The sequence below is a fragment of the Streptomyces sp. NPDC107517 genome (genome assembly GCF_055582645.1).
Map to the genome: position 1 here is coordinate 450342 of NZ_JBVJPM010000004.1, position 57671 is coordinate 508012.

Genomic DNA, 57671 nt, shown 5'->3' on the forward strand with positions numbered 1-57671 from the left:
CGCTTCGCCTTGAAGGAACCGTGCGTGAAATACCGGTGGAAACCGATCGTGATGCCGTGGCAGCCCAGGTAGTAGAAGAACACCAGGAGGCCGAGGTCGAGCCAGCTCACACCCCAGCCCCAGGCCAGCGGCACCGCCGCGACCAGCGCCAGGAACGGAACGGTGATGAAGAGCAGCAGCGCGAGCTGCTCCAGCGAACGCTTCTGCTCACCGCCGAGCGTGGCGGAGGGCAACGGAGCGCCGGTCGAATCGCCCGACGACGCCTTCGGGGCGTCATCGATCAGATCGGGGCTTGGTGTCATGGGGCGTCCCCTGTGGGGTCGAGGGTTGCGAGAGGGCCGAGAGCCGGGGAGTCGTGCGGGGAACTTCTACTACGCGTCCGTAACCTACGGCGTCGTAAGTATGGCAGCGCGCAGGCGGGCGGCAAGAGGCCCGGAAACGGCCCTCACGGACGGACACCTATCCTTGGAAACGGTCGGACAGCGCGGTCCGCTCTGTATCTCCACCCGGGATTCATACCCGGTTCCCGGGGTTTCCCTCCCAGACGTGCTTCAACACTGCAAGGAGCCGCACCTGTGAGCAGTGCCGACGACCAGAGCCGTGAGGCCACATCCAGCGCCGAGCTGCGCGCCGACATCCGCCGACTCGGCGACCTCCTCGGCGAGACGCTCGTACGCCAGGAGGGCCCCGAGCTCCTCGAACTGGTCGAGAAGGTCCGCCGCCTCACCCGGGAGGACGGCGAGGCCGCCGCCCGCCTGCTCGGCGAGACGGAACTGGAGACCGCGGCCAAGCTGGTCCGCGCCTTCTCGACGTACTTCCATCTGGCGAACGTGACCGAGCAGGTGCACCGCGGCCGCGAGCTGCGCGCCCGCCGCGCCGCCGAAGGCAGCCTCCTCGCCCGCACCGCCGACCGGCTCAAGGACGCCGACGCGGAGCACCTGCGCGAAACGGTCCAGCACCTGAACGTACGGCCGGTGTTCACCGCCCACCCGACCGAGGCCGCCCGGCGCTCCGTCCTCAACAAGCTGCGCCGCGTCGCCGAGCTCCTCGAGACCCCCGTCATCGAGGCCGACCGCCGCCGCTACGACACCCGCCTCGCCGAGAACATCGACCTGGTGTGGCAGACCGACGAGCTGCGCGTCGTACGCCCCGAGCCCACCGACGAGGCGCGCAACGCGATCTACTACCTCGACGAGCTGCACGCCGGCGCCGTCGGCGACGTCCTCGAGGACCTCACCGCCGAACTGCAGCGCGTCGGCGTCACCCTGCCCGACGCCACCCGCCCCCTCACCTTCGGCACCTGGATCGGCGGCGACCGCGACGGCAACCCGAACGTCACACCCGCCGTCACCTGGGACGTCCTGATCCTCCAGCACGAGCACGGCATCAACGACGCCCTGGAGCTCATCGACGAGCTGCGCGGCTTCCTGTCGAACTCGATCCGCTACACCGGAGCCACCGAGGAACTCCTCACCTCCCTCCAGAACGACCTGGAGCGCCTCCCGGAGATCAGCCCCCGCTACAAGCGCCTCAACGCCGAGGAGCCCTACCGGCTCAAGGCCACGTGCATCCGGCAGAAGCTGGAGAACACCAAGGAGCGCCTCGCCAAGGGCACCGCGCACGTGGACGGCGGCGACTACCTCGGCACCGCCGAACTCCTCCAGGACCTCACCCTCATCCAGACGTCCCTGCGCGAGCACCGCGGCGCCCTGTTCGCCGACGGCCGGATGAACCGCACCATCCGCACGCTCGCCGCGTTCGGCCTCCAGCTCGCCACCATGGACGTACGCGAGCACGCCGACGCCCACCACCACGCCCTCGGCCAGCTCTTCGACCGGCTCGGCGAGGAGTCCTGGCGCTACGCCGACATGCCCCGCGAGTACCGCCAGAAGCTCCTCGCCAAGGAGCTCAGGTCCCGCAGGCCGCTCGCCCCCTCGCCCGCACCCCTCGACGCCGCGGGCGAGAAGACCCTCGGCGTCTTCCACACCGTCAAGCGCGCCCTCGACGTCTTCGGACCCGAGGTCATCGAGTCGTACATCATCTCGATGTGCCAGGGCGCCGACGACGTGTTCGCCGCCGCCGTCCTCGCCCGCGAGGCCGGACTCATCGACCTGCACGGCGGCTGGGCCAAGATCGGCATCGTGCCGCTCCTGGAGACCACCGACGAGCTGCGCGCCGCCGACGTCATCCTCGACGAGATGCTCGCCGACCCGTCCTACCGGCGCCTCGTCGCCCTGCGCGGCGACGTCCAGGAAGTCATGCTCGGCTACTCGGACTCCTCCAAGTTCGGCGGCATCACCACCTCCCAGTGGGAGATCCACCGCGCCCAGCGCCGGCTGCGCGACGTCGCCCACCGCTACGGCGTGCGCCTGCGCCTCTTCCACGGCCGCGGCGGCACCGTCGGCCGCGGCGGCGGCCCCTCGCACGACGCGATCCTCGCCCAGCCGTGGGGCACCCTCGAGGGCGAGATCAAGGTGACCGAGCAGGGCGAGGTCATCTCCGACAAGTACCTCGTGCCGTCCCTGGCCCGCGAGAACCTCGAACTGACCGTCGCCGCCACCCTCCAGGCGTCCGCGCTGCACACCGCGCCCCGCCAGTCCGACGAGGCACTCGCCCGCTGGGACGCGGCCATGGACGTCGTCTCCGACGCCGCGCACGCCGCGTACCGCAAGCTCGTCGAGGACCCGGACCTGCCGACGTACTTCCTCGCCTCCACGCCGGTCGACCAGCTCGCCGACCTGCACCTGGGCTCGCGGCCCTCCCGCCGCCCCGGCTCGGGCGTCTCGCTCGACGGCCTGCGCGCCATCCCGTGGGTGTTCGGCTGGACCCAGTCACGGCAGATCGTGCCCGGCTGGTTCGGCGTCGGCTCCGGCCTCAAGGCGCTGCGCGAGGCCGGTCTCGGCACCGTCCTCGACGAGATGAGCGAGCAGTGGCACTTCTTCCGCAACTTCCTGTCGAACGTCGAGATGACCCTCGCCAAGACGGACCTGCGGATCGCCCGGCACTACGTCGACACGCTCGTCCCCGACGAACTGAAGCACGTCTTCGCCGACATCGAGGCCGAGCACGAGCTGACCGTACGAGAGGTGCTCCGCATCACCGGAGGCCAGGAACTCCTGGACACCCAGCCGGTGCTCCAGCAGACCTTCTCGATCCGCGACGCCTACCTGGACCCGATCTCGTACCTCCAGGTGGCCCTGCTCAAGCGCCAGCGTGACGAGGCGGCAGCCGGCAACGAGCCGGACCCGCTGCTCGGACGGGCACTCCTGCTCACCGTCAACGGCGTCGCGGCGGGCCTGCGCAACACCGGCTGATCAACCAGTGGGGACATGACGGCAGTTCACCAGGTGAGCGTCGCGAACGCGGCACTCAGCAACGCGACCCCGGTGGCTGCCGTCACCCATGCCCAGCGCGTCAGACGCAGCCCGCCCGCGATCACCACCGCGGCCAGCAGCAGCGCGCCGCCCAGCGGCACCCACGCCTGGAAGAACCCCGCAGCCCCCGAGCGCACCACAGCGTCCGAGCCGGGCTTCACCACCACCGGGACACGCACGCCCTTCTTCTCCGCGATCGACCGGTCGATGACGACACGGGCGCGGGGCTGCGAACCAGGCGACAGAGGCGCGTAAGGGCCGGTGCACGCATCGTCCGTGCACCGCGTCACCGTCATCGTGCCGCGCTCACGGCCCTTGGTGAGCATCACGTGCTGCGCCGACGCCCAGGACGCCCAAACGCCCGCGATGAGGATCAGCAGGGCCACGAGCGCCATCGCGGCCCGCCGGGTGTACGAGAGCATGGCGGCGATCCTTGGCCATGGCCCCGCGAAGAGTCAAGAAAAGCGGGCAGGTCCCGGTCGAGATGCCCGTGACCTGCCGAGATGCCCGGTCAACTCACTCCACAGGTCAGGAGTTGTACGCGCCCTGCGCCCGCTCCAGACCCTCCGTGACCAGACACTCCACCGCATCCGCCGCCCGGTCCACCAGATAGTCCAGCTCCTTGCGCTCCGTCGACGAGAAGTCCTTCAGAACGAAGTCAGCCACCTGCATACGCCCCGGCGGACGCCCGATCCCGAACCGCACCCGGTGATAGTCCGCACCCAGCGACTTCGTGATCGACTTCAGACCGTTGTGCCCGTTGTCGCCACCGCCCAGCTTCAGCCGCATCGTCCCGTAGTCGATGTCCAGCTCGTCATGGACCGCCACGATGTTGCCGACCGGCACCTTGTAGAAGTCCCGCAGACCCGTCACCGGACCACCCGACACATTCATGAACGACATCGGCTTCGCCACGATCACCCGCCGGTTCTGCGGACCCGGCGCACCGATCCGCCCCTCAAGCACCTGCGCCTGAGCCTTACCGGCCCGCTTGAACTTGCCGCCGATCCGCTCCGCGAGCAGATCGGCCACCATGAAACCCACGTTGTGCCGGTTCATCGCGTACTCGGGCCCGGGGTTCCCGAGACCCACGATGAGCCAGGGGGCAGTGGCATCGGTCGTCATCGGGACCGCGTCTCCTCACGTACAACAGACGGACACGAACATGAAAAAACGGGGTGGCGGGCCGCAGTGGCCCGCCACCCCGTCAAGCAGAGCGTACGGCTCAGGCCTCGGCGCCCTCGGCCTCGGCGGTCTCCGCAGCCGGCTCCTCGGCCTGCGCGGCCAGGATCTGGATGACGACCGCGTCGGGGTCCGTGACCAGCGTCGTACCGGACGGCAGCGTGACGTCCTTCGCGTGGATGGCGTCGCCGCCCTCCAGGCCCGCGATCGACACGGTGACGGAGGTCGGGATGTGCGTGGCCTCGGCCTCGACGGACAGCGTGTTCAGCACGTTCTCGACGAGGAAGCTGCCCGGAGCCAGGTCACCCTCGGTCTCGACCGCAACCTCGACCGTGACCTTCTCGCCGCGCTTGACGGTCAGCAGGTCGACGTGGACCAGGTAACCCTTGATCGCGTCACGCTGGACAGCCTTCGGGATCGCCAGCTCGGTCTTGCCGTCGACGTCCAGGGACAGCAGAACGTTCGGCGTACGCAGGGCGAGCAGCAGCTCGTGGCCCGGCAGCGTCACGTGAACCGGCTCGGCGCCGTGACCGTAGATGACACCCGGAACCTTGTTCTCACGGCGAACGCTGCGCGCAGCACCCTTGCCGAACTCGGTACGGATCTCGGCGGCAAGCTTGATCTCAGCCATGTGCACTCCTCGTAGAAAAAGGGGAAGGTGGTCACCCGGCCACGAACGGGCCTGCTACGAAGAGCGCGTCGATAACGGACCGCCGCACACAACAGTGCGGCCTCCCTCGCCGAGCAACTCCGTGAGTCTACCCGGCGGGAAGGCCGCCCCAAAATCGATCTAGAAGAGCCCCAGAGCCCTCAGAACGACTACGCCTGCTCCTCGAACAGGCTCGTCACCGAACCGTCCTCGAAGACCTCACGCACCGCACGCGCGATCGTCGGCGCGATCGACAGCACCGTGATCTTGTCCAGCTCCAGCTCACCCGGCGTCGGCAGCGTGTCCGTGAACACGAACTCGCTCACCTTCGAGTTCTTCAGACGATCCGCCGCCGGACCCGAAAGCACACCGTGCGTCGCCGTCACAATGACGTCCTCCGCACCATGCGCGAACAGCGCGTCCGCCGCGGCACAGATCGTGCCACCCGTGTCGATCATGTCGTCCACCAGGACACAGACACGGCCCTTCACATCACCGACGACCTCGTGCACGGTGACCTGATTCGCCACGTCCTTGTCACGACGCTTGTGCACGATCGCCAGCGGCGCACCCAGACGGTCACACCACCGGTCCGCCACCCGCACACGGCCGGCGTCGGGAGAGACGACGGTCAGCTTGTCGCGGTCCACCTTCGCGCCCACGTAGTCCGCCAGGATCGGCAGCGCGAACAGGTGGTCCACCGGGCCGTCGAAGAAGCCCTGAATCTGGTCCGTGTGCAGATCCACCGTCAGAATGCGGTCCGCACCCGCCGTCTTCATCAGGTCCGCCACCAGACGCGCCGAAATCGGTTCACGTCCACGGTGCTTCTTGTCCTGACGGGCGTAACCGTAGAACGGCACGATCACCGTGATGGAGCGAGCCGACGCACGCTTCAGCGCGTCGATCATGATGAGCTGCTCCATGATCCACTTGTTGATCGGAGCCGTGTGGCTCTGAATCAGGAAGCAGTCGGCGCCGCGGGCGGACTCCTGGTAGCGGACGTAGATCTCACCATTGGCAAAATCGAATGCCTTGGTCGGAACGATCCCGACGCCGAGAGCGTGCGCGACCTCCTCGGCAAGCTCGGGGTGGGCGCGGCCGGAGAAGAGCATCAGTTTCTTCTCGCCGGTCGTCTTGATCCCGCTCACAGCACTTGTCTCCTCAGACGCGTTCTTCCGCCGCTGCGCCCGCTCGTCCCATTAGCAGCGAGGCAGCCGAATCGTGTGCACCTATCACGGTACGCCGTGTCGGACGCACCTGTTTCCGGTCAGCCCTCGCCGCCGGCCTCCCGGGACGCCTCCTCAGCCGCCTTCGCAGCCGCACTCCCCGGACGCTTACGAGCCACCCAACCCTCGATATTCCGCTGCTGGCCACGGGCCACGGCCAGCGAACCCGCCGGCACATCCTTCGTGATCACCGACCCCGCAGCGGTGTACGCACCGTCCCCAACCGTGACAGGCGCCACAAACATGTTGTCCGAACCCGTCTTGCAATGCGACCCGACCGTCGTGTGGTGCTTGCTCTCACCGTCGTAATTCACAAACACACTCGCCGCGCCGATGTTCGTGAAGTCACCGATCGTCGCGTCCCCCACATACGACAGATGCGGCACCTTCGTACCCTCACCGATCGACGAGTTCTTCGTCTCCACATACGTACCGATCTTGGACCGCACACCCAGCCGCGTACCCGGCCGCAGATACGCGAACGGACCCACCGACGCGCCCTCACCCACCTCGGCACCGTCCGCCACCGTGTTGTCGACCCGCGCACCCGCACCGACCCGCGTGTCCGTCAGCCGCGTGTTCGGACCCACCTCGGCACCCTCACCCAGCCACGACGCACCCAGCAACTGCGTACCCGGATGCACAATCGCGTCCCGCTCGAAGCCCACCGTCACATCGACCCACGTCGACGCCGGATCCACGATCGTCACACCCGCGAGCATCGCCCGCTCCAGCAAGCGCTCATTCAGCGTCCGACGCGCCTGAGCCAACTGCACACGGTTGTTGATACCCGCGATCTCACGGTGATCCACCGCCACCGAAGCACCCACACGGTGCCCGGCCTCCCGCAGAATCCCCAGGACATCCGTCAGGTACTCCTCACCCTGACTGTTGTCCGTACGCACCTTGCCCAGCGCATCCGCCAGCAGCGCACCGTCGAACGCGAACACACCCGAGTTGATCTCACGAATCGCATGCTGCGACTCACTCGCGTCCTTGTGCTCCACGATCGCCGTCACCTCACCCGACGCCCCGTCCCGCACGATCCGGCCGTAACCGGTCGCGTCCGGAACCTCGGCCGTCAGCACCGTCACGGCATTGCCGTCACCGGTGTGCGTCGCCGACAGGTGCCTCAGCGTCTCGCCCGTCAGCAGCGGAGTGTCACCGCACACCACGATCACCGTGCCGTCGACAGCGCCACCGAGCTCCTCGAGCCCCATCCGCACGGCATGCCCCGTGCCGTTCTGCTGCTCCTGCACGGCGGTACGGGCGTCCGGATCGATCCCGGCGAGATGCTCACGCACCCGGTCCCGCTCGTGACCCACGACGACGACCAGGTTCTCGGGGCTCAACTCCCGCGCGGCGGCGAGCACATGCCCGACGAGCGAGCGCCCACTGATCTCATGCAGGACTTTGGGTGTGGCCGACTTCATACGGGTGCCCTCACCCGCTGCAAGAACGACGACGGCGGCCGGGCAATTGGCGCTCACGGGTGGCCCTTCGGCTTCGGATGCTGTGTGGGGTGGACATCCGCAGGATACCGGGGCGTTGTGGGCGTGAAATGAGGGCGGGGCCCGACCGTATGGTCGGGCCCCGCCCTCATCTGTGCTCCCGGGGAAGGAATCGAACCCTCATTCAATGGACCAAAACCATTTGTCCTGCCATTAGACGACCCGGGATGGTTCGTCCGCTATGTCCGAATCTGACGATCCGTACCGCGCGCGGACAACACTATGCCGTACCACCAGCCTTCAATGCGACGGTACAGATCGGCTCCCTGGGGAACGCGCACGAGCAAGCAGCCGTGATAGTCCGCGCCCACACGCTTGCGGTTGGTCTTCGGGTTGTGCTTTTTGAGTGAGGTCTTGCCGAACTGTGAGGGGTCGGCGCCGACCAGGGTGGCCCAGAACTTCTCGGCCGTCGCGATGTCGGCGGTCTCGTGGATCTGTACGTGGAACCTCAGTCCCTCCGGGGCGACCCCAAGGAGGCGGAGCCACGCGAGGTAGACCTGGATCATGTCCGGATCGCTGTTGACGAAGTCGACCCTTTCCTGGCGGCGGTAGGTCTTCGCCTTCGAGCCCTCGGACCAGTAGAGCCCGACTCCTATCAGGAACAGCTCACGGTCGGACAGGGTGCCGATCTCTTCGGTTGCTGCCTGCCTGGTCTCCTGGCGCCCCAGTTCCCGGCGCCGGAGGGTGGCTTCCCATCCGCGCCTCGCGATCGCCGAAGCTTCCTCGCGGGTGCGCTTGCGTTCCGGCTTCGGCAGATCCCGCACCCAGAGCGAGATCGAACTCTTCGAGCACCCGAGCTCGACCTGGATCCGGTCGTACGTCCATCCCTGGAGCCGTACCTCCCGTGCCCGGTCCCGCAGGTCGTCCTTTGCGTTCGGGCGCTTCGTCCACTCCGGTGCGGGCTCTCCGTCCAGGAGGCGGTTCAGGATGTCGTTGTTGTCGAGGTGGAGGCGGTCCCGGATCTGACGGCGGCTGAGACCCTCGCGCCGCAGTGCGACCGCCCGCTCCCGCAGTCCCTCGAAGTCTGTGTATTTGCCTGTGGTCTGTGTCATAGGCACAGGCTCGTTCGGGATGAGCTCGGATGGGTCGTATTTGCATATGGGCCAACAGTTCGAGGGATACCGGTTGGTTTCGCTTCTGTTCGAAGGCGGTCTGTGATGAAGGGCGGCGCGGAAACTCACCGGAAATCGGGCAGCTTGCGCCCGTAGGCTGGACGCATGACCACGACGGGGGAAACACACCGGACGGCCGGGGGGCCGTGGTGGTGGGAGCGCTGGCGCAGTGCCGCGCTCGACGGGGGGCTGGCGGTCGCTTCGGCGGTCGAGTGCGGGGTGGAGGGGGTCGGGTTCGCGCGGGACGCCGGGGTGCCGGCGGCCGTGGGTGTCGTCTTCGGGGTGCTGGCCGGGGCGACGCTGGTGCTGCGGCGGCGGTGGCCGATCGCGGTGGTGCTGATCGGGGTCGCGGTGACTCCGGCCCGGATGGGTGTGCTGCTGAGCGTGGTGGGTCTGTACACGCTGGCCGCGTCCGAGATGCCGCGGCGGATCATCGGGGCCCTGGCGGGGATGTCGTTCGTCGGGACGCTGATCGTGTCGGTGGTGCGGGCGCAGCAGGACGCGGGGCACGGGGATCTCGTGCGGGTGGGGGACTGGTTCGTTCCGTTCGTCGCTGTCACGACGTCGTTGGGTGTGACCGCTCCGCCGTTGCTGCTGGGGCTTTACGTCGGTGCGCGGCGGCGTCTCATGGAGAGTCTGAGGGAGCGGAACGATTCGCTGGAGCGGGAGCTTCAGTTGCTCGCCGAGCGCGCGGAGGAGCGGGCGGAGTGGGCGCGGGGTGAGGAGCGGACGCGGATCGCCCGGGAGATGCACGACGTGGTGGCGCACCGGGTGAGTCTGATGGTGGTGCATGCGGCGGCGTTGCAGGCGGTGGCCCGTAAGGATCCGGAGAAGGCCGTGAAGAACGCGGCGCTGGTCGGGGACATGGGCCGGCAGGCGTTGACCGAGTTGCGGGAGATGCTCGGTGTGATGCGGTCCGGTGGCGGTGGGCGTGAGCCTGGTGCGGGGGTGCCGTTGGCGGCGGTGGGGGTGGCGGCCGCGGCTGCGGCGTCGCGTGCCGTTGTTGACGAGGACGGGCCGTGTCTCGGTGATCTGGATGAGCTGGTGGGTCAGTCGCGGGCTGCGGGCATGGTGGTGGAGCTGCTTGTCGAGGGTGATGTGCGGTCGTATGTCGCGTCGGTGGAGCAGACCGCGTACCGGGTGGTGCAGGAGGCGCTGACGAACGTGCACAAGCATGCGGCGGGCGCGAAGACGTATGTGCGGCTTGCTCATCGGGTGTCGGAGATCGCGATGCAGGTGGAGAACGAGTCGCCGCCGGACGCGGATTCGGCGTCGGATGTGCGGCTGCCGAGTGGGGGGAACGGGCTCGTCGGCATGAAGGAGAGGGTGACGGGCCTGGGCGGGGTGTTCGTGTGCGGGCCGACTGATGCGGGTGGGTATCGGGTGTCGGCTGTGTTGCCTGCGGCTTAGCCCGTAGCCCGTAGGGCTCGGCGCTCGGCGCACCGGGATGTGCGTGTTCGTTCGTCCTGCGGGGCGTCGTCGTCGGGCCGGTCACCCGTGTGTAGTGCCGGCGGCCCGGCGCGCTCGTCCCTCGCGTCTTGTACGTGCGGGGCGGCCGGTGGGGCTCGGGGGGCGTATGCCGTCGTGCGCCGGTGCTCTATGCGGTCAGGCGGGTCGGCTGGGTGCCGTTGACGAGGGTTTCCAGGGCGTGGTCGATGCCGGGGCCGAGGTACCAGTCGCCGCTGTGGTCGAGGGCGTAGACGCGGCCTTCGGTGTCGATGGCGAGGAGGGCTTCGGAGCCGGACTCGGCGCCGAGGGGGCAGACCTCGGTGTCGAGGGCGCGGCCGAGGTCGCCGAGGGTGCGGGCCATGTGGAGGCCGTGGAGCGGGTCGAGGTGGGGCTGGGCGGGCGCTATCTGGCGGCCGGGGCCCTGTGGGGTGAGGTGGAGGCCGCCGAATTCGGCCCAGGCCTCGACGGCGGCGGGGAAGACGGTGTGGCGGTGGCCCGCGGGGGATACGTGGGTGCGCAGGGCGTCGGCCCAGAATTCGGCCTGTTTGATGTCCCAGCGGCCGGGCTGCCAGCCGGCGGCGCGCAGTGCGGCGTCGACGGGTGCGGTGAAGCGGGTGCGGTCGGCGGTCATGTGGGGTGGCCTCGTCCTGTTCTGCTGCTGCCTGCGGTGGTGCGGGGGTGTTCCGGTGCGCCGGTCAGCCGGTGGTGTCCGTGGCCGGGTCCACGACGTGGACGCCGAAGTGGGCGGTGAGGGCGGCGCAGGCGCGGCAGGGGCGGGCGAAGCCGCCGTGCAGGGGGTCGCCGTCCTCGCGGATGCGGCGGGTGGTGAGTTTGGCGTTTTTGAGGGCTTTGCGGGCTTCGCCGTTGGTCATGGCTTTGCGGCGGGCACGTTTGGAGCGTTCCTCGTCGGCGGCCGTGAGCTGGCGGGAGATGAGGATCGTTTCGGCGCAGCGTCCGGTGAAGCGGTCGCGCTGGGCGCTGGTGAGGGTGTCGAGGAAGTCCTGGACGAGGGGGTGCAGGGCGGGGGCGTGTTCGCCGCGGGCGGCGGTGCTGGTCAGTGTGGTGCCGCGCACGGAGAGGGCGGCGGCGACGGTGGGCAGGATGCCGTCGCGGCGCTGGCGCAGGGCCGGGGCGGGCGCGTCCTCGGCGCTGCTCCAGCCGACGCGTGGGTCGCCGGAGGCGGCGTCGGCGGTGGCCGGGTGCCCGGTGTCGGGCTCCGAGTCGGTCGCGACGGCCGTGTCGGATGACGGTGCGGTGCTGCTCTGCATGTGGTGCTTTCCCCTCCTGCAAACCCCCGGGTTGCGTGCACAGACTGCCAAATGCGGCCGGTGGTGCGGAAGCTGGGGCGCAGCGACACGCGGGAGTGTGGGCTCATCGTCACGGTGGGGTGACTGCTGGTCATGGAACCGGAGGGCCGGTGACCGGTGTCGTACAACCGCATAGGCTGTCGCTATCCGCGATCCATAACAGTGCCGCAGGGGGCAACCGCCATGACGACAGGTCGGCTCGGGCAGCAAGCCGCGCCGCCGAACGCGGCCTACGCCGGGCAGGTCGTGCACTTCCCGGACCCGGTCCGTGCTGCGCGCCATCCCAGGGGCGTACGGATCGACGGGAACGGCTATCCGGATTTTTCGGCCTACGCGCGTGCCGCGGCGGAGATCGCCGATCCCCCGGAGGGGTTCGGGGTCGATGAGCTGCGGTTGACGGACTATGTGTCGGCGAACGCTGCGATGGCGGCCGCCGGGCATGAGTTGTGGGACACGATCGTGCCGGTGGCGACGCCGCACGGCTGGACCTGGCATCACGTGCCGGGCAGTCGTCGCATGGAGTTGGTGCCGGTCGAGGTGAAGGCGCTGCTGCGGCATCACGGCGGTCTCGCGACGGCGGCGGTGGATCACGGCAAGCGGGGGACGCGTCCGTTGCAGGAGACGCGGCCGGCGCACTTCGGGCTGCCGAAGTCGTCGGTGGCGGTGACGGAGCAGCAGGTCCTCGGTGCCGAGGAGGACTTGGGGTACCGGTTGCCGGGTGCGTACCGGGCGTTCCTGAAGGCGGCGGGCGGGTGCGCTCCGGTGGGGGCGGCGCTGGACGCCGAGCTGGGGCTTCTGGTGGACCAGCCGTTCTTCACGGTGCGGGACGAGGCCGCGGTCAACGATCTGGTGTACGTGAACAAGTGCCTGCGTGATCACCTGACCAAGGACTATCTGGGTGTCGGGTTCGTGCAGGGCGGCCTTCTCGCCGTCAAGGTCAAGGGTGACCGGGCGGGTTCGGTGTGGTTCTGCGCGTACGACGACGCGCGGGACAGCGCGGACACGGCCGGCTGGTCGGTCGCGGAGCGGGTGGAGCGTCTGCTGCTGCCGTGCGGTGACGACTTCGACGCGTTCCTGGCCCGGCTGGCGGGTAACCCGCCGGAGCTGGAGACGGTGGCGAACCTGATGGTGGACGGCGGTTTCGCGAGTGCGGTCGACGCCTCGGGCGCCGCCGTGCCGGCTGCTTCGACTGTCCCGGACGAGGGGTGAGTGTCCGATGGTGACGTTCGCGCAGGCGCAGGAGCGCGCCGAAGAGTGGATCAACGGGGATGTGCCCGGCTATCAGCACCGTGAGGTGCGGGTGCGGGAGTTCGAGCTGGGGTTCGTGGTGTGGGCGGAGGACCGCGAGGGCGGTCCGGTGTCCGACGGCGGGCGGCAGCGGCTCGTCATCGCGCGTGACAGCGGGGACGCTTCGCTGTGGCCGGGGCTGCCGGTGGGTGAGGTGATCCGGCGGTACGAGGAGGAGTACGGGCTGCCGGAGGCTTCGCCGGAGCCGTCGGACGCGCCGCCGGAGCGGGTGGATCTGAATCAGACGTCGTTCCTGTTGAGCCCTCCGGAGTGGCTCCAGGAGGCGGCGGACAAGCTGGGTATTCCGGATCGGCGGGGGGATGCGTCTTCGGCCGGCGGGTCTGGCGCGTCTGCCGGTGCCGGTGCCGGTGCCGGTGCCGGTGCGGGTACGGGTGCCGTCTCCGGTGCCGGTACGGGTTCGGGTGCGTCGGTGCCTGGGCCGGCCGGCCCGGCGCCGGTGGCCGCCGACGCGGGCAGTGGCGCGACGCCGTGGCCCGCTTCGGCCTCGGCGCCTTCCGGGGCGACCCCGTGGGCCGGTACGGACACGAACGCGGACGAGGAGGAGGACCGCTCGGTCGCGCCCCCGGCGACGGTGTTCGCGCCGCCGCTGGTGGACGAGGGCGACGTGCCTGCGCCGATCGCTCCTGAGGCCAAGACGGCGCTGATGTCGGGCGGCAGCCAGCTCCCTCGCACGGCGGTGGCCCCGGCGCTCGACGGGTCGGCTCCCGACGCTCCGGGTGCTCCGACGCCGGGTGCTCCCGACGCGTACGGCTATCCGCAGGGTGCCGGTGTGCAGCAGACTCCGCCGCCGGGCGTCGCGCCGAACTACGGCTATCCGCAGGGTCCGGGTACTCCGCCCGCGCCCAATGTGCCGCAAGGGCAGGGGAGTTCGCAGGGCGGTCAGACTCCGCCGCCCACGTACGGCTATCCGCAGGGTCCGGGCGTGCAGCAGACTCCGCCGCCGGGCGTCGCGCCGAACTACGGCTATCCGCAGGGTCCGGGTACTCCGCCCGCGTCCAATGTGCCGCAAGGGCAGGGGAGTTCGCAGGGCGGTCAGGCTCCGCCGCCCACGTACGGCTATCCGCAGGGTCCCGGTGTGCAGCAGACTCCGCCGCCGGGAGCTCCTGACGCGTACGGCTACCCGCAGGGTCCGGGTGCGCGGCAGACTCCGCCGCCTCCGGGGGCCGGGCAGGACGCGGCCGGGCGGCCGCTCGCGCCCGGGGCCGGCGACATCGCCGACGCCGCGACCAGCAAGGCGCAGGGTCCGCCCCGCGGTGCGCGCGGTGGTGGCGCGACGACTCCGCCGCCGCCCGGTGCCCCGGGCACTCCCGGCGCGCGGCCCTCGGGGCCCGGCGCTCCGGGTATCCCGGCGGGCGGCTACGTTCCGACGCAGCTCGTTTCGCAGCTCGGTCCCGACGGGCCCGAGGCCCCGCCCGCTCCGGGTGGTACGCCGCCCGGCGGTGTGCACCACGCCGCGACGATGCCGGCCGACCCGAGCATGGGTGGCCCCGGCGCTCCCAAGCCGCCCGGAGCGCCCGGCACTCCGGGGGCTCCCAAGCCGCCCGGTCCGCCCGGCGTGCCCGGTGCGGGTGCACCCAAGCCGCCCGGCGCCCCCGGAACTCCCGGTGCGCCGCAGCCGCCCGGTCCGCCCGGCGCTCCCGGGGGTACGCCTCCCGGCGGTGTGCACCATGCCGCGACGATGCTGGCCCAGCCGGGTCCGGCCGGTCCCGGCACGCCGCCCCCGCCGGCGGCGCCCGGCGTGCCCGGCGCACCTGGTGCGCCCGGGGCTCCCGGTGGAGGTGTTCATCACGCCGCGACGATGCTGGCCGGTCCCGGTCAGGCCGGCCCCGGCATGCCTCCTCCCGCGCCGCCGCAGGCGCCGGGCGGGATGCCGATGCCGCCGCCCGTGCCCGGGCAGCAGGTTCCGGGTGGTCCGCCCCCCGCCTCGTACGGGTATCCGCAGCCCACCGGTCAGCCGACCGTCGGGCCCGGCTACCAGGCCGTGCTGCGCTACCGCGCGCCCGACGGCTCCGAGCAGCAGCTGATCCGCCGCTCGGCGCCCGGTACGCCGCACCCGGAGTGGCAGATCTTCCATGAGCTGCGCGGCATGAACGTCCCGCCGGACCAGGTTCTGGAGCTGCACACGGAGCTGGAGTCCTGCGAGCTGCCGGGCGCGTACTGCGCCCGCATGATCCGTGAGCAGTGGCCGCAGGCCAGGATCACGTCCATCGCCCCGTACGGCAGGGACCACGCGTCGCGCCAGCAGGGCATGCAGCAGCTGATCGCGCACCAGGGTGAGTTGCACCAGGTGGCGGACGGTCCGGCGCGGCTCGCGCCGGTGCGTGCGCCGCTGCCGCCCGCGCAGCCGATGCCGCCGGTTCCGCCGGAGGCGGTCGGGCAGGAGCTGGCCGCTGCGTTCGGTCCCGGGGTGTTCCGGTTCGACCAGCGGGCCGTGTCCCGTCAGGGCGTGCCGGACCTCGTGGCGCACACCCTCGTCGTGGCGGGGCTGCCCGCCGACTTCGGGCCGTTCTTCTGGGCGCAGGCTCAGCCGGGCCGTCCGGTGCCGACGCTCGCCGAGCTGGCGCAGGAGCGGGGGGTGCAGCCCGCGGCGGACGCTGGTTCGTACCTCGTGATGGGCAGTGACTTCGGGCGGGCGATCTGCGTCCAGTACGGCACGGCGAACATCGTGGCCGTGCCGGTGGAGGCGGGTCCCGGCGGTGCGCCGGTGCCGCCGCAGTTCGTGAACACGGGCCTGCCCGAGTTCACGCGCAGCCTCGCGGTGCTGGGCCGGATGTGGCCGCTGCGGTTCGGGCTCAACCAGGAGCAGGCGGGCCGCTGGACCGTCGACTTCCAGGCGCAGCTGGCCGCCGTCGACCCGGCGGCGCTCGCGTCGCCGGAGGGCTGGTGGTCGGTGCTGCTCGAGCAGATGTGGGACGGCCTGCTGTAGCCCGTCGGCAGAAGAGAAGTCGAGGAGAGGCGCGCGACCGTATGGGTCGCGCGCCTCTCCTTCTTTCCTCGGGGTTCCCTCTGGGCTCCCTCTCGTTTCCCTCCGGGTCCGTCTTTCTCTGTGCGCCCTTCACGGACGGGGCGGGTGTGAGGTGCCTCGCTCCCTGGGCTCACGATTCCGACTTTCGGCAATATTTGGCGCATCCTTGTCGAGTGAGTTGGGCGGAGTGTCTTGTTTTGAGCGCTTCGGCTCGATCGAGTGCTGGGTAGGAGAGCCGAAGCGGCTGAGAGGGGAATCAAGGATGAGCAGCGGTACGTCGGTGTCGCCCCATGGTTTCGGCACGGGACGGGGCCGCGGCTACCGTCCCGGGCCGGTGGACGCGCTGGCCGCCGAGCTGTCCGGGGCCCTCGACGACGCCCGTGAGCGCGCCGCCCTCCTGGCAGCCCAGGTCGAGGAGCTGGAGGCCGAGGCGCAGCGGCTGCGTCTGGCCGTGACCCGGCTCGCCCCCCAGACGTACGAGTCCCTCGGCGACCGGGCCCGCGAGATCCTCGCCCTCGCCGAGGAGGAGGCGGACGGGGTACGGGCGTCCGCCGCCGATTCCGTCCGGCGGATCACGGCGGACGCCGAGGCCGGTGCGCGGGAGACGCGTGAGGCGGCCCGCGCCGCGGCCGACGCCGTACTGGCCGAGGCCGACCAGTGGGCCGACGAGCGGCTGAGCGCCGACCGGGCCACGGCCGACGGGGTGCGCGCCGCCGCGCGTGACGAGGCGAAGGCATGGCGCGAGGAAGCGCTCGCGGCGCTGGACGAGGTCCGGGAGCGGACCCGGGCGACCCTCGTCGGTCAGGAGAAGGACCACGCCGAGCGGCGGGACGAGGCCGAGCGGGAGATCGCCGGACAGGAGGCCGCGGCGGACGCGCGCGACGCGGAGCGCCTGGCGCTGGCCGAAGGGCGTCTTTCCGAGGCGCGGCGGGTGTTCGCCGAGACGGAGGAGTCGGCGCGGCACGGCCAGGAGGACGCCGAGGCCCGCGCCGCGGAGCTCCTCGCGGAGGCCACCCTGTACGAGGAGGGCGTGGGCCGCGAGACGGAGCGGGTGCTGCGCGAGCACGGCGAGAAGTGGGACGAGGTACGCGCCCACATGGACCACGTCCGCACCACCCTGGCCTCCCTCACGGGCCGAAACCTGTCCGACGAGACGCCGTAGGCGCTGCGGTCACGGGTCGAAGCCCGGCCGACGAGACGCCGGAAGCGCTGCGGTCACGGGCCGTGTCCACGCCGGCGAGGCGTCGTCGTACGCGCGATCGCTCCCGAGCCGCGCTCGCCGCGACCGGACGCCGTAAGAGGGTGTCGTAAGCGGTCCGCCCCCGCCCACGAGGCGCCGTGGGCGGGCGGCGCGGCCCGGGGTGGGCCCTAGCCGCCCTCCTTCCGCGGCGCCTGCCGCGTCACGCCCGCCAGGATCCACGCCTCCACCGCCTCGTACTGGCGGCGCTGGTCATCGGCTGTGCGGCGGCCGGAGGCCATCGTGCCGAGCCAGCCGAAGAGGAAGCCGAGCGGGATCGAGACGATGCCGGTCGTGGTGAAGGGGAACCAGTTGAAGTCCTGGCCCGGGAACGCCGAGGTGGGCGAGCCGGACACCAGGTTGGTGCCCGTCATCAGGATGAGGCAGGACGCCGTGCCGCCGAGCAGCGTCCACAGCAGGCCCGTACTCGTGTAGCGGCGCCAGAACAGGCTGTAGACGAGCGCGGGCGCGAGCGCCGAGGCGCCCAGGCAGAACGACAGCGTGACCAGCGGCTGGAGGTTGTAGTGCTGGACGAGCGTGGCCAGGAGGATCGCGGGCACGCCGACGGACAGCGCCGAGACCCGGGCCAGCGTCATCTCCCTGCGGGCGGTCAGCGGCGCCTTGCGGTGTGCGAAGACGTCGTGCGCGAGGGAGTTGGCGCAGGCCAGGATCATTCCGGCGACCGAGGCGAGCAGCGTGAGGAAGAGCGCCGTGGTGACCGTGGTGAACACCAGCGTCTCCGCCGTGGAGGCGTCCGCGCCGAACGCGGCCCGTGCCCCGAGCAGGTACGCGGTGTTGCCCTGCGGGTCGGCCGCCGCGACGGCGGCCCGGCCGAGGAACGCCGTCGCGCCGAACCCGACGACCGCGATGATCAGTACGAAGAGACCGACCGCCGACACCGCCCAGGACATCGAGCGGCGCACCTCACGCGCGCTGCGCGCCGTGTACATGCGCATCGTGACGTGGGGCAGGCACGCGCCGCCGAGGACGACGGTCAGCTCCGAACTGATCATGTCCAGGCGGGGGTTGGCGGTGCCGGCGAACTGGAGGCCCGAGTGCAGGAAGGCGTCTCCCACGCCGCTGGCCTGCGCGGCCTGTGAGGCGAGGGTGCCCGGGTTCCAGTCGAAGCGGTACAGGATGAGGAGGGCGACGGCGAGGCCGGAGCCGAGCAGCATCACGGTCTTCATGATCTGGATGAGGGCGGTGCCCTTCATGCCGCCGATCGCCGCGTAGCTGATCATCAGGGCGCCGAGCGCGATGACGCAGCCCGTCTTGAACCCCTCGCTGGTGAAGCCGAGGACGAACGCCAGCAGATCGCCCGCTCCCGCGAGTTGGACGAGCATCAGCGGGAGCAGTGCCGCGAGGGTGGCGACGCACGCGGCGATGCGTACGGCGCGTCCCGGCAGGCGGCGGGCGATCACGTCGCCCATGGTGAACCGGCCCGCGTTGCGCAGGGGTTCGGCCAGCAGGAACATCAGGAGCATCAGGGACAGGGACGTGCTCAGGGCGAGGACGATCCCGTCGTAACCGGTGAGCGCGATGACGCCGCCGGTGCCGAGGACGGTCCCCGCGGAGATGTAGTCGCCCGCGATGGCGAGGCCGTTGCGCATCGGGGTGAGGGAGCCGAAGCCGGTGTAGAACTCGTCGAGGTTGTCGCGGTCGGGGCCGGTCATCACGCACAGGAGCAGCGTGATGGTGGCGACCGCGGTGAAGGCGACCAGGGACATGCCCTGGGCCGAGCTGCTGAAGTCCGTCATCGGAAGTTCCCCCCGGGCGTTCCGGCAGCCGGACGCTGGTCCAGCTCCGCTTGTCTGCGCAGCCGGTGGGCGAGCGGATCGACTCGGCGGCGGGCGGTGTATTCGTACAGCCAGAGCGCGAGGCCGGTCACCGGGAGCTGGCACAGGCCGAGGAGGAGGCCGGTGGAGAAGCCGCCGGGGAGCGTGCCCGTCATGAGGGAGGGCGCGAACGCCGACAGGACGAGGAAGAGGGTGAAGTAGCCGAGGGCGGTGAGCGTGGCGACGCGGCGCTGCCAGCGGTAGGCGCTGCGCAGGAGCCGCAGGTCACTGTGGTGGCCGAGCGCGGGGTGGCGGGGGAGCCGGTGCGTGGGCGCGGGAGGTGGGGGAGGGGGCGCCCAGGGGTAGGTGAGGGCGGGGTCGGGCTGCTGTCGGGGGTGCGGCGGTTGTTGGGGGTACGACTGCTGGTGCTCGCCCGGGTACCGGTTCCCGTACTGGCCCTGGCTCGGGTTGCCGTACTGGCCCTGGCTCGGGTTGCCGTACGGGTTCCGGTTCTGGTTCCCGTACTGGCTGCGGCCCGTGGGGAAGGGGCCCTGCCCTGGCTCGTTCTGGTGGTCGGAATATGAGCGGTGCGGTGTGTCGGACATCCCGGTTCTCCTTGCGCGGCTTGGGTCCGCCGGGGATTGCGGACGCAGGGAGCGAGAGGGGAGCCGGAACGTTACTCGTAGGTAGGGGGTTTGCGCGACGGTTCTGGCGAACTGCTCAGTCGGTTTGTTGTGAGAGGGGTGAGTGATGCTGATGCGCAATTTGTGAGCCGGGTGAGTTGCCGGCGGCCCCTGCTGCCGCCTCACCAGGGCCCTCGCCCGCCCGCTCGCCGCCTCGCTCGCCGTCCTGGTCGATCACCGGGAAACGTCGCGGCGCGAGGCACAGCAGGACGACCAGAGCGAGCGCGGCAGCGCCGGCCGCACCCACGTAGACCGAGTCGACGGCCGCCGCGACGGCGCGCCGCAGCCGGTCCGGGTCGGCCACCGAGGCGGGGTCCTCAAGAGCCTTGGCCACCGAGTCGAGGGAGCCCGCGCCGCCGAGGCGCCCGGCGAGCACGGTGTTGGCGACGGCGCCGAACAGCGCGGCGCCGATCGTCTGGCCTATCTGCCGGCAGAACAGGACGGACGCGGTCGTCGTGCCGCGCTCGGCCCACCCGACGGTCGACTGGACCCCGACGATCAGGGGCAGTTGGAAGAGGCCGAGCGCCGCGCCGAGGAGCAGCATGACGAGCGCGGGCTGCCAGGCGGCCCCGGGGTAGGGGAGCAGCGGGAACGCGAGCAGGACGAGGAGCGCGGCCGCCATGCCGACGACGGCCGTGTTGCGGAAACCGATCCTGCGGTACACGTGCTGGCTGAGGGCCGCGGAGACGGGCCAGCTCAGCGTCATCACGGAGAGCACGAACCCGGCGGCCATGGGCGCGAGTCCGAGGACGGCCTGCGCGTAGGTGGGCACGAACACGGTGGGCGCGACCATCAGGAGGCCGAGCGCGCCGAGCGCGAGATTGACGGCCGCGATGGTGGGCCGGCGCCAGACCCAGCCGGGGATGATCGGCTCGGCGGCGCGCCGCTCGACGGCGACGACGGCGCCGACCAGCGCAACTCCCGTACCGAACAGGGCGATCGACGGTGCGGAGAGCCAGTCCCAGGCGACGCCGCCCTGGACGAGCGCGGTCAGGAGCACCCCGCCGCACGCGAACACGGCGAGCGCTCCGGCCCAGTCGATGCGGGCGCGCGGCCCCTTCTCCCGTACGGGTTCATGGAGATGGCGCGCGACGAGCCAGAGAGCGAGCGCGCCGATCGGGATGTTGATGAGGAAGATCCAGCGCCAGCCCGCGTACGAGGCGAGGAGCCCGCCGAGCGCGGGGCCCGCGACGGCCGAGGTCGCCCAGACCGTCGAGAGCCGGGCCTGGATGCGGGGGCGTTCCCTGAGCGGGTAGAGGTCGGCGGCGAGGGTCTGGACCGTTCCCTGGATGGCGCCGCCGCCCAGGCCCTGGACGACGCGGAAGGCGATGAGCGCGCCCATGTTCCAGGAGCCCGCGCACAGGACCGAGCCGACGAGGAAGAGGATGCTGCCGCCGATGAGGACGGGCTTGCGGCCGAAGGTGTCCGACAGCTTCCCGTAGACCGGCAGCGTGACCGTGACGGCGAGCAGATAGCCCGAGAAGAGCCAGGAGAAGACGGAGAAGCCGCCGAGGTCGCCGACGATCTGCGGGACCGCCGTCGAGACGATGGTGGAGTCGAGTGCCGCCAGTGCCATGGAGAGCATGAGCGCGGCGACGACCGCGCCCCGGCGCCGGTCCTTCCCCGTGCCCGCCTGCGTGCCAGCCTGCGATGTCGCGCTGCCCACCGGATTCCTTCCCCCTGCATCTATTTCGCCCCCGACACCATCTCACTTGACCCTGGCGCGGCGGGAGGGTGGAGCGTGACTGCGCAGGAAGGTGGAGCGAACCCCTAGAAGCGCTCCACCGATGGGTGGACTCCCCCTAGGGGGACCTCCGTACTGCGGACAGGGGGCGGTTCGTCCCCCCGGAGGACGAGGGGAGCGGGGGGTTCTTCCTACCTTCGAGGGGTGGGGTTTTCCCCAGGGAAAGACGGTGACCTCCACCAGGGCGCCGGGGCACCCCTCGCCACCAGACTGAAGCACGTCGCACACACCTGACATCCCGCATGACCGACATAGGAGACTTACCGTGACAACGGCTGTGACCATTCCCAGGACCGGGGGCACTGGAGGGCAGACGGCCGTCGCCGCGCGGGCGCGGCAGGTCGTCAAGGCCTACGGCTCGGGTGAGACCCGCGTCGTCGCGCTCGACCACGTCGATGTGGACATCGCCCGCGGCCAGTTCACCGCGATCATGGGCCCCTCGGGGTCCGGCAAGTCCACGCTGATGCACTGCCTCGCCGGCCTCGACAACGTCACGTCCGGGCAGATCTACCTGGACGAGACGGAGATCACCGGCCTCAAGGACAAGAAGCTCACGCAGCTGCGCCGGGACCGGATCGGCTTCATCTTCCAGGCGTTCAACCTGCTGCCGACACTGAACGCGCTCGAGAACATCACGCTCCCCATGGACATCGCGGGCCGCAGGGCGGACAAGGAGTGGCTGGACCGCGTCGTGCGGACCGTGGGCCTGGCCGAGCGCCTCAAGCACCGGCCCACCGAGCTCTCCGGCGGCCAGCAGCAGCGCGTCGCCGTGGCCCGCGCGCTCGCCGCCCGGCCGGAGATCATCTTCGGTGACGAGCCGACCGGGAACCTGGACTCCCGCGCCGGCGCCGAAGTGCTCGGCTTCCTGCGGCAGTCCGTCGACGAGCTCGGCCAGACCATCGTGATGGTCACCCACGACCCGGTGGCCGCCTCGTACGCGGACCGGGTGCTATACCTCGCGGACGGCCGCATCGTCGACGAGATGCTCCGCCCCACCGCGGACGCCGTCCTCGACCGCATGAAGGACTTCGACGCGCGGGGGCGCACGTCATGAGTGCGAACACCGTGATGAAGACCTCCCTGCGCAACTTCTTCGCGCACAAGGGGCGCATGGCCCTGTCGGCCGTGGCGGTCCTGCTGTCGGTGGCGTTCGTGTGCGGCACGCTCGTCTTCACCGACACGATGAACACGACGTTCGACAAGCTGTTCGCCGCGACGTCGTCCGACGTGACGGTCAGCCCGAAGGCCGCCAAGAGCGAGGGCAGCGACACCGGGCGCCCCGAGTCGATGCCGGCCTCCACCCTCGCGCAGGTCAAGCGGGCCGACGGCGTCAAGTCGGCCGAGGGTGCGGTCAGTTCGATGAACGTGACCGTCGTGGACGCGGACAACAAGAACATGGGCTCCGAGAACGGCGGCCCCACGATCGCGGGCAACTGGACGCGCAACGACCTGCGTTCCATGGACATCACCTCCGGACACGCCCCGCGCGGGCCCACCGAGGTCATGGTCGACTCCGACACCGCCGACAAGCACCACCTGAAGATGGGCGACGAGCTGCGCACCATCACCGCCACCGGCGACTTCAGGGCGAAGATCGTCGGCATCGCCTCCTTCAAGGTGACCAACCCGGGCGCGGCCGTCGTCTACTTCGACACGGCCACCGCCCAGCGCGAACTCATCGGCCGGAGCGGCCGGTTCACCCAGATCAACGTCGCCGCCGCCACCGGCGTCAGCGACACCGTGCTCAAGAAGAACGTCGCGGCGTCCCTCGACGGCCCGTACAAGTTCCAGACGCAGAAGGAGACCGCGGACGCCAACCGCAAGGACGTCGGCTCCTTCATGGACGTCATCAAGTACGCCATGCTCGGCTTCGCCGGGATCGCCTTCCTCGTCGGCATCTTCCTGATCATCAACACCTTCTCGATGCTGGTCGCCCAGCGGACCCGCGAGATCGGCCTGATGCGGGCCATCGGGTCGAGCCGCAAGCAGGTCAACCGCTCGGTCCTCGTCGAGGCGCTGCTGCTCGGCGTCTTCGGTTCGGTCATCGGTGTCGGCGCGGGCGTCGGACTCGCCGTCGGCCTGATGAAGATGATGTCCGCGGCGGGCATGGACCTGTCCACCGACGACCTGACCGTCAAGTGGACGACCCCCGTCGTCGGGCTGCTCCTCGGCATCGTCGTCACCGTCTTCGCCGCGTACATTCCGGCCCGCCGCGCGGGCAAGGTCTCGCCGATGGCGGCCCTCAGGGACGCCGGCACCCCCGCCGACGTCAAGGCGGGCGTGGTCCGCGCCCTGATCGGTCTCGTCCTCACGGGCGGCGGCGGCTTCGCGCTCTACACCGCCACCCAGGCCGCCAAGGCGAGCGAGGGCTCCCTGTGGCTCGGCGTCGGCATCGTCGCCACGCTCATCGGGTTCGTCGTCATCGGACCGCTCCTCGCGGGCGGTGTGGTGCGCGTCATCAGCGCCGTACTCCTGCGGATGTTCGGCTCCGTCGGGCGCATGGCCGAGCGCAACGCGCTGCGCAACCCGCGCCGCACCGGCGCCACCGGCGCGGCCCTGATGATCGGCCTCGCGCTCGTCGCCTGCCTGTCCGTCGTCGGCTCCTCGATGGTCGCCTCGGCCACCAGCGAGCTCGACAAGTCCGTCGGCGCCGACTTCATCGTCGAGGGACAGAACGGGTTGAAGCCGCAGGCCGCCGAGGCCATGAAGAAGGCCCCGTACGTCTCCCACGTCACGGAGGTCAAGTACGTCAGGACGAAGCTGACCACGCCCGGCGGCACGAAGGAGGACGAGGAGCTCGTCGCCGCGACGCCCACGTACGCCCAGGACCTGCGGCGCGAGACGACCGCCGGTGAGCTGTCGGCGGCGTACGGGAAGAACGCGATGTCGGTCGGCTCGGAGTTCGCCGGGAAGAACCACCTCGAGGTCGGCGACACCATGAAGGTCGCCTTCGAGCACGGCCGCAGCGCCGACCTGAGGATCGCGGCGATCACGTCGGACGACACGACGTTCGACAAGGGCGCGATGTACATCAACCTCGCGACCGCGAAGCAGTACCTGCCCGCCGACCGGCTGCCGCTCAACGGGATGATGTTCGCCAAGGCGGACCCCGGCAAGGCCGACCAGGCGTACAAGGCGCTGAAGGCGTCGGTCGCGTCCGACCCGACGGTCCACGTCAAGGACCAGACCGACTACAAGCAGACCCTGAAGGACCAGATCGGCCAGCTCCTCAACATGATCTACGGGCTCCTGGCCCTCGCGATCATCGTGGCGGTCCTGGGCGTCGTGAACACGCTGGCCCTCTCCGTGGTGGAGCGCACCCGGGAGATCGGCCTGATGCGGGCCATCGGCCTCTCGCGCCGGCAGCTGCGCCGCATGATCCGCCTGGAGTCGGTGGTCATCGCCCTCTTCGGCGCACTTATCGGCCTCGGTCTGGGCATGGGCTGGGGCGCGACCGCCCAGAAGCTCCTCGCCCTGGAGGGCCTGAACGTCCTGGAGATCCCCTGGCCGACGATCATCGGTGTCTTCGTCGGCTCGGCCTTCGTGGGCCTGTTCGCCGCCCTGGTCCCGGCGTTCCGGGCGGGCCGGATGAACGTACTGAACGCGATCGCGACGGAGTAGCCGCGCGGGGCGGTGCGAACGGGGGAACGGGGACGGCGGCCCCGGAGTGTCCTTCCCGGACACTCCGGGGCCGCCGTGCGCCCTGGGGACCATGCATGTGATGCGCGAACGATCCGCACGCGGGTGTCGGCGGCGCGTCGTAGTCTGGAAGACCCCCGGCCCGTTCGACGTGTCGGGCGGTTCGCGTTGCCCACTCCCCGGGATGGAAGCCCTTCATGAGCCTGCACGGTCTGCTGGACGCCGCAAGTCAAGACCCGGCGCTCGCCGAAGCGGTGAAGGCCGCCACCGACGGGCACCGCCCCCACGTCGACGTCGTCGGCCCGCCCGCCGCGCGGCCCTTCGCGGTGGCAGCTCTCGCCCGGCGGACCGGGCGGACCGTGCTGGCCGTGACCGCCACCGGGCGGGAGGCCGAGGATCTGGCCGCGGCGCTGCGCTCGCTGCTGCCGCCGGACGGCATCGTCGAGTACCCCTCGTGGGAGACGCTCCCGCACGAGCGGCTCTCGCCGCGCTCCGACACCGTGGGCCGCCGGCTCGCCGTCCTGCGCCGCCTCGCGCACCCCCGCACCGACGACCCCGAGACCGGCCCGGTCTCCGTCGTCGTCGCCCCCGTCAGGTCCGTGCTCCAGCCGCAGGTCAAGGGGCTCGGCGACCTGGAGCCCGTGGCGCTGAGGACCGGCCGGAGCGCCGATCTGAACGAGATCGTCGAGTCGCTCGCCGCGGCCGCCTACGCCCGGGTCGAACTCGTCGAGAAGCGCGGCGAGTTCGCCGTGCGCGGCGGCATCCTCGACGTCTTCCCGCCGACCGAGGAACACCCCCTGCGCGTCGAGTTCTGGGGCGACGACGTCGAGGAGATCCGCTACTTCAAGGTGGCCGACCAGCGCTCCCTGGAGGTCGCCGAGCACGGCCTGTGGGCGCCGCCCTGCCGCGAGCTGCTGCTCACCGACGAGGTGCGCGAGCGGGCCGCCGCCCTCGCCGAGGAACACCCCGAGCTGGGCGAACTCCTCGGCAAGATCGCCGAGGGCATCGCCGTCGAGGGCATGGAGTCCCTCGCCCCGGTCCTCGTCGACGACATGGAGCTGCTGCTCGACGTGCTGCCCGAGGGCTCCATGGCCGTGGTGTGCGACCCGGAGCGGGTGCGCACCCGCGCGGCCGACCTGGTGGCCACGTCGCAGGAGTTCCTCCAGGCGTCGTGGGCGGCCACGGCCGGCGGCGGCGAGGCCCCCATCGACGTGGACGCGGCGTCCCTGCGGTCCATCGCCGACGTCCGCGACCGGGCCCGCGAGCTGGACATGATGTGGTGGTCCGTCTCCCCGTTCGCGGCCGACGACGAGCTCGGCTCCGACACCCTCAAGCTCGGCATGCACGCACCCGAGTCGTACCGCGGCGACACCGCGCGGGCGCTCGCCGACACCAAGGGCTGGCTGTCCGACGGCTGGCGCACCGTCTACGTCACCGAGGCCCACGGCCCCGCGGCCCGCACCGTCGAGGTGCTCGGCGGCGAAGGCGTCCCCGCCCGCCTCGACCAGGACCTCACCGAGCTCGCCCCGGCCGTCGTGCAGGTCTCCTGCGGCTCCATCGAGTACGGCTTCGTGGACCCGGCCCTGAAGCTGGCGGTCCTCACCGAGACGGACCTGACCGGCCAGAAGGCGGCGGGCAAGGACGGCCAGCGCATGCCGGCCCGCCGCCGCAAGACGATCGACCCGCTCACCCTCGAATCCGGCGACTACATCGTCCACGAGCAGCACGGCGTGGGCCGCTACATCGAGATGGTCCAGCGCACGGTCCAGGGCGCGACCCGCGAGTACCTCGTCGTCGAATACGCCCCCGCCAAGCGCGGCCAGCCCGGCGACCGCCTCTACATCCCCACCGACCAGCTGGAGCAGATCACCAAGTACGTCGGCGGCGAGGCCCCGACGCTGCACCGCCTGGGCGGCGCGGACTGGACGAAGACGAAGGCCCGCGCGAAGAAGGCGGTCAAGGAGATCGCCGCGGACCTGATCAAGCTGTACTCGGCGCGCATGGCGGCGCCCGGCCACCCCTTCGGCCCGGACACGCCCTGGCAGCGCGAGCTGGAGGACGCCTTCCCGTACGTGGAGACCCCCGACCAGCTCACGACCATCGCCGAGGTCAAGGAAGACATGGAGAAGACGGTCCCGATGGACCGCCTGATCTGCGGCGACGTCGGCTACGGCAAGACGGAGATCGCTGTTCGCGCGGCGTTCAAGGCTGTCCAGGACGGCAAGCAGGTCGCGGTCCTCGTGCCCACGACCCTCCTCGTCCAGCAGCATTTCGGGACGTTCTCCGAGCGCTACTCGCAGTTCCCCGTCAACGTACGGGCACTGTCGCGCTTCCAGACGGAGACCGAGTCGAAGGCCACCCTGGAGGGCCTGCGCGACGGGGCGGTCGACATCGTCATCGGCACGCACCGCCTGTTCTCCTCCGAGACGAAGTTCAAGGACCTCGGCCTCGTCATCGTCGACGAGGAGCAGCGCTTCGGCGTCGAGCACAAGGAGCAGCTGAAGAAGCTGCGCGCGAACGTCGACGTCCTCACGATGTCCGCGACCCCCATCCCCCGTACGCTCGAAATGGCCGTCACCGGCATCCGCGAGATGTCGACGATCACCACGCCGCCGGAGGAGCGCCACCCGGTGCTCACCTTCGTGGGCCCCTACGAGGAGAAGCAGATCGGCGCGGCCGTGCGCCGTGAACTGCTGCGCGAGGGCCAGGTCTTCTACATCCACAACCGCGTCGAGTCCATCGACCGCGCGGCGGCCCGCCTGCGCGACATCATCCCCGAGGCGCGCATCGCGACGGCCCACGGCCAGATGTCCGAACAGGCCCTGGAACAGGTGGTCGTGGACTTCTGGGAGAAGAAGTTCGACGTCCTCGTCTCGACGACGATCGTCGAGTCGGGCATCGACATCTCGAACGCGAACACCCTCATCGTCGAGCGCGGCGACAACTTCGGCCTCAGCCAGCTCCACCAGCTGCGCGGCCGCGTCGGCCGAGGCCGCGAGCGCGGTTACGCGTACTTCCTGTACCCGCCGGAGAAGCCGCTCACCGAGACCGCGCACGAGCGTCTCGCCACCATCGCCCAGCACACGGAGATGGGCGCGGGCATGTACGTGGCGATGAAGGACCTGGAGATCCGCGGAGCGGGCAACCTGCTCGGCGGCGAGCAGTCGGGCCACATCGCGGGCGTCGGCTTCGACCTCTACATCCGCATGGTCGGCGAGGCGGTGGCCGACTACCGGGCCGCCGTCGAGGGCGGCGTCGAGGAGGAGCCGCCCCTGGAGGTCAAGATCGAGCTCCCGGTCGACGCGCACGTCCCGCACGACTACGCGCCGGGCGAGCGGCTCAGGCTGCAGGCCTACCGCGCCATCGCCTCCGTGAACACGGAAGCGGACGTCAAGGCGGTCCGCGAGGAACTCACCGACCGCTACGGCAAGCTGCCCGAGCCGGTCGAGAACCTGCTGCTCGTCGCCGGCCTGCGTATGTTCGCGCGGGCGTGCGGCGTCGGCGAGATCGTCCTCCAGGGCAACAACATCCGCTTCGCCCCCGTGGAGCTGAGGGAGTCGCAGGAGCTGCGCCTCAAGCGTCTCTACCCGGGCACGGTCATCAAGGCGGCCGCGCACCAGGTGCTCGTCCCGCGCCCGAAGACCGCGAAGGTGGGCGGCAAGCCGCTGGTCGGACGCGAACTCCTGGGCTGGGTCGGGGAGTTCTTGACGTCGATCCTCGGTTCGTAGAGTCTCGCGGGACGGGCCCGGGACCTGTCCGGGGCGGGGTGAGTGCGACGAGGGGACGGTCGGTCATGTCCGAGAGCGCTGAGGTCGGGCCCGGCAGGGTGCGCCAGATGTGGCACCTCGTCGAACCGCTCCACGCGGTGCTGTACTACGCGCCCGAGGCCTTCGAGGAGGCGGCCGGGCTCGGGTTCCGGACCGACGAGCGCTGGCCGAGCTACTTCGCCTGGCGTGCCGCCCCGCTGGGCGCCGCCGGGCCCACACGGGTGGCCTCGGCGTTCTACAGCTTCAACCCGGACATGGTCGCCGAGCACGTACCGGCGGCGTGGCGGACCGCGGCACCGGACGCGGTCCTCGCGGGACGGCTGCGCTCCGTCGACCGCGCGTACCGCACGCTCTTCGGCGAGCGGATCGACGGCCCCGAGTTCGCCGAGGCCGCCGCGCTCGCCCGCAGGGCCGCCGAGGCGGTGAACGTCGAGGGCCGCCCCCTGGCCGCCGCCAACGCCGGCCTGCCCTGGCCCGAAGCACCGCACCTCGTGTTCTGGCAGGCGGCGACGGTCCTGCGCGAGCACCGGGGCGACGGTCATCTCGCCGCGCTGCTCGCGGCCGGCCTCGACCCGGTCGAGGCACTCGTGTCGTTCGCGGCGGTGGGCGCCGCTTCCGCGCAGACGTTCACCAGCCGGGGCTGGAGCCGGGACCAGTGGGACGCCGCGCGGGAACGGCTCGCCGCACGGGGCCTGCTGGACGAGACGGGCTCCGCCACGGAGGACGGGAAGGCCCTGCGGGCGGAGGTGGAGGAGCGTACGGACGAGCTGGCCGCCGCACCGTGGCGCACGCTCGGCGCGGTGGACACCGCCAGGCTCTCCGACCTCCTCGGGCCCCTGTGGGTGGAGGTCCTCGGCTCCGGACTGCTGCCGTCGGAAACGACACTCGGCATCGGGAAGGTGTGAGCGGCAGGCGCGACCGGGAGGTGTGGCTGCTTCCGCGAGCCCCGGTGCGCCCGGGTGACGGGCGCGTTCACCCGATACGGTGACACCGAAACCGGACTAGCAGGGGGGAGCGTCGTGATGCGAGGCGCTGGGCGGGCCGTCGCCGCCGTACTGGTGACCGTGGCCGCCGCCACCGGCTGCACCGTGGAGAAGCAGGGCGGGGCGGGGTCGGGGCCCGAGTACAAGGCGGGCAGTGCGCTCGACGCCGTGAACTCGCTGACCGTCAAGGGGCGGGCGCCCAAGACCGGTTACGACCGGGGCCGCTTCGGCAGCGCCTGGGCCGACACCGATTCGAACGGCTGCGACACCCGGGACGACATACTCAAGCGGGACCTGACGGGGGTGAAGTTCCGCGACGGACGCTGCACGGTCGTGTCGGGGACGCTCGCCTCCGACCCGTACACCGGCAAGGAGATCGCCTTCGCGCGCGGTCGAAGCCAGGTCGACATCGACCATCTGGTGGCCCTCTCCGACGCCTGGCAGAAGGGCGCACAGAAGTGGGACCCTAGCAAGCGCATCGCCCTCGCCAACGACCCGCTCAACCTCCTCGCGGTGGACGCGGGCCCCAACCGCAGCAAGGGTGAGGGCGATACGGCGACCTGGCTGCCGCCCCGCAAGGGGTACCGGTGCACGTATGTCGCCGGGCAGGTCGCCGTGAAGAAGAAGTACGGGCTGTGGGTGACGGCCGGTGAGCGGGACGCCATGAAGCGCGTGCTGTCGACCTGTCCGGACCAGGCTCTGCCCACGGGCGGCAATCCGACGTCGGCGCCGGAGCGCTTCCACGCGCGCTGAGCCTTCGGGCCCGGTCGGTCAGCCGCCCATCTTGTCCAGGTCGACGATGTCCTTGTCGGCCGGCGGCGCGGCCTCGACCGGCTTGTCGTAGTCCGAGAACGTGAGCGAGCCCGGCTCCTTGGCGGACTTGGTGACGAGCTTGAGCACATACGGCTTGCCCTCGGTCGCGATGTAGAGCGTGTACGTGTCCTTGCCGTCGGTCTCGGTGACCGTGAACGCGGGCGTGCCGTCGACCGTCGTCGCCCTGCCCTTGCGGGCGAGGGTGTCATTGCTCTTGAACTCGGCGAGCATCGAGTCGAGATCGCAGAAGTCCGCCATGTCCTTGGCGTCGGGGCTGTCCGCCTTCGACTTCATCCAGCGGCCCGCGAGCATCTTCACGACGGCGTCGGTGTCCGCCTTGGACTCCCCCTTGCTCTGGGCGCGCAGGAACGCCTCGTCGGACTTGAGGTACACGGTCGGGCCCGTCTTGATCAGGTCGACCTTGCCCTGTCCGTTCATGCCCATCGAGCCGGTGCACTCGCCCTTCCTGTCGAGGGCGACGTCGAGGGCGATCTGCCCGCCGTCCCCGTCGGCCGCGTTGCCCTTGATGGTGAGGGACGAGGCGCTGCGGGTGGCCTTCATCGCCTTGTTGGTGATCTCCGGTCCCGACAGGTCGGCGAAGGGGGCTTTGGGCTTGTCGCCCGCCCCGGAGGCCCCGCCGGGGCCGCACGCTGTGAGGGAGACGGCGGCCGTGACCGCGGTGAGGCAGAGGGTGGCAAGTGTGCTGCGGCGCATGGGAGTTCTCCCCCGGGAAGTGGTTGAGGTGGTGAAGGCGGAGCGGTGGTGCACGGCCGTCAGAAGTTGCCGTTGGTGATGATCTCGCCGTCGGCGTCGTAGACCGTGACCAGGCCGTTCTTGCTGTCCTTCCAGTCCGCGAACGCGGAGGCGATCAGCTTGGAGGGGCCGGAGCCCTCGCCCGTCAGGCCGCCGGTGAAGTCGGTGTAGACGTCGGCGCTGTCGAGGATGTCGTTCTGCTGGTCGGCGCCCTGGACCTTGAGGACGTGGGCGACGGCGTCCTTCTCCTTGGGCGTGCCGTTCTTCGCCACGAAGGCCTTGAACTGCTCGGCCTGCGAGGCCTTCGACGCGCCCTTGTCGCCGGCGTCGGACTTGGCGGCGCCGTCGGCCTTGCCGGCCTTGCCGGCCTTGTCGCCGGAGCCGCCCGCGTTCTTGTCCGCGGCGGCGGAGGTACCGCCGCCGTTCCCCCCGTTGCCGTTGTCGCCGTCACCCGAGTTCGCCGATACGACGCCGATCACGACGATTCCGACGACCGCACCCAGCGCGACCTTGGTCTTCATGCCCATGGCTGATCCCCCCACAGAAGGCGGCCCCCCGATTCCGGCGACCGCTCGTTTCGATGGGTCAATAAGAGCAGAGCCTGTGAACCGAGTCAACACGATTCACGAAGTTGAGTGTGTACACGCTCGTGAATGGGGTGCTTACGCGTTCGCGGGTATGCTCGGCGCCACAGTCATGTGGGGGAGCCGAGGGGAGCACGCCGGGTGCAGGACAACGCCACTGAAGTGACCGCGGCCGGGATCGCCCGGCTCGCGGGGGTCGGCCGCGCCGCCGTCAGCAACTGGCGCCGCCGCCACCCCGACTTCCCCAAGCCCGTCGGCGGCACCGAGACCAGCCCCTCCTTCGCCCTCACCGACGTCGAGAACTGGCTGCGCGAGCAAGGAAAACTCGCCGAGGTCCCGCTGCGGGAGCGCGTCTGGCAGCAGCTCGCCGGACACCCCGCGGGCCCCGGCGTCGCGCTCCTGCACGCCGGCTGCGCCCTGCTCCTCGTCCACGACCGGCCCACCGACTGGCTCGAACTCGCCGCGGTCTTTGACGAGCACCTCGCCCAGCGCCTCCCGGCCGCCCTCGACGACGTCCTGAACCGCCGCTTCGGACCCCGCGACGAGCGCGCCGTGCACCTGCCCGACACCGGACTCCTGCCCTCCGTCCCGCTGCTGCGCGGCGCCGCCGAACTCGCCGCGGAACTGGGCGCCCGTCAGACGTACGAGTTCCTGCTCGGCCGTCATCTCGACGCCAACCCGCGCCAGTACACGCTCACGCCCGCGGGTCCCGCCCAGCTCATGGCCGCCCTCGCCGGATCCGCCCGCACCGTCCTCGACCCGGCCTGCGGCACCGGCGCCCTGCTGCGCGCCGTGCGCGACCTCGCGCCCGAACCGGACCAGCGCCTCTACGGTCAGGACAGCGCCCCCGACCTCGCCGCCCTCACCGCCCTGCGCCTCGCACTCGGCACCCCCGCCGCCACCGACGGCGCCACGGTGCGCACGGCGGCCGGCGACACCCTGCGCGCCGACGCGTTCCCCGACGTCCGCGCCGACGCCGTCCTCGCCCACCCGCCGTTCAACGAACGCAACTGGGGCCATGACGAACTCGCCTACGACGCCCGCTGGGAGTACGGCTTCCCGGCCCGCACCGAGTCCGAACTCGCCTGGATCCAGCACGCGCTGGCCCGCCTGCGTGACGGCGGCACCGCCGTCCTGCTGATGCCGCCCGCCGCCGCCTCCCGCCGCTCGGGCCGCCGCATCCGCGCCGACCTCCTGCGCCGCGGCGCCCTGCGCGCCGTGATCGCCCTGCCCGCGGGCTCCGTCCCGCCCAACAACATCCCGCTCCACCTGTGGGTACTGCGCCGGCCCGGCGCCGACGCAGTACCCGCGCCCGAACTCCTCCTCGTGGAGACGACCGGGGGCGGCCCGGCCGGCTCCGCCGACGGACGCGACAAGCTGCCGTGGGAGCAGGTCCAGCAGACCGTGCTCGACGCCTGGCGCCCCTTCGACCGCGACGGCACCCTCGAGGAACTGCCCGGCATCGCCCGCTCCGTGCCCGTGATCGAGCTGCTCGACGACGAGGTCGACCTCGCGCCCGCCCGCCGGCTGCCGCCCCCGGCCGCGGGCGGCGGCGCCGAGGAGCTCGCCGCGGTCCGCACCCGGCTCGGCGACACCCTGCGCCTCACCGCCGACCGCGCCCCCGACACCCCGCCCGCCGCGCAGTCACCGGCCCGATGGCCCCAGACGACGGTCGGTGAACTCGCCCGCGCGGGCGCCCTGTTGCTCCGGACCACCACGGCGACCGCGGCGGCATCGGGTCCCGCCACCGGCGCCGCGCGCGTGCCCGTCCTCACCGACCACGACGTCCTCGCCGGAACCGCGCCCTCCGGCTCACCTCAGGGCGGGGAAGAGGAGCCCGTACTCGTCGAGGCGGGCGACGTCGTCGTGCCCCTGGCCGGCGGCGGCGCGGTCGTCCGCGTCGTCGACGAGGCCACCGCGGGCGCCGCGCTCGGCCGTGGCCTGACCCTGCTGCGCCCCGACCGGGCAGCCCTCGACCCCTGGTTCCTCGCCGGGTTCCTGCGCGGCACCGCCAACAACCGGCAGGCCAGCAGCTTTGCGTCCACCGCCACGCGCCTGGACGTGCGCCGCCTCCAACTGCCGCGCCTGCCGCTCGCCGACCAGCACCGCTACGGCGAACGCTTCCGCGCCCTCGCCGAGTTCGAGGACGCACTGCGCCAGGCCGCGCGCCTCGGTGAACAGCTCGTGCGGGGCCTGCACGACGGACTGACGGACGGCACGCTCGGCCCCGAGTGACGCGTTTGACATCCGTACGACAACGGTTCCGTACAACCCGGCGCGGGTTGTCGGAGTCGGCCTATACGCTCGACACACAAAGGACCCGTCAGCAGGAGCAGCAGGAGCAGCCATGCACGGCCAGGGCCACATGCCACCGCCACAGCGCCCGTCGCATGGCGTGCAGATCGGATTGCGCGTCCTGTTCGTGGCGCTCACGGTGCTGAGCTTCGGCTTCCTCGCGTGGACGGCGCTGCTGCGCCTCGCGCTGACGACGCGCAGCAGGACGGACTGGATCGTCTTCGCGTCCGGCGCCGCCCTCCAGGCCGGCACGGTCGTGCTGCTCGCCACGGACCCGGGCGTCGAGGAGTTCACGACGTGGCGGGGCGACGCGGGCATGACGATCCTCCTGCTCACGCTCGCCGGAGTCGTCTCGTACTACCTGGTGGCCGACATCCGCCACGGCCGCAAGGAGCGCCTCGGGTTCTACGGCGGCGGCTACGCGAACGGATACCGGCCGCAGCCGCCGCCGCTCCAGCAGCCCGCGTACGGGTATCCGCAAGCGCAGCACTACGCGCCGCCCACGCCGCAGCCCGCTCCTTTGCCGCCGCAGCCCGTGCACGACCAGCTCACCCAGACCGCGGGCCAGGCCCCCACACCCGTGCCCACCCCCGCACCGCAGCACCAGGCGCCGCCGCCCCACCGCATCGACCAGGTCCGCGCGGAGCTCGACGAACTCAGCGACTACCTGCGAAAGCAGGAAGGCGGACGGTGACCCACCCCCTGAACGCGTCCGGCGGTCAACTCGTCGCCGGGCGCTACGAGCTGTCCACCCTCATCGGCCAGGGCGGCATGGGCCAGGTCTGGACGGCGTACGACCAGCGGCTCGACCGGCGCGTCGCCGTGAAGCTGCTGCGCCCCGACCGCGTCGCCGGCCAGGAGGCCGACGAGCTGCGCCGCCGCTTCGTGCGCGAGTGCCGCGTCACGGCCCAGGTCGACCACCCCGGCCTGGTCACCGTCCACGACGCGGGCACCCAGGGCGAGGACCTCTACCTCGTCATGCAGTACGTCGACGGGGCCGACCTCTCCGACCACCTCGCCGAGCACGACCCCTACCCGTGGCAGTGGGCGGTCTCCGTCGCGGCCCAGCTGTGCGCCGTCCTGTGCGCGGTGCACGCCGTGCCGATCGTGCACCGGGACCTCAAGCCGCGGAACGTGATGGTCAAGCAGGACGGCACCGTCACCGTCCTCGACCTCGGTGTCGCCTCCGTGCTCGACACCGACACCACCCGCCTCACCCACACCGGCTCCCCCATCGGCAGCCCCGCCTACATGGCGCCCGAACAGGCCATGGGCGGCGCGGTGGGCCCCTACACGGACCTGTACGCGCTCGGGGTGCTGCTGCACGAACTCCTCAGCGGAGACGTCCCGTTCGCGGGCTCCACCGCCCTCGGCGTCCTGCACCGCCACCTCTACGAGCCGCCCCTGCCGGTCCGCCGGCTGCGCCCCGAGGTCCCCGAAGCCCTGGAGGCCCTCGTCCTGCGCCTGCTCGCCAAGGACCCGCAGCACCGGCCGGCCTCCGCCCAGGAGACGTACGAGGCCCTGCTCCCGCTGCTGCCCGCGCGCGGCATACCGAGCGGCGGCCCCCTCGACCCGACCCGCCCCTTCCTGCGCCCGCACGCCCCCTGGCCCGACCGCGCCCGCACCCCCGCCCCGCAGCCCGCCGCGCCCACCCCCCACACCGACAAGCCGGACGTCGCGAGCGCCGTCGACGAGGTCAAGCGCCTCCTCGGCGAGGGCCGCATCACCCAGGCCGTCGACATCCTCGGCGCGATCCTGCCCGCCGCCGCGGCTCAGCACGGCGAGCACTCACCGGTCGTCCGCACGCTGCGCAAGCAGTACGCCGCCACGCTCATGGACGACGGCCAGTACCGCCGCGCACTGCCCGAGCTGCGCCGCCTCGCCGACGAGCGCGCCGCCGAGGCGGGCCAGGCCGACCCGCAGTCCCTCCAGTTCCGCTACGAGGCCGCGCAGTGCCTGGAACAGCTCGGCGAACCGGCCGCCGCACTCGCCGAGTACCGGGCGCTGCTCCCGTACTACGAGAACCAGTACGCGACGACGGACATCACGCTTCCCCTCGAAGTCCGGCGCCGCATCGGCCACTTGCTCCTCGCTCTCGGCGACCGGGCCGCCGCGCACGACACCCTCGTACGCCTCCTGCACGACGCGGAGCGCCTGCACGGGCCGGGTCACCCCTTCCCGGCCGAAATCCGCCGCACCTTGCAGTGGCTGGGGCAGGTCCGGGGCTGAGCCGGGGCGGGCCGGGCGCGGGGGAGTGCCTCAACTCCTGGCGAATCGTTGGGTCGAATAGGTGGCCGAGAGCACGGCCACTGCCTAACATCGATCACCGCCGGACTTTGTGCACCGACGCACAAACTCGTCGCAGGGAGGCCCACCTTGCACCGCCGCAAGAGCAGCAACAGCCGCCGCACCGCGCTCGTCCTCTCCACCGCCGCCGTAGCCGCGGTCCCCCTCCTCACCGCCTGCGGCAACGACGCGCATCCCGGCGCCGCGGCCGTCGTGGGCAGCGACCGCATCACCGTCTCCCAGCTGGAGAACCGGGTGAACGAGGTGCGCGACGCCCAGCAGGCCGCCACCAAGGACGACCAGCAGTACGAGCAGGCCATCGCCAAGTCCGGCAACCTCACCCGGAACACGCTCCACTCCATGGTCTTCGACCGCGTCCTGCACCGAGCGGCCGCCGACGCGGGCGTCACGGTGACCCGCAGGCAGATCCAGGAGCGCAAAGCCGCGATGGCGCAGCAGGCCGGCGGCGTCCGGCAGCTCGAGCTCGCCCTGCTCGAGCAGTACAACATCGCGCCCGAGCGCATCGCGGACAGCGCCCGCACCGACCTCGAGGTGATGGGCCTTGCCCAGAAGGTCGGCGCGAACATGCAGTCCCAGTCCGAGACCGACCAGGCCCCCTTCTGGAAGGCGCTCGACCAGGCCTCCAAGGAGCTGAACGTCGACCTGAACCCGCGCTACGGCACCTGGGACATCGCCAAGAGCCATGGCCGCGCCGACGCGAAGACGCCCTGGGTGCGCGAGGTCACGTCCCCGAAGACGGACCAGCAGACGGCGTAGGGCCCTCTCGCCCGGTGCGCGGCAGGCGGCCTGGGTTACGTTCGGGGTGTGAACGCCGAGAACGCACCCGCCGCTGCCCCGACCGGCCGCATCGTCCTGCTCACCACCAGCCACCGCGTCGCGCCCGGCCTGCTGTCGTGGTCGGCCTGGCAGCTCCTGCACGCCGCCGACGAGGTGCTGTGCGCCGACGCCGCGCACCCGCAGCTGCCGTATCTGCGGGAGGCCGGCATCGAGGTGCGGGAGGCCGCGCCGACCGCCAGTGAGCTCGTCGACGCCTGTGCCGGGGGCCGCACCGTCGTGGTCGTCGCCACCGCCGAGGGCGACCGGCGGCTGACCGACGGCCTCGCCGCGCTCGCCGGGTCGGGCCGCGTCGCGATGCCCGACCTGGAACTGCTCCCGGCCTCCTACGACCTGCCGGGCGCCCGCCTCCTCGACCTGGTCCAGGTCATGGACCGCATCCGCCGCGAGTGCCCGTGGTCCTCGCAGCAGACCCACAAGGGCCTCGCGAAGTACGCGATCGAGGAGGCGTACGAACTCGTCGAGGCGATCGAGGACGGCGACCGGGACGAACTGCGCGAGGAGCTCGGGGACGTGCTCCTCCAAGTCGTCTTCCACGCCCGGATCGCCGAGGAGGCCTCCGGCGAGGAAGGGGACGAGGCGTTCTCCGTGGACGACGTCGCCGGCGGCATCGTCGAGAAGCTCATCCACCGCCACCCGCATGTCTTCGGCGACGACACGGCGCTCACGCCCGAGGACGTGAAGGAGCACTGGCTGCGCACGAAGGCGGTGGAGAAGCAGCGCGAGTCCGTCACGGACGGGGTGCCCGTCGGCCAGCCAGGCCTCGCACTCGCTGCGAAGCTGGGGTCCCGCGTCCGCACGGCCGGCCTCGACGTGCCGGCACCGGGCGGCGACGGCGTCGGCTACGAACTGCTCGCCCTCGCCCTGCGAGCCGAGTCCGACGGAGTCGACCCGGAAGCGGCGCTGCGGGCGGCGGCCCGGGCGTACCGGGACGCGATCCGCGCGGCGGAGGGGCTGGCCGCTCAGTGAGCGGTGAATCCCACCGGGAGGGTCCGCAGCCCGCGCATGATGAGCCCTCCGCGCCATCGCAGATCGGCAGGATCGACGGCCAGTTCGAGATCCGGCAGGCGACGCAGCAGGGTTTCGATGGCGGTGGTGCCTTCGAGGCGAGCCAGCGGCGCGCCTAGGCAGTAGTGGATGCCGTGGCCGTATCCGAGGTGCTGGTTGTCACGGCGGGACAGGTCAAGGGTGTCCGGCTCACGGAAGCGGGCGGGGTCGCGGTCCGCGGCGGCGAGGACGACCAGTACGGGATCGCCGGTGGCGATGTGCTGTCCGCCGACGGTGAGGGGCTCGGTGGCGAAGCGCCAGGTGGCCAGCTCTACCGGGCCGTCGTAGCGGAGCAGCTCCTCGATACCGGTGTCGAGGAGCTCCCGCTCGCCGCGCTCGATCGACTCCTGAAGTCGTGTGCGCTGCTCAGGGTTTCCCAGGAGCGCGTACACGCCGTTGCCGATCAAGTTGATCGTGGTCTCGAAACCGGCGAAGAGAAGCACAAAACACATCGCGGCGGCCTCGTTCTCCGTGAGGTGCTCGCCGTGGTCGGAGGCCCGGATGAGGTCTGAGATCAGGTCGTCGCCGGGATCGTTGCGCTTGCGGTGAATGAGTTCGGCGAGGTAGCCGCGGATCTTCTTGACGGAGCGGGCGACGCCGCCGCGTGGGCCACCACCGTGCCGGATCATCATCCCTGCCCAGTCGCGGAAGTCGTCCTGGTCCTCGCGGGGGACGCCGAGCAGGTCGCAGATCGCGTAGATGGGGAGGGGGAAGGCGAAGTCGTGAATGAGGTCGGCCTCGCCCTGAGGCGCGAAGCGGTCGATGAGGTCGTCAGCCAGCTCCTGGACACGCGGCGCGAATGCTGCGACGCGCCGCGGAGTGAACGCCTTGGAGACGAGGCGGCGAAGCCGGGTGTGATCCGGCGGGTCGATGTTGAGCAGATGGGTCATCAGATTGGCGCTGCGCTCACCGGGGATTCCGGTTTTGCTCTTGCCCTGTGCGTCCTCGGCGTGGTGCTCGGGATTCTTCGACAGCCGACTGTCCGCGAGGGCCTGGCGGGCATCGGCATAGCGGGTCACCAGCCATGCTTCGACGCCGCTCGGCAGCTTGGTCCGATGGACGGGGGCGTTCTCACGGAGCCAGGCGTAGGCCGGATACGGGTCGGTGGCGAACTCCCAGGTGAAGAGTTCGGGCGCGGTGTTCGGGACGTTCACGGGACGACCGTATAGGGAGTCGTCCCGCGAGCCGCCGCCAGCGATGTCTTGAGCTGCTTTGGCGCGATAGAGGCACTAGAGGAATTATGCGGAATACGGCACGGCTTGGGTGAACAGTGGCTAGATTCGCGGCAACGCAAAGGGCCCCGAAGCTGGCTAGAGCTCCGGGGCCGTACCAGCCGTGAAGGGGCTGATGTGTCCAACGCTACAGCTATGCCCACACCCGTGTCTGTGGTCGGCCACGAGCCGGATCCGCGGTCCCCTGTCCGGGCAGCCTTGATGCTCCGCGTTTCCACGAGGGAACAGGCAAAGGGGTACGGGCTCTCCGTGCAGGAAGCGGCGGGGCGCACCTACGTCGAAGGCAAGCCCGGATGGGTTCTCCTGCCTGAGCTGATCTTCAAGGACAAGGGTGTGCCGGGAGACGTCGTCGACCGCCCCGCAATGAGAGAGCTGGAAGCGTGTGTTCGGCAAGGGCTCGTGGATGTGATCGTGGTCCACAATTTCGACCGCGTCGGCCGCACCGGCCAGGCGTTCTGGACGTGGATCTGGGCGATGGAGGACCTTGGCGTCGACTTCGTGTCCGTCACACAGGACATCGACACCACCACGCCTTCCGGACGTCGCCAGTTGCAGTTCCACGCGGTGGCAGCGGAGGCCGAATGGAATCTCGTGCGTGACCGCACGCAGTCGGGCCGTCAGAGAAAGGCCTTGACGGGCGGCTGGCCCGGTGGCCCGCCGCCGTGGGGATATGCCCTCGAAGGCCTTGGTCGGCGAAAGTCCGTGCTTGTGGTGGACGAGACCGAAGCGGCAGTCGTCCGTAAGGCAGTGAGTCTCGTGCTGGACGAAGACAAGAACATCTCGGCCGCGGCACGGGAGTTGAACGCTCTCGGCCTGATGACGCGCAGCGGCCGGCCGTGGACCGCGGCCAACCTTCATCGTCGTCTCAAGAGCCCGTCGTTACTCAGAGGCGAGATCGTCTTCCGCAACCCGGAGAACAGCGGCAGGAATCGGGCGAGGTTGGACGAGGAAGGCCATCCCCTCCACGGGAACAGCGTGATCATCCCACTTCCCCGGATCATCTCGGCGGACCGGGCCGGGGCGCTCGATGACGCCATGACGCGGAATGGACACCACGCACACGCCGTTGCAGGTGTCTATCCACTTACGGGCCGGATCGTGGGCCGATGTGGGCACCACTACGTCGGCGCCTACCGCAATTCCGATGCCACTCGGTACTACCGGTGCGGCGGCGGCAACAACGGCAAGGGGCGGGAGTCCAGGTGTCGTGATCCTCACCTGGCGGCCCTTGATGTCGAGGCTGCGGTCTGGCGGGAAATCGTGGTCTTCCTGGTCGAATCGACACAGGCGGAGCCGGCGACTGTTGCACCGGCCGGGCTGTTTCCTGGCGATGTCGGCAAGCAACGGCAGCGAGTTGCCGACTTTGAGGTTGATCTCCAGGCGAAGGAAGAGGCTGCGGCCCGTGCCGTAGTCGATCTGGCGCGCAACGCCGGGCTTGACCAGGCGGTGAAGGACGCCGCCATGAGGCAGCTCGACGAGGATGTACGCAACGCCAGGGGGTTGCTCATGAGGGCGCAGGAGGTCCTCGCGGCACAGACTCGGGGGGAGGAGAAATCCGAGAAGATCGTGGATCTCGTCGCGATCGCCAGGACGGGCTCGCGAGAGTTGACTCTCTCGGAGACGGGGGAAGTGATCCGCCTGCTGGGTGTCCGAGTGCGGCCGCTCGGAGAAGTGCGGAAGCGGAGCGGGGTCAAGTGCAAGGTGACCGAATGGCACGAGCGGACGGGCGTGCTGGTGCCGGAGGAGATCCCGGATTCGCGGTGGCCTGACGTCGAGGAGCTCATGACGTCCTTCTTCCGGCGCCGCCAGTTCGCTCGGGGCGTCGTGGACATCAGGACCCAGGTGAACGGAATTCTCCATCGGCTGCGCACGGGATGTCTGTGGGACGAACTCCCGGAGCGGTACGGCGCGTGGGCACTCGTCAAGGACAGGCAGAACACCTGGTTCAAGAAGGGTTTCTGGCCACTGCTCGTCGACCACCTGAATCTGGCCGGAGGAGGCACTCCGGTCCGGAGGGAGCGTCAGGTCCCACCCTTGGACATCACGTGGCGGAACTGACGGAGTCGCCGGGGCCACGCGAAGGTCGACCGGTCCGGGTGGGCTGGGAATTGCTCATGAAATCACCGGATTTGCGCTGGCGCGGCGGGCTCATCATGCGGGGACTGCGCACCCTTCCGGTCGAGTTCACGCCGCATCAGGAAGGGCCGGGCGAAGCCGCGTAACTGACGGGCCGTCAAGACTGTGACTTTCACGTGATCTCTGCTGCATCGACTTGTGACAAGCGTTCGACTCCCGCTACGTTCACCAGTCATCGCGGCACCACCCGCCGCAGCATTCCCCGAGCCACCGAAAGGCGCCTCCATGCTCACCGGGAACGGTCGTCACCGTCGCCCCCGCCAGGCTCCCGCGCTCATCGTCGCCGCGGGAGTGGCCGGCTCCGCCATCGCGATCCCTCTGCTCGGCGCGACCAGCGCGAGCGCCGCGTCGACGGCCACATGGGACAAGCTCGCCGAGTGTGAGAGCGGCGGCTCCTGGAGCGCCGATCCGGGCAACGGCTATTACGGCGGGCTCCAGTTCTCCCAGGAGGTCTGGGAGGACTACGGCGGCCTCGACTTCGCGCCGCGCGCCGACCAGGCCAGCCGCTCGCAGCAGATAGCCGTCGCCGAGAAGGTCCTCGCCGACCAGGGTCCGAGGGCGTGGCCGGTCTGCTCGGTCACCTCGGGGCTCACGGCGGACGCCGCCGCCGCCGACGTCGACCCCGGGGCGGCCCTTCCGACCCCGTCGGCGTCGGCCGGTGACTCCGGGAGCGACGACGCGGCGGACGACGCCGCGAAGGGGGGCGCGAACGACAGGCCTTCGGACTCCGCTTCCTCGGGTGCGAAGGGCAACTCCCGAGAGAAGAATCACGACAAGTCGGGTGATACCGCGGGTAACTCCTCGGATGACGCCAAGGCTGACAAGTCCGGCCGGGACGGTTCGACTTCGGCCCCCGCGACGCCCTCGCCGGAGGCCTCCGACGGCTCGGACGCGGCCACTCCGCCCGCCTCCGGACGACACCGCGGCGCCGCCGCCGCGGACGACACCGCAGACTCCCTGCGCGCCGACGACGGCTCGGGCCGCCACGCCTCACGCGGCGACGAAAACGTACGCAAGGGTGCGAATCGGAGCGAAGACGCCTATACCGTGCGCGCCGGTGACAACCTCTGGGACATCGCCGACACCCATGACGTGGACGGCGGATGGGCCGCTCTGTACGCCCAGAACAAGAAGACGGTGGGTGCCGACCCGGACCTCATCCTTCCTGGTCAGAGTCTGGATCTTGGGCTCGAATCGGGCGAAAAGTAGCGGCAGTTCGGGCTGAATGTCCGCTTTGGCGAGAGTGAGAGATGGGTCTCAAAGGCCCTGATCGTCTTTGAAATTACGGCGATCCACTGCTTACGGTCATCACCGCTCGCCACAGCGGGCCCCGTCGGATGTCACGCCGAATCCTGCCAATGTCCGTACGGGAACAGTCGTCGCGTAAGCGCCGTAGGCAGGAGCGGGGGACCCAAGGTAAGCGCCGGCCCCGGCCGTTGAGAGACGGCCGAACGACCGGCTTGGGGTTAAGTCGCACGCAGGACGTGCGACCGGGCACTCATCCGGCCCGAACCCGACAGCTCACCTCGTAGGCGTCGGTGAGGGGATCTCTCGATGCTGTTTTCCAGCAAGGGCAAGCACCGCCGCCCGTCCAAGGCCGTTCGCGTCGCCACGCTCGCCGGTGTCGCCGGTGCCGCTGTCGCCGTCCCGCTGATGGGCGCCACCGGTGCCTCCGCCGCCACCGCCTCCGAGTGGGACGCGGTCGCGCAGTGCGAGTCCGGCGGCAACTGGTCGATCAACACGGGCAACGGCTACTACGGCGGCCTCCAGTTCTCCTCGTCCACGTGGGCCGCGTACGGCGGCACCGCGTACGCCTCCACCGCCGACAAGGCCTCCAAGGCGCAGCAGATAGCCGTCGCCGAGAAGGTTCTGGCCAGCCAGGGCAAGGGTGCCTGGCCGAGCTGCGGCGTGGGCCTGTCCGCCGCCTCGACCGGCTCCGCCCCGGCCGCCGCCCCGCAGCCGGAGCGCAAGGCCGAGCAGCCGACCACCCGCAGCCAGGAGCGCAAGGCGCCTGCCGCGAAGCAGGAGTCGAAGAAGACTGTCGAGACCCCGGCCGGCAAGAAGGTCAAGAAGGGTGACGGCGAGTACAAGGTGAAGTCCGGCGACACCCTCAGCACCATCGCCGAGAAGCACCACGTCAAGGGCGGCTGGGCGAAGCTCTTCAAGCTGAACAAGGACATCGTCGAGGACGCCGACCTGATCTACCCGGGTCAGCAGCTCCACCTCAAGTAAGCAACCGGCAGCTCCACCTCAGTAAGTAAGAGGGGAGCGGCGGCCCCGGGCCGCTCGGGTATCGGCTCTCGGCGGACGGCCGGTACCACGCCAGGTTTCCCCAAGGACTCCCCGCCCCGGGTGCGCATTCCCCCGTCGCGCCCGGGGCGGGGCTTTGGTGCGTGAGGGGTCCTGGTCCTTCGTCCGTTGTCGGCCGTGGCTTTTTGTTCCGTTCGGAAACAATTCGCTCTCGGTTTTTGTCCACGGGCCGGTCGGTCGGCTGGGCGGTGCCTGGAGCCGGTTAGGCTCAGGTGTTGCCGGACCATGCGGCCCGGCGTAGTTGCGTCACATCCCATAAGGAGATGCTCGTGCCGTCCATCGACGTCGTCGTAGCCCGGGAAATCCTGGACTCCCGAGGCAACCCCACGGTCGAGGTCGAGGTCGGCCTCGACGACGGCAGCACCGGTCGTGCCGCTGTCCCGTCCGGTGCGTCCACCGGCGCGTTCGAGGCCATCGAACTCCGCGACGGTGACCCGAACCGCTACCAGGGCAAGGGTGTCGAGAAGGCCGTCCTCGCGGTCATCGAGCAGATCGGCCCGGAGCTCGTCGGCTACGACGCCACCGAGCAGCGCCTGATCGACCAGGCGATGTTCGACCTGGACGCCACCGACAACAAGGGCTCGCTCGGCGCCAACGCCATTCTCGGCGTCTCCCTCGCCGTCGCGCACGCCGCCTCCGAGGCCAGCGACCTGCCGCTGTTCCGCTACCTCGGCGGCCCGAACGCGCACCTGCTGCCCGTCCCGATGATGAACATCCTCAACGGTGGGTCGCACGCCGACTCCAACGTCGACATCCAGGAGTTCATGATCGCGCCGATCGGCGCGGAGTCCTTCTCCGAGGCCCTTCGCTGGGGCGCCGAGGTCTACCACACCCTCAAGAAGGTGCTGAAGACCAAGGGCCTGTCCACCGGTCTGGGCGACGAGGGCGGCTTCGCCCCGAACCTCGGCTCGAACCGCGAGGCCCTCGACCTCATCGTCGAGGCCATCAAGCAGGCCGGTTACGTCCCCGGCGAGCAGATCGCACTCGCCCTCGACGTCGCCGCGTCCGAGTTCTACAAGGACGGCAAGTACGAGTTCGAGGGCAAGTCCCGCTCGGCCGCCGAGATGACCGAGTACTACGAGGAGCTCGTCTCCGCGTACCCGCTGGTCTCCATCGAGGACCCGCTGTACGAGGACGACTGGGCCGGCTGGAACGTCATCACCGAGAAGCTGGGCGACAAGGTCCAGATCGTCGGCGACGACCTCTTCGTCACCAACCCCGAGCGCCTCGCCCGCGGCATCGAGGAGGGCTCCGCCAACGCCCTGCTCGTCAAGGTCAACCAGATCGGTTCGCTGACCGAGACCCTGGACGCCGTCGAGATGGCCCAGCGCAACGGCTTCAAGTGCATGATGTCCCACCGCTCCGGCGAGACCGAGGACGTCACGATCGCCGACCTCGCCGTCGCGGTGAACTGCGGCCAGATCAAGACCGGCGCCCCGGCCCGCTCGGACCGCGTCGCCAAGTACAACCAGCTCCTGCGCATCGAGGAGATCCTCGACGACGCCGCGGTCTACGCCGGCCGCAGCGCGTTTCCCCGCTTCAAGGGCTGAGCCACACAGGCTTCGGTAGAAGCGTCGTACGTACGTCCCCGCACCCGGTCCCGTACCGTGTGCGGGGACGTACGCACGTAAAGGGGAGGCGCGAAGATGGCCGGGAGAGTCCGGGACAGGGACCGTGACCGGTTCTCCACCGCGACCCGGCTGCGTCTGCTCGGCGAGCAGACCGCCGAGCGCGTCTACCGCTCCCAGACCAGGCGTCAGGCCCGCCGCTCCCGCCTCACCGGCCGCGCGGCACTCCTGGCCCTCGTCCTGTGCACTCTGGTCGTCGCGCTCGCCTACCCCATAAGGCAGTACGTCTCCCAGCGCGGGGAGATCGCCGACCTCCAGCGCCAGCAGCAGGAGGCCCAGAGCAGGGTCGACAGGCTGCGCGACGAGAAGGCACGCTGGCAGGACGACTCGTACGCGGAGCAGCGGATCCGCGAGCGGCTCCACCTGGTGATGCCGGGCGAGACCGGCTACATCGCGCGCGACCCCGACGCGGCGAAGCGCACCCGCTCCGAGCAGGGTGCGGCGGGCCGGCCCTGGTACTCGAACGTCTGGGACGGCGTCGACAAGGCCGACCGCCCCGACAACTGACCCGCCTCACCAATGCCCGAAGCCGAAGCCGAAGCCGAAGCCGAAGCCGAAGCCGAAGCCCAAGCCCAAGCCCAAGCCGAAGTCCCAAGAACCAAGCCCCGAGACCGAACCCGTAGTACCCCCACCGAAGTTCACTGAAGGAAAGCCCCCAGGCATGGACACGCCCCCGCCCCAGACCGAGCCGACCACGCCCACGGACGCCGACATCCAGGCGTTCAAGGAGCAGCTCGGCCGCCCGCCGCGCGGCCTGCGGGCCATCGCGCACCGCTGCCCGTGCGGCAACCCGGACGTGGTCGAGACGGCCCCGCGCCTCGAGGACGGCACGCCCTTCCCGACGACGTACTACCTCACGTGCCCGCGCGCCGCGTCCGCGATCGGCACCCTGGAGGCGAACGGCGTCATGAAGGAGATGACGGAGCGCCTTCAGACGGACCCCGAACTCGCGGACGCGTACCGCAGGGCGCACGAGGACTACATCGCGCGCCGCGACGCCATCGAGGTCCTCGAGGGCTTCCCGAGCGCGGGCGGCATGCCGGACCGGGTGAAGTGCCTGCACGTCCTGGTCGGCCACTCCCTGGCCGCGGGCCCGGGCGTGAACCCGCTCGGCGACGAGGCCATCGCGATGCTGCCCGAGTGGTGGGCGAAGGGCCCGTGCGTGTCGGCCGCGCCCGAGGAGAGCGAGTGACCCGCGTCGCCGCCATCGACTGCGGCACGAACTCGATCCGCCTGCTCGTCGCCGACGCCGACCCCGTGACGGGCGAACTCGTCGACCTGGACCGCCGCATGACGATCGTGCGGCTGGGGCAGGGCGTGGACCGCACGGGACGGCTCGCGCCCGAGGCGCTGCAGCGCACCTTCGCGGCCTGCCGCGAGTACGCCGAGGTCATCAAGGCGCACGGCGCCGAGAAGGTCCGGTTCGTGGCCACGTCCGCGTCCCGCGACGCCGAGAATCGGGACGACTTCGTGCGCGGGGTCATGGACATCCTGGGCGTCGAGCCCGAGGTCATCACCGGTGACCAGGAGGCCGAGTTCTCCTTCACCGGCGCGACGAAGGAGCTGACGGGGCGGGCCGACCTCGACAAGCCCTACCTGGTCGTGGACATCGGCGGCGGCTCGACGGAGTTCGTCGTCGGCGAGGACACGGTCCTGGCCGCGCGCTCCGTCGACATCGGCTGCGTCCGTATGACGGAGCGCCACCTCGTGGGGGAGGACGGCACGGTCACCGACCCGCCGACGCCCGCGCAGATCGAGGAGATCCGCGAGGACGTCGTCGCGGCTCTCGACCTCGTGACGCAGACCGTTCCGCTGACGGCGGCCCGCACGCTCGTCGGCCTCGCCGGCTCCGTGACGACGGTCGCCGCCCTCGCGCTCGGCCTGAAGGAGTACGACTCGGTGGCCATCCACCACTCCCGTATCTCCTACGAGCGGGTCGCCGAGCTCACGGACTGGCTGGTGACGTCCACGCACGACCAGCGCTCCCTGAACCCGGTCATCCACCCGGGCCGTGTCGACGTCATCGCCTCCGGCGCGCTGGTGCTGCGCCTGATCATGGAGTGGACCGGCGCCAAGGAGGTCGTGGTGAGCGAGCACGACATCCTCGACGGCATCGCCTGGTCGATCGCCTAGCCCCTGCAAGGGGCCCGGCCTCCCGAGGGGCCCGGCCCCTCAAGGCGCCCAGCCCCCAAGGCGCCCAGCCCCTCCAAGACCCCTCGCCCGGCCTCTTCCTGGAGGGGCGACACGCTCCGGCGACACCCCGTCGGGAAAGTTCGTGAAGTTCTTCACAAGGAATTCGCTCCTGTTGGGCGAGGTTCCGGGTCGGATGGCCCGCAGAAGGGGGTTTCGGGACCCTGGCGGCCGACGTGCGGGGCGTTCCAGGCTTGTTACGGACAGATGAACCGGGCGAGTGGTCCACCCCCGCCAAATGCCCGGAGCGGCAGCTCAACAGGGGTGCGGAACGACCGGAGTTATACCGTGGTTCCCTGCTGGGGCCATGACGTCCGTCACGTGGGCGGCGGAGTGTAGCAGAGGCCCTCTCCATGCTTGTGAAGGGGCGCACGAGCGACCCCCTCCGGACAGGTGGATACTCGATGGCATGAGCACCACGGAGCGTCCCAGGATCCTCGTAGTAGGCGGTGGGTACGTAGGCCTGTACGCAGCACGACGCATTCTCAAGAAGATGCGTTATGCGGAAGCGACCGTCACGGTCGTGGACCCGCGCTCGTACATGACTTACCAGCCCTTCCTCCCCGAAACCGCCGCCGGCAGCATCTCGCCGCGCAACGTCGTCGTCCCGCTGCGACGCGCTGTGCCCGGAGCCGAGATTCTCACCGGCCGGGTCACCACCATCGACCAGGACCGCAAGGTCGCCACGGTCGCCCCGCTCGTCGGCGAGGCGTACGAGGTTCCCTTCGACTACCTGGTGATCGCGCTCGGCGCGGTCTCCCGCACCTTCCCGACGCCGGGCCTCGCCGAGGTCGGCATCGGCATGAAGGGTGTCGAGGAGGCCATCGGCCTGCGCAACCACGTGCTCGAGCAGCTCGACAAGGCCGAGTCCACGACCGACGAGGAGATCCGCCGCAAGGCGCTCACCTTCGTGTTCGTCGGCGGTGGCTTCGCGGGCGCCGAGACGATCGGTGAGGTCGAGGACCTGGCGCGCGACGCGGCCAAGTTCTACAAGAACGTGAAGCGCGAGGACATGCGCTTCGTGCTCGTCGACGCGGCCGACAAGGTGCTGCCCGAGGTCGGCCCCGAGCTCGGCACGTACGGCAGGAAGCACCTGGAGTCCCGCGGCATCGAGGTCTACCTGAAGACCACCATGCCGTCCTGCGTCGACGGTCACGTCGTGCTCAGCAACGGCCTCGAGGTCGACTCCAACACCGTCGTGTGGACCGCCGGCGTCAAGCCGAACCCGGCCCTCGCGCGCTTCGGTCTCCCGCTCGGCCCCCGCGGCCACGTGGACACCCAGGCGACCCTCCAGGTGCAGGGCAGCGACTACATCTGGGCCGCGGGCGACAACGCCCAGGTCCCGGACCTGGTGGCCGTCAAGAACGGCACGCCGCCCGAGCGCGCCTGGTGCCCGCCGAACGCCCAGCACGCCATGCGCCAGGCCAAGGTCCTCGGCGACAACGTGGTCTCCGGCATGCGGGGCTTCCCGCAGAAGGAGTACAGCCACAGCAACAAGGGCGCGGTGGCGGGTCTCGGCCTGCACAAGGGCGTCGCGATGATCGTCATGGGCAAGATGAAGATCAAGCTCAAGGGCCGTCTCGCCTGGTACATGCACCGCGGCTACCACGGGCTCGCCATGCCGACCTGGAACCGCAAGACGCGTGTGATCGCCGAGTGGACGCTCAACATGTTCCAGAAGCGCGACATCACCGCGCTCGGCGCCCTCGAGTCTCCCCGCGAGGAGTTCTACGAGGCCGCCAAGCCGGCGCCGGCCCCGGCCGTCGCCGAGGCTCCGAAGGTCGAGGAGAAGGCCAAGGCCTCCTGACTTCGGTCCGGAAACACCCCTGAAGGGGCGCTCGCCATCCGTGGTGCGAGCGCCCCTTCGGCGTTCCCGGGGCCGCCCGGGACCGTCGGGAAACCGCCCCGGCAGCCGCCTCGGCACCCCGATATACGTGCTCGCTACATGTATTTTGCCGATCCGTAACGCAGTAACGGGACTGCGAGAGCGCCCCGTTGGTGTTTACGTGGTGTTGGACGATTCCGGGATCGTCTCCCATCACGGAGGTGTGCGCCATGCAGGACGCCGCACAGCGGCTGAAGAACCTCGCCGAACAACTGCTCGGAACCCCGCTGCCCGTCAGGCTTCGCGCCTGGGACGGTTCGGAGGCCGGGCCGCCCGCCGGACCCACTCTCGTCGTACGCAACCGCCGCGCCCTGCGCCGCCTGTTGTGGAAGCCGGGAGAACTCGGCCTGGCCCGCGCCTGGGTGGCCGGTGACCTGGATGTGGAGGGCGATCTGTACGAAGCCCTCGACCGGATGGCCGGGCTCATCTGGGAGCGCCCCGAGGACGAGGGCAGGAGCCTCGTCGAGGCCCTGAAGGAGCCTCGGGTCAGGGCCGCCGTCGCCGAGCTGGTCAAGCTCGCCGGGCCCTTCCTGCCGCCCGCCCCGCCCGCCGAGGAGATGCGCAGGCGAGGCCGCCTCCATCTGCACACCAAGGGCAGCGACCGACAGGCCATCAGCCACCACTACGACGTCGGCAACGACTTCTACGAGCTGGTGCTCGGCCCGTCGATGGTCTACTCGTGCGCGTACTGGGACTCGCCGGACGGCACGCTCGAGGACGCCCAGCGCGACAAGCTCGAACTCGTCTCCCGCAAGCTCGGCCTGGCGCCCGGTCAGCGCCTGCTCGACGTCGGCTGCGGCTGGGGCTCCATGGCCATCCACGCGGCCCGCGAGTACGGCGTCAGGGTCGTCGGCGTGACGCTCTCGCAGGAGCAGGCCGCGTACGCCCGTAAGCGGGTCGCCGAGGAGGGGCTCACCGACCGGGTGGAGATCCGGGTCCAGGACTACCGCGACGTGCGCGACGGCCCCTTCGACGCGATCTCGTCCATCGGCATGGCCGAACACGTCGGCTCCGCGCGGTACCTGGAGTACGCCGAGGCGCTCTACGCCCTCCTCAAGCCGGGCGGCAGGCTCCTCAACCACCAGATCGCGCGGCGCCCGCAGAAGGACGAGTCGACGTACGAGGTCGACGAGTTCATCGACGCGTACGTGTTCCCGGACGGGGAGCTCGCGCCGGTCGGGACGACCACCGGGCTGCTGGAGCGGGCCGGCTTCGAGGTCAGGGACCTGGAGGCGATCCGGGAGCACTACGCGTACACGCTGCGCCGCTGGGTGGCCAACCTGGAGGCGGGCTGGCCCGCGGCCGTGAAGTTCACGAGCCCCGGCCGGGCCCGCATCTGGCGCCTCTACATGGCCGCGTGCGCGCTGAGTTTCGAGCGCAACAAGATCGGCGTGAACCAGATCCTCGCCGTGAAGACACCCCTGTCGGGCGACCCGGGTATGCCCCTGCGGGCGCGTACCTGGAACTGACGGCCCGGACAGGCGGATGGGGCGCACCGGCACTCGGCCGGTGCGCCCCATCCGCCTTCTCGCTACTCCGACTTGATGGCCGCGAGCATGTTCAGCCGCGCCGCGCGGCGCGCCGGCCACAGCGCCGCCAGGATGCCCACGAGGGCGGCCAGGGCGAGGAAGATCCCGATCCGGCCCCAGGGCAGGACCAGCTCGTACGTCGTCAGGGTCGTGGCCAGCAGCTTGCCCGCCGCCCAGCCGAAGAACACGCCGAGGCCGACGCCGAGCACGCCGCCGAACAGCGAGATCACCAGGGACTCCAGGCGCACCATGCGCTTGACGCCCTTGCGGTCGAGGCCGATCGCGCGCAGCATGCCGATCTCCTGCGAGCGCTCGAAGACGGACATGGCCAGCGTGTTGATGACGCCGAGGACGGCGACGACGACCGCCATGGCGAGCAGGCCGTAGAGCATGTTCAGCATCAGCGTGAACATCTTCGAGATCGCGTTGGAGATGTCCTGCTTGTCCTGGACGAGGATCGCCGGGTTGTCGCCGAGCGCCTTCTCGATGCGGTCCTTGGCGGCGGCGGACGTGCCGCCGTCGGTCTTCACCATGACCTGCATGTCGGACGGGTCCGTGACGTGCGGGGTCAGGACGGCCGAGTCCAGCATGATGCCGCGCATCATCTCGTTGCCCTCGTAGACCCCGGCGACGGTCAGCCGCTGCTTCTTGCCGTCCTCGAAGTTCGTGGTGAACGTCGAACCGGTGCGCCAGCCGTGGTCCTTCGCGGTCTTGTCGTCCACGACGACGTCACGGCCGCCGATCCGGAAGGTGCCGCTGTCGACCTCGAGATCGGTCAGCGAGCCGATGGTCGCGCCGTTGACGCCGGTCAGGAACTCGGTCCGGCCGTCGATGCGCGAGGGCGCGTTGCTCAGGCCGCTGGTCGCGGTGACGCCGTCGACCTTCGAGAGCTTGCCGGCGACCTCGGGGGACAGGGAGTTCATGTTCGCCATGGAGACGACGTAGTCGGCCTTGAGTGCGGACGACGCCATCTTGTCGATGGCCTGATGGGCGCTGCCCGCGATGACCGTCAGACCGGTGATCAGCGTGAGGCCGATCATCAGGGCGGAGGCGGTCGCGGCGGTGCGGCGCGGGTTGCGCACCGCGTTCTGGCGGGCCAGCTTCCCGGAGATCCCGAAGACGCGCAGGACCGGCCCCGCGGCCGCGATCAGCGGGCGCGAGAGCAGCGGGGTGAGGACGAAGACGCCGATCACGAGGAGGCCCGCGCCGAGGCCCAGGGGGGCCTGCGCCGAGGTGCCGTCGCTCATCGTCGTCGCGTAGAGGGAGGAGGCGATGCCGGCCGCCGCGAACAGCGCGCCGATCGTGTTCCGTACGACGAGGGAGCGGGTGGTCGCCGTGGCGTGCACGCTGCTCATCGCCGCGACCGGCGGGATCTTCGCGGCGCGGCGGCCGGGCAGCCACGCGGCCAGCATCGTGATGACGACGCCGACGACGAGGGACGTGGCGATCGTGCCGGGCGAGACCACGAGGGGCCCGTCGGGGATCTGCGCGTCGGTCGCGCCCATCAGGGAGCGCATCCCGGCGCCGATGCCGATGCCCGCCGCCAGACCGGTGACGGCCGCGACCGCGCCGACGACGAACGCCTCCGCGAGGACGGAGCGCGTGACCTGCCTGCGCGAGGCGCCGACGGCCCGCATGAGCGCGAGTTCCTTGGTGCGCTGGGCGACGAGCATCGTGAACGTGTTGGCGATGATGAAGACGCCGACGAAGAGCGCGATCCCGGCGAACACCAGCAGGCTCGACTTCATCGAGCTCATGCTGGAGGAGATCTGCTCGGCCTGGTCGTCGGCGAGCTGCTTGCCGGTCGTGGTCTCGACCCGGTCCTTCGGCAGGGCCTTGTCGAGCGCGCCGCGCAGGGCGGCCTGGCTGGTGCCGGCGGCGGCCTTGACGTCGATCTCGTCGTACGAGCCCGGCTTGTGCAGGAGCTGCTGCGCGGTCGCCGTGTCGAACAGGGCGAGGCTGCCGCCGGCGGCGACGTTGCCGTCCTCGGTGGTGAAGATGCCGGTGACGGTGGGCGTCAGGACGGGCCCGTCGATGGACATCCGTACGGTGTCGCCGACCTTGTAGCCGGCGCGCTTCGCGGTCTGCGAGTCGAGCGCGACCTCGCCCTTGCCGCTGGGCGCCCTGCCGCTCTGGAGGGGGTAGCGCGGGTCATGGTCGCCCCAGTAGTTGGCGCCCTGGGTGGAGAAGCCGTTGCCGACGAGCTTGCCGTCCTTGTCGGCGACGGCCGCGAAGCCGCTGACGACGCCGATGGTGGAGGCGGCGCCGGGTGCCTTCGCGGCCCGGTCGAGGGTGGCCTGTGTGAGCTTCGGGTCCTTGGCGAGCTTGTCGCCCTTCGACTCGGCGCTCTTGGGCGTGACGGCGACGTCGACCTGGTCGAAGCCCTTGGCGGAGCTCTTCTGGAAGGCGTCGGAGATGGTGTTGGTGAAGACCAGGGTGCCGGAGACGAAGGCGACGCCGAGCATGACGGCGAGCACGGTCATCAGGAGCCTGGCCTTGTGCGCGAACACATTGCGCAAGGCGGTACGGAGCATGGGTTTCTCAGTCCAGGGATACGGCGACGAGGCGTCGTGGCGGTGGGGCGGCGGCTGTGCGGGCGGGCGTCAGCTGGTGCGGCCCTTGGCGTCGAACGCGGGGGTCCGGGGGGAGCCCCCGGAAGGACGCGGCATGCGGTCCAGGACGGAGTCGGCGGTCGGGGCGTACACCTCGTCGACGACGCGGCCGTCGGCGAGGAAGATCACGCGGTCCGCGTAGGCGGCGGCGACCGGGTCGTGGGTGACCATGACGACGGTCTGGCCCATCTCGCGCACGGAGTTGCGCAGGAAGCCCAGGACCTCGGCGCCGGAGCGCGAGTCGAGGTTTCCGGTCGGCTCGTCACCGAAGATGATCTCGGGCCGGGAGGCCAGCGCGCGGGCCACGGCCACGCGCTGCTGCTGGCCGCCGGAGAGCTGCGAGGGCCGGTGGCCGAGCCGGTCGGCCAGGCCCACCATCGCGATCACGTTCTCCAGCCACTGCTTGTCCGGCTTGCGGCCCGCGATGTCCATGGGGAGCGTGATGTTCTCCAGGGCCGTCAGGGTGGGCAGCAGGTTGAAGGCCTGGAAGATGAAGCCGATCTTGTCCCGGCGGAGCTTGGTGAGCTGCTTGTCCTTGAGGGACCCCAGTTCGGTGTCGCCGATGCGCACGGAGCCCGACGAGAAGTTGTCGAGGCCGGCGACGCAGTGCATCAGGGTCGACTTGCCGGATCCGGAGGGGCCCATGATCGCGGTGAACTCGGCCTGGCGGAAGTCGACGGAGACCCGGTCGAGGGCGACCACCTGGGTCTCGCCCTGTCCGTAGACCTTGGACAGATCCGTGGCGCGCGCGGCCACTGCGGTGGCCTTGCCGGCGATGGGGGTGGTGGTCACGGAAGGGTTCTCCTGTCGGACGACGGGTGGGGACGGGGTCCCGGGGGAGGGACCTCTCCATCGTCGTGGCCGTCCCGGGCCCTGAAGTCAGCCCCAGTTCCGGTTCCCGGGGGCGACTTCGGGGGGACCGGGGCCGCCCGGGTCATACCTGGGGATGACCCGCGACCCTGAGAGTGAAGATCACCTCGGGAGGTGAAATCCCGTCAATCCACGGTGACGGGGGCGAGGGCGCCGAGGGGCGTGGAAGGGCCTGCGGCATGTGCTGATGGCGGCTACCGTGGTCTGATGCACCCTCAGACCTCAATAAAATAAGACAACATCGAGGGGACGTTCCGCTGTTCGGGGGATCTGTCCCGATAGGCTCGGAGCCTCGTTGCGGAGCCCACGGCCTGCCCGGATGGTGGAATGCAGACACGGCGAGCTTAAACCTCGCTGCCCCTTCGCGGGCGTACCGGTTCAAGTCCGGTTCCGGGCACCTCCCACTTTCCTTCCCGCTCCCGACCGAGCCGTTCCCCTGCGCCGCGTGCCGATCGCATCCGATCGCCGCGGCGTTTTTTCGTGCCCCGGGGGTCCTGGCGCCGTTTTCCCTGTCCCGGGACCGTTGACAGCGGTCCCGGCCGGGCGGAGACTCCGCTCAGCACATTATGAACGAAAGTTCACCACGCGAACAAGGCGAACGAAAAAGAAGGTACCCATGCGCACCACCGTCGGCATCATCGGAGCGGGCCCGGCCGGTCTGCTCCTCGCCCGGCTCCTGCACAACGCCGGAATCGACTCCGTCGTCCTGGAGAGCCGCGACCGCGCGTACGTCGAACAGCGCCAGCGCGCCGGGATCCTGGAGCAGGGCACCGTCGACGTACTGCGCGCGGCGGGCGCGGCGGAGCGCATGGACCGCGAGGGCCTCCCGCACGACGGCATCGAGCTGCGCTTCGACCGGCGCCGCCACCGCGTCGACTTCCCTGCCCTGACCGGCGGCAGGTCCGTGATGGTCTACGCCCAGACCGAGGTGTGCAAGGACCTCATCGCCCTCCAGCTCGCCGAGGGGGGCCCGCTGCTCTTCGAGGCGGAGGCGCTGGCCGTCGAGGGTGCCGAGACCGACCGCCCGAGCGTCCGCTTCCGCCACGAGGGCCGCGAGGACGTCCTCGACTGCGACTACGTCGTCGCCTGCGACGGCTCCTGGGGCGTGGGCCGCAAGGCCGTACCCGCCGACGTCTCCCAGGTCTTCGAGCGCACGTACCCCTTCGGCTGGCTCGGCATCCTCGCCGATGTCGCGCCGTCCCACGACGAGTTGGTCTACGCCCGCCACGACCGCGGCTTCGCCCTCCTGTCCATGCGCTCCCCGTCCGTGTCACGCGCCTACCTCCAGGTCCCCGAGGGCACGAACGCCGACGACTGGAGCGACGAGGAGATCTGGGAGGAGCTCGACCGCCGCCTGGAGACCTCGGACGGCTGGAAGCTGGAGCGCGGCCCCATCACCTCCAAGTCCGTCACCCCGATGAGGAGTTACGTCCACGAGCCGATGCGCCACGGACGGCTCTTCCTCGCCGGGGACGCCGCCCACATCGTCCCGCCGACCGGCGCCAAGGGCCTCAACCTCGCCGTCGGCGACGTCGTCACCTTCGCCCGCGCCCTGGCCCACCGCCAGAAGACCGGCTCCACCGAGCGCCTCGACGCCTACTCACAGACCTGCCTGCGCCGTGTCTGGCAGGCCGAGCGGTTCTCCTACGCGATGACGACGATGCTGCACCGCGCCCCCGACGCGACGCCCTTCGACGACCGCATCCAGCGCGCCCACCTCGACCGGATCACGGCCTCGTCGGCCGCCGGGACCGACCTCGCCGAGGGCTACACGGGCTTCCCCCTCGACTGAGCCCGCACCACCGCACCGTCCACGAACCGCCGCAACCCGTCCCCGCGTACCCACGACGAAGTGAGTGCTCATGTCCCCCGACACCTCCCCCGGCACCGCCATACCCTCCCCGCCCCGCACCCTCAGGGCCGTCGCCCCCGTCATCGCCCTGTGCTGGCTCGTCGTCTTCTTCGACGGCATGGACGTCAACATCTACGGCGCCGTCATGCCGCACCTCCTCGACGACAAGGGCTTCGGCTTCACCGCGTCCACCGCCGGCACGATCGGCTCCTGGACCACGTTCGGCATGCTGATCGGCGCGCTCGGCTGCGGCACGCTGACCGACTGGCTCGGCCGCAAGCCGATGGTCACCGGCTCCGTCGTCCTCTTCTCCGCAGGCTCCGCCGTCTGCGCGCTCGCCCCGAGCGCCGCCGTGTTCGGCGGGGGCCGCTTCCTCGCCGGGCTCGGCCTCGGCGGACTGATGCCGATCGGGCTCGCGATCGTCGCCGAGTTCGCCCCGCCCCGCAGGGCCGCCCTCGCCACCGGCCTGATGATGACCTCGTACCACGCGGGCGGCATGGCCGCGACGGGCCTCGGCCTCGCGCTCGGCCCCGACCACGGCTGGCGCGTCGTCTTCTGGGCCGGCGTCATCCCGGCCGTCATCGCCGTCCCCCTCGTCCTGAAGTGGCTGCCCGAGTCCCCGGCCGTCCTGTTCGCCAAGGGCCGCACCGCCGACGCGAACGCCGTCGCCGCCCGCTACGGGCTGCCCGAGCCGACCCGCGCCGAGGCCCCCGCCGCCGGCGCGAAGGGCCGCTTCGCCGCCGTCGCCTCGCTCTTCGCGCCCGGCACCCGCGCCGCGACCCCGCTCCTGTGGGTCGCCTCCTTCGCCGGCCTGCTCCTCGTCTACGGCGTCTCCACCTGGCTCCCCGAGCTGATGCGCGCCTCCGGCTACTCGCTCTCCTCG

Annotated in this window: 42 protein-coding genes, 2 tRNA genes, 1 pseudogene and 1 riboswitch (2 of these 46 cut by a window edge); of the genes and pseudogenes, 27 read left to right on the forward strand and 18 right to left on the reverse strand. The window is 70.8% G+C overall.

The window, feature by feature from the left end; genetic code table 11:
• Positions 1-302, reverse strand: the 5' end (the start) of a protein-coding gene (locus tag ACZ67T_RS12885) for an acyl-CoA desaturase (RefSeq protein WP_469983604.1). 694 nt of this gene lie to the left of the window's left edge; the window shows 302 of its 996 coding nt (coding positions 1-302); it begins with the start codon at positions 300-302; the stop codon falls past the left edge of the window.
• 273 nt (positions 303-575) lie between these two features.
• On the opposite strand from ACZ67T_RS12885, the gene ppc reads away from it, so the two are divergent.
• A complete protein-coding gene (ppc, locus tag ACZ67T_RS12890; protein ID WP_469983606.1) occupies positions 576-3314 on the forward strand; it encodes a phosphoenolpyruvate carboxylase in 2739 nt (912 codons plus the stop codon).
• 26 nt (positions 3315-3340) lie between these two features.
• On the opposite strand, the gene ACZ67T_RS12895 is transcribed toward ppc, so the two are convergent.
• The 7 genes from ACZ67T_RS12895 to ACZ67T_RS12925 all read right to left on the reverse strand — a co-directional run bounded on the left by ACZ67T_RS12895 (position 3341) and on the right by ACZ67T_RS12925 (position 8994).
• A complete protein-coding gene (locus tag ACZ67T_RS12895) occupies positions 3341-3796 on the reverse strand; it encodes a hypothetical protein (protein WP_469983608.1) in 456 nt (151 codons plus the stop codon).
• A 106-nt stretch (positions 3797-3902) separates the two neighbouring features.
• The gene (gene pth, locus ACZ67T_RS12900) at positions 3903-4499 is read right to left on the reverse strand and encodes an aminoacyl-tRNA hydrolase (RefSeq protein ID WP_469983609.1); all 597 of its coding nucleotides are present in this window, start codon (positions 4497-4499) and stop codon (positions 3903-3905) included.
• A gap of 100 nt (positions 4500-4599) precedes the next feature.
• Positions 4600-5187 (reverse strand): 50S ribosomal protein L25/general stress protein Ctc, encoded by a 588-nt coding sequence (locus ACZ67T_RS12905; protein ID WP_469983611.1) that lies wholly within the window; start codon positions 5185-5187, stop codon positions 4600-4602.
• Positions 5188-5375: 188 nt separating this feature from the next.
• Complete coding sequence (locus tag ACZ67T_RS12910; RefSeq protein ID WP_266563317.1) at positions 5376-6353, reverse strand: ribose-phosphate diphosphokinase; 978 nt, start codon at positions 6351-6353, stop codon at positions 5376-5378.
• 119 nt (positions 6354-6472) lie between these two features.
• On the reverse strand, positions 6473-7921 hold the full coding sequence (gene glmU, locus ACZ67T_RS12915; protein WP_469983613.1) for a bifunctional UDP-N-acetylglucosamine diphosphorylase/glucosamine-1-phosphate N-acetyltransferase GlmU: 1449 nt from the start codon (positions 7919-7921) through the stop codon (positions 6473-6475).
• Between the two features lie 118 nt (positions 7922-8039).
• Positions 8040-8110 (reverse strand) — tRNA-Gln (locus ACZ67T_RS12920).
• Between the two features lie 11 nt (positions 8111-8121).
• Complete coding sequence (locus tag ACZ67T_RS12925; protein ID WP_469983614.1) at positions 8122-8994, reverse strand: hypothetical protein; 873 nt, start codon at positions 8992-8994, stop codon at positions 8122-8124.
• Positions 8995-9159: 165 nt separating this feature from the next.
• Here ACZ67T_RS12925 and ACZ67T_RS12930 point away from each other — a divergent pair, with 165 nt between their 5' ends.
• Positions 9160-10464, forward strand: a complete 1305-nt coding sequence (locus ACZ67T_RS12930; RefSeq protein WP_469983615.1) for a sensor histidine kinase — start codon at positions 9160-9162, stop codon at positions 10462-10464.
• A gap of 187 nt (positions 10465-10651) precedes the next feature.
• Here ACZ67T_RS12930 and ACZ67T_RS12935 read toward each other — a convergent pair whose 3' ends face one another.
• A complete protein-coding gene (locus ACZ67T_RS12935; protein ID WP_116512556.1) occupies positions 10652-11134 on the reverse strand; it encodes an SUKH-3 domain-containing protein in 483 nt (160 codons plus the stop codon).
• A gap of 64 nt (positions 11135-11198) precedes the next feature.
• Positions 11199-11771 carry a YwqJ-related putative deaminase gene (locus ACZ67T_RS12940; RefSeq protein ID WP_469983617.1) on the reverse strand — a complete coding sequence of 191 codons (573 nt, stop codon included), beginning with the start codon at positions 11769-11771 and terminating at the stop codon, positions 11199-11201.
• A 222-nt stretch (positions 11772-11993) separates the two neighbouring features.
• Between ACZ67T_RS12940 and ACZ67T_RS12945 the strand changes: the two genes are divergently transcribed.
• The 3 genes from ACZ67T_RS12945 (at position 11994) to ACZ67T_RS12955 (ending at position 17245) form a co-directional block, all read left to right on the forward strand.
• Positions 11994-13019 (forward strand): SMI1/KNR4 family protein, encoded by a 1026-nt coding sequence (locus ACZ67T_RS12945; RefSeq protein ID WP_469983619.1) that lies wholly within the window; start codon positions 11994-11996, stop codon positions 13017-13019.
• Between the two features lie 7 nt (positions 13020-13026).
• A complete protein-coding gene (locus ACZ67T_RS12950) occupies positions 13027-16044 on the forward strand; it encodes an SUKH-4 family immunity protein (RefSeq protein WP_469983620.1) in 3018 nt (1005 codons plus the stop codon).
• A gap of 301 nt (positions 16045-16345) precedes the next feature.
• Positions 16346-17245, forward strand: a complete 900-nt coding sequence (locus ACZ67T_RS12955; protein WP_469983622.1) for a cellulose-binding protein — start codon at positions 16346-16348, stop codon at positions 17243-17245.
• 206 nt (positions 17246-17451) lie between these two features.
• On the opposite strand, the gene ACZ67T_RS12960 is transcribed toward ACZ67T_RS12955, so the two are convergent.
• The 3 genes and pseudogenes from ACZ67T_RS12960 to ACZ67T_RS12970 all read right to left on the reverse strand — a co-directional run bounded on the left by ACZ67T_RS12960 (position 17452) and on the right by ACZ67T_RS12970 (position 21444).
• Positions 17452-19077, reverse strand: a complete 1626-nt coding sequence (locus tag ACZ67T_RS12960) for a sodium/solute symporter (RefSeq protein WP_469983624.1) — start codon at positions 19075-19077, stop codon at positions 17452-17454.
• Positions 19074-19514 (reverse strand): annotated as a pseudogene (locus ACZ67T_RS12965) (DUF485 domain-containing protein); the annotation flags it as partial. The gene ACZ67T_RS12960 and the pseudogene ACZ67T_RS12965, both read right to left, overlap by 4 nt.
• Before the next feature lie 301 nt (positions 19515-19815).
• Positions 19816-21444 carry an MDR family MFS transporter gene (locus ACZ67T_RS12970; RefSeq protein WP_469983625.1) on the reverse strand — a complete coding sequence of 543 codons (1629 nt, stop codon included), beginning with the start codon at positions 21442-21444 and terminating at the stop codon, positions 19816-19818.
• Between the two features lie 343 nt (positions 21445-21787).
• Between ACZ67T_RS12970 and ACZ67T_RS12975 the strand changes: the two genes are divergently transcribed.
• From ACZ67T_RS12975 to ACZ67T_RS12995, 5 genes are all read left to right on the forward strand, one after another.
• On the forward strand, positions 21788-22576 hold the full coding sequence (locus tag ACZ67T_RS12975) for an ABC transporter ATP-binding protein (protein WP_406106044.1): 789 nt from the start codon (positions 21788-21790) through the stop codon (positions 22574-22576).
• Positions 22573-25143 (forward strand): ABC transporter permease, encoded by a 2571-nt coding sequence (locus ACZ67T_RS12980; protein WP_469983627.1) that lies wholly within the window; start codon positions 22573-22575, stop codon positions 25141-25143. The genes ACZ67T_RS12975 and ACZ67T_RS12980 overlap by 4 nt, the downstream gene beginning before the upstream one ends.
• Before the next feature lie 215 nt (positions 25144-25358).
• Complete coding sequence (mfd, locus tag ACZ67T_RS12985) at positions 25359-28889, forward strand: transcription-repair coupling factor (RefSeq protein ID WP_469983629.1); 3531 nt, start codon at positions 25359-25361, stop codon at positions 28887-28889.
• 65 nt (positions 28890-28954) lie between these two features.
• Positions 28955-29833, forward strand: a complete 879-nt coding sequence (locus ACZ67T_RS12990; protein WP_469983630.1) for an SCO6745 family protein — start codon at positions 28955-28957, stop codon at positions 29831-29833.
• A gap of 117 nt (positions 29834-29950) precedes the next feature.
• Complete coding sequence (locus ACZ67T_RS12995) at positions 29951-30664, forward strand: HNH endonuclease family protein (RefSeq protein WP_469983632.1); 714 nt, start codon at positions 29951-29953, stop codon at positions 30662-30664.
• 18 nt (positions 30665-30682) lie between these two features.
• On the opposite strand, the gene ACZ67T_RS13000 is transcribed toward ACZ67T_RS12995, so the two are convergent.
• Both ACZ67T_RS13000 and ACZ67T_RS13005 read right to left on the reverse strand, forming a co-directional pair.
• The gene (locus ACZ67T_RS13000; protein WP_469983633.1) at positions 30683-31438 is read right to left on the reverse strand and encodes a hypothetical protein; all 756 of its coding nucleotides are present in this window, start codon (positions 31436-31438) and stop codon (positions 30683-30685) included.
• A gap of 59 nt (positions 31439-31497) precedes the next feature.
• Positions 31498-32004: a hypothetical protein gene (locus tag ACZ67T_RS13005; RefSeq protein ID WP_469983634.1), complete on the reverse strand. Its 507-nt coding sequence runs from the start codon at positions 32002-32004 to the stop codon at positions 31498-31500.
• A 198-nt stretch (positions 32005-32202) separates the two neighbouring features.
• On the opposite strand from ACZ67T_RS13005, the gene ACZ67T_RS13010 reads away from it, so the two are divergent.
• From ACZ67T_RS13010 to ACZ67T_RS13030, 5 genes are all read left to right on the forward strand, one after another.
• On the forward strand, positions 32203-34296 hold the full coding sequence (locus tag ACZ67T_RS13010; RefSeq protein WP_469983636.1) for an N-6 DNA methylase: 2094 nt from the start codon (positions 32203-32205) through the stop codon (positions 34294-34296).
• 160 nt (positions 34297-34456) lie between these two features.
• A complete protein-coding gene (locus ACZ67T_RS13015; RefSeq protein WP_469983638.1) occupies positions 34457-35050 on the forward strand; it encodes a hypothetical protein in 594 nt (197 codons plus the stop codon).
• Between the two features lie 50 nt (positions 35051-35100).
• Positions 35101-36585 carry a serine/threonine-protein kinase gene (locus ACZ67T_RS13020; RefSeq protein WP_469983788.1) on the forward strand — a complete coding sequence of 495 codons (1485 nt, stop codon included), beginning with the start codon at positions 35101-35103 and terminating at the stop codon, positions 36583-36585.
• Between the two features lie 147 nt (positions 36586-36732).
• Positions 36733-37419 (forward strand): SurA N-terminal domain-containing protein, encoded by a 687-nt coding sequence (locus ACZ67T_RS13025; RefSeq protein ID WP_469983639.1) that lies wholly within the window; start codon positions 36733-36735, stop codon positions 37417-37419.
• A 48-nt stretch (positions 37420-37467) separates the two neighbouring features.
• A complete protein-coding gene (locus tag ACZ67T_RS13030; RefSeq protein ID WP_469983640.1) occupies positions 37468-38466 on the forward strand; it encodes a nucleoside triphosphate pyrophosphohydrolase in 999 nt (332 codons plus the stop codon).
• Here ACZ67T_RS13030 and ACZ67T_RS13035 read toward each other — a convergent pair.
• Positions 38460-39698: a cytochrome P450 family protein gene (locus tag ACZ67T_RS13035; RefSeq protein ID WP_469983641.1), complete on the reverse strand. Its 1239-nt coding sequence runs from the start codon at positions 39696-39698 to the stop codon at positions 38460-38462. The two genes, ACZ67T_RS13030 and ACZ67T_RS13035, sit on opposite strands and share 7 nt — an antisense overlap.
• Positions 39699-39911: 213 nt before the next feature.
• On the opposite strand from ACZ67T_RS13035, the gene ACZ67T_RS13040 reads away from it, so the two are divergent.
• The 9 genes from ACZ67T_RS13040 (at position 39912) to ACZ67T_RS13080 (ending at position 51394) form a co-directional block, all read left to right on the forward strand.
• Positions 39912-41834 carry a recombinase family protein gene (locus ACZ67T_RS13040; protein ID WP_469983643.1) on the forward strand — a complete coding sequence of 641 codons (1923 nt, stop codon included), beginning with the start codon at positions 39912-39914 and terminating at the stop codon, positions 41832-41834.
• 303 nt (positions 41835-42137) lie between these two features.
• On the forward strand, positions 42138-43121 hold the full coding sequence (locus tag ACZ67T_RS13045) for a transglycosylase family protein (protein WP_469983645.1): 984 nt from the start codon (positions 42138-42140) through the stop codon (positions 43119-43121).
• 169 nt (positions 43122-43290) lie between these two features.
• Positions 43291-43462, forward strand: a riboswitch (cyclic di-AMP (ydaO/yuaA leader).
• A 4-nt stretch (positions 43463-43466) separates the two neighbouring features.
• Positions 43467-44144 (forward strand): transglycosylase family protein, encoded by a 678-nt coding sequence (locus tag ACZ67T_RS13050; protein ID WP_469983647.1) that lies wholly within the window; start codon positions 43467-43469, stop codon positions 44142-44144.
• Positions 44145-44485: 341 nt separating this feature from the next.
• A complete protein-coding gene (gene eno / locus ACZ67T_RS13055; protein WP_116512577.1) occupies positions 44486-45772 on the forward strand; it encodes a phosphopyruvate hydratase in 1287 nt (428 codons plus the stop codon).
• A gap of 96 nt (positions 45773-45868) precedes the next feature.
• The gene (locus ACZ67T_RS13060; RefSeq protein WP_383086940.1) at positions 45869-46357 is read left to right on the forward strand and encodes an FtsB family cell division protein; all 489 of its coding nucleotides are present in this window, start codon (positions 45869-45871) and stop codon (positions 46355-46357) included.
• 154 nt (positions 46358-46511) lie between these two features.
• Positions 46512-47042: a DUF501 domain-containing protein gene (locus ACZ67T_RS13065; RefSeq protein ID WP_469983648.1), complete on the forward strand. Its 531-nt coding sequence runs from the start codon at positions 46512-46514 to the stop codon at positions 47040-47042.
• Positions 47039-47983: a Ppx/GppA phosphatase family protein gene (locus ACZ67T_RS13070; RefSeq protein ID WP_469983650.1), complete on the forward strand. Its 945-nt coding sequence runs from the start codon at positions 47039-47041 to the stop codon at positions 47981-47983. The genes ACZ67T_RS13065 and ACZ67T_RS13070 overlap by 4 nt, the downstream gene beginning before the upstream one ends.
• Before the next feature lie 466 nt (positions 47984-48449).
• Positions 48450-49847, forward strand: coding sequence for an NAD(P)/FAD-dependent oxidoreductase (locus tag ACZ67T_RS13075; protein WP_469983652.1), 1398 nt, complete (start codon positions 48450-48452; stop codon positions 49845-49847).
• Positions 49848-50095: 248 nt separating this feature from the next.
• Positions 50096-51394, forward strand: a complete 1299-nt coding sequence (locus ACZ67T_RS13080) for a class I SAM-dependent methyltransferase (protein ID WP_469983654.1) — start codon at positions 50096-50098, stop codon at positions 51392-51394.
• A gap of 62 nt (positions 51395-51456) precedes the next feature.
• Here the strand turns inward: ACZ67T_RS13080 and ACZ67T_RS13085 are convergent, their stop codons facing one another.
• A complete protein-coding gene (locus ACZ67T_RS13085) occupies positions 51457-53988 on the reverse strand; it encodes an ABC transporter permease (RefSeq protein WP_469983655.1) in 2532 nt (843 codons plus the stop codon).
• 69 nt (positions 53989-54057) lie between these two features.
• Complete coding sequence (locus ACZ67T_RS13090) at positions 54058-54858, reverse strand: ABC transporter ATP-binding protein (protein ID WP_469983657.1); 801 nt, start codon at positions 54856-54858, stop codon at positions 54058-54060.
• A gap of 391 nt (positions 54859-55249) precedes the next feature.
• On the opposite strand from ACZ67T_RS13090, the gene ACZ67T_RS13095 reads away from it, so the two are divergent.
• The 3 genes from ACZ67T_RS13095 to ACZ67T_RS13105 all read left to right on the forward strand — a co-directional run.
• Positions 55250-55333, forward strand: a tRNA-Leu gene (locus tag ACZ67T_RS13095).
• A gap of 219 nt (positions 55334-55552) precedes the next feature.
• Positions 55553-56728 (forward strand): 4-hydroxybenzoate 3-monooxygenase, encoded by a 1176-nt coding sequence (locus ACZ67T_RS13100; protein ID WP_469983659.1) that lies wholly within the window; start codon positions 55553-55555, stop codon positions 56726-56728.
• A 70-nt stretch (positions 56729-56798) separates the two neighbouring features.
• Positions 56799-57671, forward strand: partial view of an MFS transporter gene (locus tag ACZ67T_RS13105; RefSeq protein WP_469983661.1) — the 5' portion only. It continues 492 nt past the right edge of the window; only the first 873 of its 1365 coding nucleotides appear in the window; it begins with the start codon at positions 56799-56801; the stop codon falls past the right edge of the window.

Bases quoted from the DNA above. Each gene is read 5' to 3' on its own strand.
- ACZ67T_RS12895 (WP_469983608.1), bottom strand. From the start codon at position 3,796: ATGCTCTCGTACACCCGGCGGGCCGCGATGGCGCTCGTGGCCCTGCTG.
- pth (WP_469983609.1), bottom strand. From the start codon at position 4,499: ATGACGACCGATGCCACTGCCCCCTGGCTCATCGTGGGTCTCGGGAAC.
- ACZ67T_RS12905 (WP_469983611.1), bottom strand. From the start codon at position 5,187: ATGGCTGAGATCAAGCTTGCCGCCGAGATCCGTACCGAGTTCGGCAAG.
- ACZ67T_RS12925 (WP_469983614.1), bottom strand. From the start codon at position 8,994: ATGACACAGACCACAGGCAAATACACAGACTTCGAGGGACTGCGGGAG.
- ACZ67T_RS12930 (WP_469983615.1), top strand. From the start codon at position 9,160: ATGACCACGACGGGGGAAACACACCGGACGGCCGGGGGGCCGTGGTGG.
- ACZ67T_RS12935 (WP_116512556.1), bottom strand. From the start codon at position 11,134: ATGACCGCCGACCGCACCCGCTTCACCGCACCCGTCGACGCCGCACTG.
- ACZ67T_RS12940 (WP_469983617.1), bottom strand. From the start codon at position 11,771: ATGCAGAGCAGCACCGCACCGTCATCCGACACGGCCGTCGCGACCGAC.
- ACZ67T_RS12945 (WP_469983619.1), top strand. From the start codon at position 11,994: ATGACGACAGGTCGGCTCGGGCAGCAAGCCGCGCCGCCGAACGCGGCC.
- ACZ67T_RS12950 (WP_469983620.1), top strand. From the start codon at position 13,027: ATGGTGACGTTCGCGCAGGCGCAGGAGCGCGCCGAAGAGTGGATCAAC.
- ACZ67T_RS12955 (WP_469983622.1), top strand. From the start codon at position 16,346: ATGAGCAGCGGTACGTCGGTGTCGCCCCATGGTTTCGGCACGGGACGG.
- ACZ67T_RS12960 (WP_469983624.1), bottom strand. From the start codon at position 19,077: ATGACGGACTTCAGCAGCTCGGCCCAGGGCATGTCCCTGGTCGCCTTC.
- ACZ67T_RS12980 (WP_469983627.1), top strand. From the start codon at position 22,573: ATGAGTGCGAACACCGTGATGAAGACCTCCCTGCGCAACTTCTTCGCG.
- mfd (WP_469983629.1), top strand. From the start codon at position 25,359: ATGAGCCTGCACGGTCTGCTGGACGCCGCAAGTCAAGACCCGGCGCTC.
- ACZ67T_RS12990 (WP_469983630.1), top strand. From the start codon at position 28,955: ATGTCCGAGAGCGCTGAGGTCGGGCCCGGCAGGGTGCGCCAGATGTGG.
- ACZ67T_RS12995 (WP_469983632.1), top strand. From the start codon at position 29,951: ATGCGAGGCGCTGGGCGGGCCGTCGCCGCCGTACTGGTGACCGTGGCC.
- ACZ67T_RS13000 (WP_469983633.1), bottom strand. From the start codon at position 31,438: ATGCGCCGCAGCACACTTGCCACCCTCTGCCTCACCGCGGTCACGGCC.
- ACZ67T_RS13005 (WP_469983634.1), bottom strand. From the start codon at position 32,004: ATGGGCATGAAGACCAAGGTCGCGCTGGGTGCGGTCGTCGGAATCGTC.
- ACZ67T_RS13040 (WP_469983643.1), top strand. From the start codon at position 39,912: ATGCCCACACCCGTGTCTGTGGTCGGCCACGAGCCGGATCCGCGGTCC.
- ACZ67T_RS13045 (WP_469983645.1), top strand. From the start codon at position 42,138: ATGCTCACCGGGAACGGTCGTCACCGTCGCCCCCGCCAGGCTCCCGCG.
- ACZ67T_RS13050 (WP_469983647.1), top strand. From the start codon at position 43,467: ATGCTGTTTTCCAGCAAGGGCAAGCACCGCCGCCCGTCCAAGGCCGTT.
- eno (WP_116512577.1), top strand. From the start codon at position 44,486: ATGCTCGTGCCGTCCATCGACGTCGTCGTAGCCCGGGAAATCCTGGAC.
- ACZ67T_RS13060 (WP_383086940.1), top strand. From the start codon at position 45,869: ATGGCCGGGAGAGTCCGGGACAGGGACCGTGACCGGTTCTCCACCGCG.
- ACZ67T_RS13065 (WP_469983648.1), top strand. From the start codon at position 46,512: ATGGACACGCCCCCGCCCCAGACCGAGCCGACCACGCCCACGGACGCC.
- ACZ67T_RS13075 (WP_469983652.1), top strand. From the start codon at position 48,450: ATGAGCACCACGGAGCGTCCCAGGATCCTCGTAGTAGGCGGTGGGTAC.
- ACZ67T_RS13080 (WP_469983654.1), top strand. From the start codon at position 50,096: ATGCAGGACGCCGCACAGCGGCTGAAGAACCTCGCCGAACAACTGCTC.
- ACZ67T_RS13085 (WP_469983655.1), bottom strand. From the start codon at position 53,988: ATGCTCCGTACCGCCTTGCGCAATGTGTTCGCGCACAAGGCCAGGCTC.
- ACZ67T_RS13100 (WP_469983659.1), top strand. From the start codon at position 55,553: ATGCGCACCACCGTCGGCATCATCGGAGCGGGCCCGGCCGGTCTGCTC.